The organism is Tsukamurella strandjordii (assembly GCF_039525985.1).
Taxonomy (GTDB): Bacteria; Actinomycetota; Actinomycetes; order Mycobacteriales; family Mycobacteriaceae; genus Tsukamurella; species Tsukamurella strandjordii.
Genome location: NZ_BAAAII010000005.1, coordinates 56,010 through 105,923, shown reverse-complemented (window position 1 = coordinate 105,923; position 49,914 = coordinate 56,010). Strand labels below are relative to the sequence as shown.

At 71.0% G+C, this 49,914-nt stretch carries 49 protein-coding genes and 1 riboswitch (1 of these 50 cut by a window edge); of the genes, 33 read left to right on the top strand and 16 right to left on the bottom strand.

All coding sequences use genetic code 11. The features are described 5' to 3' along the window. Positions 1–17 precede the first annotated feature (17 nt). The 4 genes from ABD108_RS09550 to ABD108_RS09535 all read right to left on the bottom strand — a co-directional run bounded on the left by ABD108_RS09550 (position 18) and on the right by ABD108_RS09535 (position 3,163). Complete coding sequence (locus tag ABD108_RS09550; RefSeq protein ID WP_220658713.1) at positions 18–521, bottom strand: DUF4395 domain-containing protein; 504 nt, start codon at positions 519–521, stop codon at positions 18–20. 64 nt (positions 522–585) lie between these two features. Continuing rightward, on the bottom strand, positions 586–1,011 hold the full coding sequence (locus tag ABD108_RS09545; RefSeq protein ID WP_220658712.1) for a MarR family winged helix-turn-helix transcriptional regulator: 426 nt from the start codon (positions 1,009–1,011) through the stop codon (positions 586–588). 13 nt (positions 1,012–1,024) lie between these two features. Further along, the gene (locus tag ABD108_RS09540) at positions 1,025–2,584 is read right to left on the bottom strand and encodes a flotillin family protein (protein ID WP_305110482.1); all 1,560 of its coding nucleotides are present in this window, start codon (positions 2,582–2,584) and stop codon (positions 1,025–1,027) included. A gap of 60 nt (positions 2,585–2,644) precedes the next feature. Further along, entirely contained in the window at positions 2,645–3,163 is a 519-nt protein-coding gene (locus tag ABD108_RS09535) for an NfeD family membrane protein (protein WP_305110481.1), read from the bottom strand. A gap of 194 nt (positions 3,164–3,357) precedes the next feature. On the opposite strand from ABD108_RS09535, the gene ABD108_RS09530 reads away from it, so the two are divergent. The 6 genes from ABD108_RS09530 (at position 3,358) to ABD108_RS09505 (ending at position 7,527) form a co-directional block, all read left to right on the top strand. Further along, on the top strand, positions 3,358–3,648 hold the full coding sequence (locus tag ABD108_RS09530; protein ID WP_220658709.1) for a YiaA/YiaB family inner membrane protein: 291 nt from the start codon (positions 3,358–3,360) through the stop codon (positions 3,646–3,648). A gap of 44 nt (positions 3,649–3,692) precedes the next feature. After that, positions 3,693–4,319 carry a TetR/AcrR family transcriptional regulator gene (locus ABD108_RS09525; RefSeq protein ID WP_343930136.1) on the top strand — a complete coding sequence of 209 codons (627 nt, stop codon included), beginning with the start codon at positions 3,693–3,695 and terminating at the stop codon, positions 4,317–4,319. Further along, positions 4,316–5,563 (top strand): glycosyltransferase, encoded by a 1,248-nt coding sequence (locus tag ABD108_RS09520; RefSeq protein WP_343930135.1) that lies wholly within the window; start codon positions 4,316–4,318, stop codon positions 5,561–5,563. The genes ABD108_RS09525 and ABD108_RS09520 overlap by 4 nt, the downstream gene beginning before the upstream one ends. 10 nt (positions 5,564–5,573) lie before the next feature. Further along, positions 5,574–5,804 carry an ATP synthase subunit c family protein gene (locus tag ABD108_RS09515; RefSeq protein WP_343930134.1) on the top strand — a complete coding sequence of 77 codons (231 nt, stop codon included), beginning with the start codon at positions 5,574–5,576 and terminating at the stop codon, positions 5,802–5,804. Positions 5,805–5,908: 104 nt separating this feature from the next. Continuing rightward, a complete protein-coding gene (locus tag ABD108_RS09510) occupies positions 5,909–6,754 on the top strand; it encodes a DUF222 domain-containing protein (protein ID WP_343930133.1) in 846 nt (281 codons plus the stop codon). Beyond that, positions 6,727–7,527 (top strand): HNH endonuclease signature motif containing protein, encoded by an 801-nt coding sequence (locus tag ABD108_RS09505; RefSeq protein ID WP_343930332.1) that lies wholly within the window; start codon positions 6,727–6,729, stop codon positions 7,525–7,527. The genes ABD108_RS09510 and ABD108_RS09505 overlap by 28 nt, the downstream gene beginning before the upstream one ends. Positions 7,528–7,530: 3 nt before the next feature. Here the strand turns inward: ABD108_RS09505 and ABD108_RS09500 are convergent, their stop codons facing one another. From ABD108_RS09500 to ABD108_RS09475, 6 genes are read right to left on the bottom strand one after another with little or no spacing between them, the layout of a single operon-like run. Further along, positions 7,531–8,403, bottom strand: coding sequence for a hypothetical protein (locus ABD108_RS09500; RefSeq protein ID WP_343930132.1), 873 nt, complete (start codon positions 8,401–8,403; stop codon positions 7,531–7,533). Between the two features lies 1 nt (position 8,404). After that, on the bottom strand, positions 8,405–10,201 hold the full coding sequence (recD, locus tag ABD108_RS09495) for an exodeoxyribonuclease V subunit alpha (RefSeq protein ID WP_220658703.1): 1,797 nt from the start codon (positions 10,199–10,201) through the stop codon (positions 8,405–8,407). Continuing rightward, on the bottom strand, positions 10,198–13,533 hold the full coding sequence (locus tag ABD108_RS09490; protein WP_343930131.1) for a UvrD-helicase domain-containing protein: 3,336 nt from the start codon (positions 13,531–13,533) through the stop codon (positions 10,198–10,200). Before ABD108_RS09490 ends, recD begins: the two co-directional genes overlap by 4 nt. Then, complete coding sequence (gene recC / locus ABD108_RS09485) at positions 13,533–16,841, bottom strand: exodeoxyribonuclease V subunit gamma (RefSeq protein WP_343930130.1); 3,309 nt, start codon at positions 16,839–16,841, stop codon at positions 13,533–13,535. Before recC ends, ABD108_RS09490 begins: the two co-directional genes overlap by 1 nt. A 48-nt stretch (positions 16,842–16,889) precedes the next feature. Further along, a complete protein-coding gene (locus ABD108_RS09480) occupies positions 16,890–17,696 on the bottom strand; it encodes an HAD family hydrolase (RefSeq protein WP_305110474.1) in 807 nt (268 codons plus the stop codon). A gap of 28 nt (positions 17,697–17,724) precedes the next feature. After that, positions 17,725–18,159, bottom strand: a complete 435-nt coding sequence (locus ABD108_RS09475; protein WP_220658699.1) for a type II toxin-antitoxin system Rv0910 family toxin — start codon at positions 18,157–18,159, stop codon at positions 17,725–17,727. A gap of 79 nt (positions 18,160–18,238) precedes the next feature. On the opposite strand from ABD108_RS09475, the gene ABD108_RS09470 reads away from it, so the two are divergent. Both ABD108_RS09470 and ABD108_RS09465 read left to right on the top strand, forming a co-directional pair. After that, positions 18,239–19,096: a DMT family transporter gene (locus tag ABD108_RS09470; RefSeq protein ID WP_220658698.1), complete on the top strand. Its 858-nt coding sequence runs from the start codon at positions 18,239–18,241 to the stop codon at positions 19,094–19,096. Between the two features lie 11 nt (positions 19,097–19,107). Continuing rightward, complete coding sequence (locus ABD108_RS09465; protein ID WP_343930129.1) at positions 19,108–19,635, top strand: DUF1990 domain-containing protein; 528 nt, start codon at positions 19,108–19,110, stop codon at positions 19,633–19,635. Here ABD108_RS09465 and ABD108_RS09460 read toward each other — a convergent pair. Continuing rightward, the gene (locus ABD108_RS09460; RefSeq protein ID WP_220658696.1) at positions 19,632–20,078 is read right to left on the bottom strand and encodes an acyl-CoA thioesterase; all 447 of its coding nucleotides are present in this window, start codon (positions 20,076–20,078) and stop codon (positions 19,632–19,634) included. The genes ABD108_RS09465 and ABD108_RS09460 overlap by 4 nt on opposite strands. 50 nt (positions 20,079–20,128) lie before the next feature. On the opposite strand from ABD108_RS09460, the gene modA reads away from it, so the two are divergent. From modA to ABD108_RS09445, 3 genes are read left to right on the top strand one after another with little or no spacing between them, the layout of a single operon-like run. After that, entirely contained in the window at positions 20,129–20,896 is a 768-nt protein-coding gene (modA, locus tag ABD108_RS09455) for a molybdate ABC transporter substrate-binding protein (RefSeq protein WP_343930128.1), read from the top strand. Then, the gene (locus tag ABD108_RS09450) at positions 20,893–21,666 is read left to right on the top strand and encodes an ABC transporter permease (protein WP_220658694.1); all 774 of its coding nucleotides are present in this window, start codon (positions 20,893–20,895) and stop codon (positions 21,664–21,666) included. The genes modA and ABD108_RS09450 overlap by 4 nt, the downstream gene beginning before the upstream one ends. Beyond that, a complete protein-coding gene (locus ABD108_RS09445; RefSeq protein ID WP_343930127.1) occupies positions 21,663–22,661 on the top strand; it encodes a sulfate/molybdate ABC transporter ATP-binding protein in 999 nt (332 codons plus the stop codon). Before ABD108_RS09450 ends, ABD108_RS09445 begins: the two co-directional genes overlap by 4 nt. On the opposite strand, the gene ABD108_RS09440 is transcribed toward ABD108_RS09445, so the two are convergent. Further along, positions 22,636–23,418 carry a PadR family transcriptional regulator gene (locus ABD108_RS09440; RefSeq protein WP_343930126.1) on the bottom strand — a complete coding sequence of 261 codons (783 nt, stop codon included), beginning with the start codon at positions 23,416–23,418 and terminating at the stop codon, positions 22,636–22,638. The genes ABD108_RS09445 and ABD108_RS09440 overlap by 26 nt on opposite strands. Before the next feature lie 147 nt (positions 23,419–23,565). Further along, a complete protein-coding gene (locus ABD108_RS09435) occupies positions 23,566–24,438 on the bottom strand; it encodes a hypothetical protein (protein WP_343930125.1) in 873 nt (290 codons plus the stop codon). Between the two features lie 164 nt (positions 24,439–24,602). Here ABD108_RS09435 and ABD108_RS09430 point away from each other — a divergent pair, with 164 nt between their 5' ends. Beyond that, on the top strand, positions 24,603–25,076 hold the full coding sequence (locus ABD108_RS09430) for a GNAT family N-acetyltransferase (protein ID WP_305110468.1): 474 nt from the start codon (positions 24,603–24,605) through the stop codon (positions 25,074–25,076). An 11-nt stretch (positions 25,077–25,087) separates the two neighbouring features. Here ABD108_RS09430 and ABD108_RS09425 read toward each other — a convergent pair whose 3' ends face one another. Continuing rightward, positions 25,088–26,086: an EamA family transporter gene (locus ABD108_RS09425; protein ID WP_343930124.1), complete on the bottom strand. Its 999-nt coding sequence runs from the start codon at positions 26,084–26,086 to the stop codon at positions 25,088–25,090. An 85-nt stretch (positions 26,087–26,171) separates the two neighbouring features. Between ABD108_RS09425 and ABD108_RS09420 the strand changes: the two genes are divergently transcribed. Both ABD108_RS09420 and ABD108_RS09415 read left to right on the top strand, forming a co-directional pair. Beyond that, complete coding sequence (locus tag ABD108_RS09420; RefSeq protein WP_220658688.1) at positions 26,172–26,741, top strand: CGNR zinc finger domain-containing protein; 570 nt, start codon at positions 26,172–26,174, stop codon at positions 26,739–26,741. A gap of 72 nt (positions 26,742–26,813) precedes the next feature. Next, the gene (locus tag ABD108_RS09415) at positions 26,814–28,265 is read left to right on the top strand and encodes an NAD(P)/FAD-dependent oxidoreductase (RefSeq protein ID WP_220658687.1); all 1,452 of its coding nucleotides are present in this window, start codon (positions 26,814–26,816) and stop codon (positions 28,263–28,265) included. A gap of 60 nt (positions 28,266–28,325) precedes the next feature. Here ABD108_RS09415 and ABD108_RS09410 read toward each other — a convergent pair whose 3' ends face one another. Continuing rightward, entirely contained in the window at positions 28,326–28,751 is a 426-nt protein-coding gene (locus ABD108_RS09410; protein WP_220658686.1) for a PaaI family thioesterase, read from the bottom strand. A gap of 97 nt (positions 28,752–28,848) precedes the next feature. Between ABD108_RS09410 and ABD108_RS09405 the strand changes: the two genes are divergently transcribed. From ABD108_RS09405 to ABD108_RS09350, 12 genes are all read left to right on the top strand, one after another. Continuing rightward, a complete protein-coding gene (locus ABD108_RS09405; RefSeq protein WP_220658685.1) occupies positions 28,849–29,079 on the top strand; it encodes a PspC domain-containing protein in 231 nt (76 codons plus the stop codon). A gap of 263 nt (positions 29,080–29,342) precedes the next feature. Then, positions 29,343–29,732 carry a BlaI/MecI/CopY family transcriptional regulator gene (locus ABD108_RS09400; protein ID WP_220658684.1) on the top strand — a complete coding sequence of 130 codons (390 nt, stop codon included), beginning with the start codon at positions 29,343–29,345 and terminating at the stop codon, positions 29,730–29,732. Between the two features lie 20 nt (positions 29,733–29,752). Then, complete coding sequence (locus ABD108_RS09395) at positions 29,753–30,694, top strand: M56 family metallopeptidase (RefSeq protein ID WP_220658683.1); 942 nt, start codon at positions 29,753–29,755, stop codon at positions 30,692–30,694. Between the two features lie 76 nt (positions 30,695–30,770). Further along, positions 30,771–31,271: a TM2 domain-containing protein gene (locus tag ABD108_RS09390; protein WP_343930123.1), complete on the top strand. Its 501-nt coding sequence runs from the start codon at positions 30,771–30,773 to the stop codon at positions 31,269–31,271. Between the two features lie 34 nt (positions 31,272–31,305). Continuing rightward, a complete protein-coding gene (gene guaB1, locus ABD108_RS09385; RefSeq protein WP_305110464.1) occupies positions 31,306–32,745 on the top strand; it encodes a GMP reductase in 1,440 nt (479 codons plus the stop codon). 158 nt (positions 32,746–32,903) lie between these two features. Continuing rightward, entirely contained in the window at positions 32,904–34,256 is a 1,353-nt protein-coding gene (locus ABD108_RS09380; RefSeq protein WP_220658680.1) for a hemolysin family protein, read from the top strand. Further along, positions 34,249–35,322 carry a hemolysin family protein gene (locus ABD108_RS09375; protein WP_220658679.1) on the top strand — a complete coding sequence of 358 codons (1,074 nt, stop codon included), beginning with the start codon at positions 34,249–34,251 and terminating at the stop codon, positions 35,320–35,322. Before ABD108_RS09380 ends, ABD108_RS09375 begins: the two co-directional genes overlap by 8 nt. Continuing rightward, the gene (locus ABD108_RS09370) at positions 35,319–36,221 is read left to right on the top strand and encodes a 3-methyladenine DNA glycosylase (RefSeq protein WP_343930122.1); all 903 of its coding nucleotides are present in this window, start codon (positions 35,319–35,321) and stop codon (positions 36,219–36,221) included. Before ABD108_RS09375 ends, ABD108_RS09370 begins: the two co-directional genes overlap by 4 nt. 72 nt (positions 36,222–36,293) lie before the next feature. Next, positions 36,294–36,815, top strand: coding sequence for a M23 family metallopeptidase (locus ABD108_RS09365; RefSeq protein ID WP_220658677.1), 522 nt, complete (start codon positions 36,294–36,296; stop codon positions 36,813–36,815). A gap of 72 nt (positions 36,816–36,887) precedes the next feature. Then, positions 36,888–37,032, top strand: a riboswitch (cobalamin riboswitch). 34 nt (positions 37,033–37,066) lie between these two features. Next, positions 37,067–38,107 carry a FecCD family ABC transporter permease gene (locus tag ABD108_RS09360; RefSeq protein WP_462972193.1) on the top strand — a complete coding sequence of 347 codons (1,041 nt, stop codon included), beginning with the start codon at positions 37,067–37,069 and terminating at the stop codon, positions 38,105–38,107. After that, on the top strand, positions 38,107–38,898 hold the full coding sequence (locus tag ABD108_RS09355; protein WP_220658676.1) for an ABC transporter ATP-binding protein: 792 nt from the start codon (positions 38,107–38,109) through the stop codon (positions 38,896–38,898). The genes ABD108_RS09360 and ABD108_RS09355 overlap by 1 nt, the downstream gene beginning before the upstream one ends. Further along, positions 38,895–39,914 (top strand): ABC transporter substrate-binding protein, encoded by a 1,020-nt coding sequence (locus ABD108_RS09350; RefSeq protein ID WP_343930121.1) that lies wholly within the window; start codon positions 38,895–38,897, stop codon positions 39,912–39,914. Before ABD108_RS09355 ends, ABD108_RS09350 begins: the two co-directional genes overlap by 4 nt. 22 nt (positions 39,915–39,936) lie before the next feature. On the opposite strand, the gene ABD108_RS09345 is transcribed toward ABD108_RS09350, so the two are convergent. Continuing rightward, the gene (locus ABD108_RS09345) at positions 39,937–40,743 is read right to left on the bottom strand and encodes an LppX_LprAFG lipoprotein (RefSeq protein WP_343930120.1); all 807 of its coding nucleotides are present in this window, start codon (positions 40,741–40,743) and stop codon (positions 39,937–39,939) included. 244 nt (positions 40,744–40,987) lie between these two features. On the opposite strand from ABD108_RS09345, the gene ABD108_RS09340 reads away from it, so the two are divergent. From ABD108_RS09340 to ABD108_RS09310, 7 genes are all read left to right on the top strand, one after another. Beyond that, on the top strand, positions 40,988–42,553 hold the full coding sequence (locus ABD108_RS09340) for a fatty acid desaturase (RefSeq protein WP_425579774.1): 1,566 nt from the start codon (positions 40,988–40,990) through the stop codon (positions 42,551–42,553). A 29-nt stretch (positions 42,554–42,582) separates the two neighbouring features. Continuing rightward, positions 42,583–43,761, top strand: a complete 1,179-nt coding sequence (locus ABD108_RS09335; RefSeq protein ID WP_343930119.1) for a type III polyketide synthase — start codon at positions 42,583–42,585, stop codon at positions 43,759–43,761. A gap of 10 nt (positions 43,762–43,771) precedes the next feature. Beyond that, the gene (locus ABD108_RS09330; protein ID WP_343930118.1) at positions 43,772–45,553 is read left to right on the top strand and encodes an ATP-binding cassette domain-containing protein; all 1,782 of its coding nucleotides are present in this window, start codon (positions 43,772–43,774) and stop codon (positions 45,551–45,553) included. 37 nt (positions 45,554–45,590) lie between these two features. Further along, the gene (locus ABD108_RS09325) at positions 45,591–47,777 is read left to right on the top strand and encodes a malate synthase G (protein ID WP_343930117.1); all 2,187 of its coding nucleotides are present in this window, start codon (positions 45,591–45,593) and stop codon (positions 47,775–47,777) included. A 65-nt stretch (positions 47,778–47,842) separates the two neighbouring features. After that, the gene (locus tag ABD108_RS09320; RefSeq protein WP_343930116.1) at positions 47,843–48,595 is read left to right on the top strand and encodes a spermidine synthase; all 753 of its coding nucleotides are present in this window, start codon (positions 47,843–47,845) and stop codon (positions 48,593–48,595) included. 10 nt (positions 48,596–48,605) lie between these two features. Further along, entirely contained in the window at positions 48,606–49,709 is a 1,104-nt protein-coding gene (locus tag ABD108_RS09315) for a substrate-binding domain-containing protein (protein WP_305110456.1), read from the top strand. Beyond that, positions 49,706–49,914 carry the start of a hypothetical protein gene (locus ABD108_RS09310; RefSeq protein WP_220658668.1) on the top strand. It continues 292 nt past the right edge of the window, so 209 of the gene's 501 nt are visible here — the first part of the coding sequence; the start codon lies at positions 49,706–49,708; its stop codon lies off the right edge, out of view. Before ABD108_RS09315 ends, ABD108_RS09310 begins: the two co-directional genes overlap by 4 nt.

Genomic DNA, 49,914 nt, shown 5'->3' with positions numbered 1-49,914 from the left:
GTTCGGGGGTGGTGCGACTAGTGCGTCTGCGGCACGCTCAGCGTGGGCGGGGTGGTGTTCACGCCCGCGCAGGCCTCGCACACGGAGGCGGGGATGACGCCGCGGCGCTGCAGCCACCCGAAGACGACGCAGCCCAGGCACAGGCCGAGGGCCGATTCCAGGAGTGCCGCCACCACGAGCAGCCCCAGCACGATCTGTGCGGCGACATGGTTCCCGGTGAGGAAGAGCACCAGGGCGACGCCGGAGAAGGCCAGTCCGATGGTCTGGGCGAATCGCTTGGGCGGGCCGGGGACGAGCTTGGCGGGCCCGACCCGCGGCGCGATCACGTGGACGGCGAGCCGGCCGAACGGCGAATAGCGGGGCCCGCCCGCCACACGCAGCGCGAAACCGATCGCCAGGGCGGCGTAGAGCCACCATTGACCTGCGACGATGGTGACCACGGCGAGGACGACGACGAGACCCGCGGTGACGCGGGCCGCGTTGTCGTTGACCGGATTGGGGAACGAGAAGACACCACTCACCCGAGCGACGATATCCACGCCGGAAGGGCCCGGCCAGGGTTGCGCTCGCGCTGATTTCTGGTGGTCAGCCCCGGGCCAGGCGCAGCAGCAGCGGCACTGCATCGCGCAGCAGCGCCGCCTCCTCCACGGTGAGTTGCTCGCTTCCGTGCGCCATGAGCCACTGATCGCGCTCGTGTTCCTGCGCGTGCAGGGCCGCGTGCCCCCGGTCCGTGGGCCGGACGGGCCGCCGCCGGCCGTCCGCCCCGTCGGCGTCGTCGACGTGTTCCACCAGGCCGCGTCGTTCGAGGTCCTTGATCGCGGCCGAGACGTTCGAGCGCCGCATCCCGAGGCGGTCCCCGATCGCCGTCGGGAAGGCGTCCGGGCCGAGCGCCTCGACGGTGCTGAGGACGAACAGTTCGGCACCGCGCAGACCCGCGGCGGGCAACTGCCGGAGTCGTTCCTCCAGCAGGCCCACCGCGAGCCGCAGTGCCTCGGCGTCGCCGAGCTTCATTGTCGCTCGATCACTACTCGTCGTCGACCAGGACGGCCGGTTCCACCTCGGCCGACCGGGCCGGAGCCGGGGCCGGGGTCGTCTCGGACGGCGCGCCGCCGAGCAACTGGGCGAGGTCGATGCCCTGGGCGCGGAGCGAGGCCACGACCGAGGCGATGGACTGGCCGGACAGGCCCAGCAGCCCGCCGGTGGCATCGGACTGTCCGCCACCGATGATGTTGATGCTGTCGATCGCGGCGGTGGCCTCGGACTGGGCCCGCACCGCCCCTTCGATCATCGACAGGACCTGCGGGACGAGGAGCAGGCGCACGGCCTCCGCCTCGTACTGGTTGAAGGCCTCGGCCTGGGCCTGCTTACCGGCCGCGTCGGCCCGGAGCTCGGCCTCGAGCGCGGCGGCGGCGGACTTGCGGGCTGCTGCCGCGGACTCACCCTCGAGCCGGATCGCCTCGGCGTTCACCTCCGCCTGGGCCAGCTTGCCGGCCGCGTCGGCACGCAGCTCGGCCTCGACGGCGGCGGCGGCCGACTTGCGGGCATCAGCGGCGGATTCGCCGTCGAGCCGGGTGGCGTTGGCGCGGGCCTCGGCGGTGAGGAACGCGGACTGCCGCTCGCCCTCGGCGCGGGTGACGGCTGCCTGCTTCGCGGCCTCCGCGGGGGCGATCACGTCGGCCTCGAGCGCGGCCTCGGCCTGGGCTCGGCGCTTGCGCTCCACCTCGGTGCGGGCCTCGATGCGGGCGGCCTCGGCCTCCTCGAGCGCGATACCGACGGCCTTCTCCGCTCGGGCCTTCGACAGCGGCCCGGCCTGGTCGGCCTCGGCGTTCTGCGCCTCGGTCTGCGCACGGAGCTGGGCGATGCGCACATCGCGGCCCTGTTGGGCCTCGGCGATCGCCGTCTCCGCCTCGGTCTGCGCGATCTCGCCGGCGCGGCGAGCATCGGCGGAACGGATCAGCGAGTCGCGCTCGGCCTCGGCCTTGCCGATGTCGGCGTCGCGCTTGACCTCGGCGATGCGCTTCTGGCCGAGCGATTCGAGGTAGCCGTTGCGGTCCTCGATACCGGCGATCTTGAGGATGTCGACCTCCATGCCGATGCGCGAGAGGTCACCCCCGGCCTCGTCGACCACGCCGCGGGCCAGGGCCTCACGGTTGCTGTTGAGCTGCTCCACGGTCATGGTGGCCGCGATCCCGCGCAAGCTGCCTGCCAGGATCTCGTTGATCTGGTTCTCCAGCTCGGCCATGTTCGCGGTCAGGAAGCGCTGCGCCGCGGTGCGGGTCATCTCATCGGTGGTGCCGATGCGCACCAGGCCCACGGCCTGCAGTTCGACGGGCACACCGTCGATGCTGCGGGCGTTGCTCAGCGCGATGCGGATCTCGAAGGGCCGCAAGGGCATGTAGTCGACGCGCTCGAGCCCCGGAACTTTGAACCGGGCGCCGCCACGGACGACCTTCATCTCGCCACGACCGGTGAAGATGGCCACCTGGTCGGGCGGGGACTTGATGTAGTTGTGGAAGAAGATCCACAGGGCCAGCAGGATGACGATCACCGCGGCGCCGGCCGCGAGCAGGATCGATCCAGTCATTTCGATTCCCTCCCTATCTATTCAAAGGTTCAGTTGCGCGAGACTCCGCGCATGCGGGCGTCAGGCCTGGGTGTTGAGCGGCTGAACCACCAGCCGGTCGCCCTCGACATCGACGATCAGCACCTGATCGCCGTTCGCCGCAGCGGCTTTCGGATCGACGAGGATCGCCGTGGTGGTGCTGCGCACCGACTCGGAATCGACGTAGGTCACCTGCCCCCAGCCGCCCGCCGGTATGGCCATGCTCAGTTCTCCGATGGTGCCGACTGCGGCGCCGAGCCCGGCGACGGCGCCGGTCTGCGCGCGCCGCATGCTGCGTAACACCACCATGAGCAGGCCGTACGCCCCGACGCCCGCCAGCGCCGCGATCACGGCGACGACGGGGGCGGCGAGGTCGGTTCCCACACTGAGCGGCCAACCCACCACACCGAAGACACCCACCGCGGCCGCAAGTGCGGGCGCGCTGAGCCAGGGCAGGCCGGCGTCGGTATCGACACCGCCGAAATCCATGTCCCCCAGGACGAGTGACGCCACCAGCGTGAGAACACCGACGACGGCACAGATCGCGAAAACGGTAACCACGGGCGCCTCCTCTGCGCTCGGATCTCCTGATTCCAGTATAGCAAAGAATACGTACGGATTGTGCGGGACTGGGCACACGGGCCGGTGCCGGCACACGGTCGTGCATCGCGTGCGTCGTCTCGGCGTGAAGTACTCCCCCGGATCGGGTAGTCCTACTCAGGCGGCGCGCGCCGCGGGCCGACATTCTCATAACCATGACCTCACACACTCCGGCTCCGAAGCCGACCACCGCCTTCTTCGCCCAGTCCGCCATCGCTTTCGCCGTCTCGTCCGGGGCGCTGCTCATCGGCGCCTTCTACCTGCCCATGGACCCGTGGCAGCGGGGCTTCATGATCATCGGCACCCTGTTCCTCATCACCAGCTGCTTCAACCTCGCGAAGGTCGTGCGGGATCAGCAGGAGGCCAACAGCATCCGAGGCCGTGTCGACGAGGCGCGCCTGGACAAGCTGATGGCCGAGCACGATCCGCTCCGCAGCGTGGGCTGAACCGACCCTGGACTTCTCTAGACCGCACGGTCTATATTTAGACCATGCGGTCTAGAGACACGTTCACCTCGGAACAACGACGGGCGCAGCTCGTGGATGCGGCCATCGCCGTGATCGCGGAGAACGGCTACCCCGCGGCGTCCGTCGCGAGGATCGCCGAACACGTCGGCATCGCGAAGTCCGTCGCGCTCTATCACTTCCGCACCAAGGACGAGCTGGTCCAGGCCGTTACCACCACCGTCTTCGTCACCGCGGCGCAGTACATCGTCCCGACCATCGCCGCGGCCGAGACCGCCGCCGATAAGCTCGCCGCCTACATCCGGGCCAACATGGCCTTCCTCGCCGAGCACCGCGATCAGACCATCGCCCTCCGCGAGATCGCGACCACCTATCGCACTCCCGACGGCAAGCGATTCGACACGGCCGTCACCGAGGACACCGCCGCGAATCCCCCGCAGGGAGATCTGGCCCTGCTCGACCCCGCCGCGATCTTCGCGCTCGGGGTCGAACGGGGCGAGTTCCGCGCCGATCTCGATGCCGTCGCAGTAGCATCGGCCCTACGCGGCGCACTCGACGGGGCGGCCACCGATCATGCGCGACTGTCCGATTACGACCCGATCGCCTACGGAGAGACCGTGGTCGATCTGTTCACCCGGGCGGTGGTCGCATGACCCGCATCGCGATATCCGCGTTCGGCACGCGGGGCGACGTTGTTCCGCTCACCGGCCTCGGCCGCCGCCTCCTGTCCAGCGGCATCGACGTGGTGATCGCCGCGCAGGAGCCGTATCGGCCCGAGGTCGACTCCGCGGGAATCACCTTCGCGCCACTACCGCGCGATACGCGGGCCGAGACGATCGCCTCCCCCGCGGCGCAGGCCCTCGTCGACGGGACGTCGATGCGGCCGTCGAAGGAATCCCTGGAGGAGATGCGCGAGGGCTTGCGCGGCGTGGGCCAGGCCATGGCCGAGGCGTCCGACGGTGCCGACCTGCTTCTGCTGGAAGGCCCCGTGGGCGCCCTGCTCGGGCGGCACGTCGCCGCCGCGCTCGGGTTGCCCAGCGCGGGTGTCATGTTCCAGCCCGCCTCCCCCACCGGCGCTTTCAGCCCTCCGGCGCTCGGGACGCGTTCCTTCGGCCGGCTCGGGAATCGGGCGGTGTGGTGGCTGGGCGGATTCGCCGAGCGGGTGTACGCACCCGTGGTGGCGGAGCTGCGCCGCGATCTCGGCCTCCCCGCGAAACCGTCCGCTGCCGAGAAGCGGGCACGGCGCGGCTGGCCGGTGCTGTATCCGTTCAGCGAGGCCGTGCTCCCCCGACCGCGCGACTGGCCCGATCACCTGCACGTGACCGGTTACCTCACCCCCGAATCCGTGGGCGGCCTCCCCTCGCACGTCGAGGCGTTCCTGGAGGTCGGCCCGCCGCCGGTGGCGATCACGCTCGGCAGCACCGCGACCGCGCAGGGTGAGCACCTGTCGGCGATCATCGCCGAGGCCACCGCGTCCGCCGGTGTGCGCGCCGTCGTGCAGAGCGGGTGGGCGGGCCTGGCGCCCGAGGGCGAGCACCTCCTCGTCGTCGACGATCTCCCGCATGCGCAGCTGTTCCCCCGGTGCGCAGCGGTCGTGCATCATTGCGGCGCGGGCACCACCGCTGCCGCGCTGCGTGCCGGCGTCCCGTCGATCCCGGTGCCCGGCATCATGGATCAGCCCTTCTGGGCACAGCGCCTGCACACGATCGGCGCGGGCACCGCGCCCCGGCCCCGTCATTCGCTGACCGCCGAGGGGCTCGCAGACGCCCTGCGAGCGGCGCCCGCGCACCGCAACCGCACCGCGGAACTCGGTGCGGTCGTGCGCGCGGAGGACGGCGCCGAGCATGCCGCCCGCGCACTCACCGACCTGCTCGACCCACGTATCACCCCCGGCTAAGGAGACGATCATGGTCGACCAGAATCTCGTCAACGCGATCATCACGGCGGGCGCTCTCGCCGCGGGCGGAGTCATCCTGGGCGGCGCGGCCGTCGGCGCGGGGATCGGCAACGGTCTCGCCGGATCGAAGCTGGTGGAGGGTGTCGCCCGGCAGCCCGAGGCGGCGAACCGCCTGCTGCAACGCGCTTCGGGCGCCACAAATTCCTTCGACTGCTCCGATCATCCGCCACCACCAATGTGAAAGATAGTGCGCCCGTGCATGTATGAGGCGAGACGAACATTGTTCGAACTATTGCTTCTGCATCGAACAGTGGCGTAGAATGGGACTCACTGGGAGGAGGCAGAATGATCGAGACCACGAGCACTGCAAGCGAATACCTCGACGCACTCGCCTCCTTCGAACGCGCCGCCGATCGGCTCGCCGCGACCGACCCGGTAATGCTCAGCCCGCAGGAGATGCTGCAGGCCTTGCATCGCCTGGAAACCGCGGCCCGAAAGATCCCGTACAGCCAACACCTGCTCGCGCGAGTGGCATTCGAGCAGGGGCTGCCCGGGCAACTCGACTACACCGGCCTCAAAGAAATGCTGGTCGACCAGCTGCGATTGGCCGGGTCCGAGGCCCGCGACCGCATGCGCGGCGCCGTCGACCGGGCACCCCGCCACGAACGCGGAACCGCACCCGAGCCGAAGTACGCGCTGATCGCAGCCGCACAACGTACGGGACGGATCTCCGAGCGGCACGCCACGGCCATGGACAAGATCTTCACTGCCTGCCGCACGCGGCTCACCGCCACCGACGCGGAGAACCTCGAAGACATCCTCGTCACCGCAGCACACGACGTGACCCCCGACGACCTGATCACGATCGGCAGGCGCGCCATCGATCTCCTCGATCCCGACGGCGCCGAGCCCGACGCCGATGTCATCGCCCGGGCCCGAGCGCTGGACGTGGGACCCCAGGGCGACCACATGATGACCGACTTCGACGGGGCGCTGAGCCCCGAAGGACGGGCGCTCCTCGACACGATCCTGGAGAAGCTCGCCCGGCCCGGGATGAACAACCCCGCCGACGCCGACGATCCGGTCGATACCACCGATCAAGCCGCGCTGCGCGATGCCGCTCAGCGGACAAGCGCACGCGATCACAGCGCAATCACGATGCCCTGGTCACCGCGCTGCGCATGGCGGTAGCCGCGGGTGAGCTCGGCCAGCACCGCGGCCTACCGTGCGTACCGATCATCACCCTGACCATCGACCAGCTCGAATCGCACACCGGGATCGCCACCACCGCCACCGGCGGGCGCCTGCCGGTCGAGGACGCACTGCGGATGATGGGCACCAACCCCAAGTACGTCCTCCTTCTCGACCTCGCATCGCGGCCACTGTTCCTCGGCCGGGAGAAGCGGCTCGCCACCGCCGATCAGCGGATCGCGCTGTACGGATCCGAACGCGGGTGCTCCGCCCCGGGATGCGCAGCGCCCGCCACCCGGACCCAGGTCCACCACATCACCGAATGGGCGGACGGCGGCGAAACCGATATCACCGCGCTCACTCTGGCCTGCGATCGGCACCACGCCACCGTGACACCGGATACCAGCGACCGTCCGCGGGGGCGCGAGACGATCACCCTCGCCGAGGGGCCCTACGCCGGGCGCACCGGCTGGCGGCGCAAGGCCGACCCCACCCGTCGGCACCGGGTCAATCACACCCACCACACCGACGAGCTCCATCGCCGCGCCCTCGACCACTGGCGCCGCCGAACAGAGCAATTCCGCGAGCAGTGGCGGGCCGAAGACCAGCGCGCCCAGTACAACGCCGTCATCGGCACCACCTACGACGACATCGCAGCCATCCTCGACGGCCCCCACGGACCGCCACACCTGGAACGGCTCCTCGCCGACCATGACGCCGAGGAACAGTGGCGCCCCGACGGATCGGCGGGCGGCGCACTGTCTGCGGCCTGACGGCTACGTCCGCCGATCTATCGCCGCGGCGAGGTCGGTGCGGAGCGAATCGAGGGCCGGAGTGGGGCGCCCGGCGGCGGCACGCCAGGCGTCGAGCATCCGCAGGCTCTGCTCCGCGTGCCGGACGAAATGATTGCCCGCGAAGGTCGGGACGTCGAACGGGATCGCCACCCCCGCCGTCGCCAGGCCGACACGCACCACGATCGGTGGCAGGGCCGGAGCAGTGCGGCCGGTCACGACCCGCAGCGCCTCCGCGGCCGCGGCACCGGGACGGCCGAGACTGCGGCGGAAGGCGTCCCAGTCACCGTCGACCACGGCGAGCTCCGCCGCGTACGGCACCAGGCCCGCGGGACTCGCCTCGACGGCCCGCATCGGCGCGCGCCGGACGACCCGCGGAAACTCGGCGGCCATCCGGGCCGGCAGCGCACCGTCGCCCGCGACGAGGAAGGCGCCGAGGAGCGGCGGCACCCAGAACTCTGCCCGGGTCTGAGGCCCGCGCGAGGTGGCGAAGGAGGCGACGTTCGGCGCCAACAACGCCACCTCGGCATCGGGGAACAGCGCACGCGTCGCGGCGAGATCGCCCGGGACCTGGCTGGTACCCACTACGGCGGGGATCCGCGCATCCCGCAGCACCGCCGCCACCTCGGGTGCCAGCTCCCCCGGTGCCGACGTGAGCACCAGCAGGTCGAAGACGCCCGGCGCAATCCCGGCGTACACGGTCACCGGCACGTCCACCGTGGTGCCGCTGCGCCGCCGCACCGCGGTCAGCGTGACACCGTCGCGCCGCGACGCCGCCGTCACCGCCGCCCCGGCCTCCGCGAACAATGCACCCGCGGCCGCGGCGATCGCCCCGGCGCCCTGGATCAGGACCCGCATCTCATCCCCTCCGCAAGCCGCTGGCGCGCAGCACCTGACGTGCGACACCCGCGCGCAGCGCCTCCTCGGAACCCACCAGGCGCACGCGTTGCCGTGCTCGGGTGATCGCGGTGTACAGCAGCTCCCGCGTGAGCAGCCGCGAATCCGCGGGCGGGATCACCACGGACACCGCCTCGTACTGGCTGCCCTGGCTGCGGTGGATCGTCATCGCGTACACGGTGCGCACCGCCACCAACTGGTTCGGGTACAGCAGGGCCACGTCGCCGCCGCGTGAGAACGCGGCCCGCAGATCGGCAGGATCGCCATCGTGCGCGATCACCACGCCCACGTCGCCGTTGTACACCTTCGTGTCGTAGTCGTTGGCCGTCACCAGCAGCGGTTGCCCGGCGTACCAACCGAATCCGCCGGGCCGCACACCGGACCACTCCTCGGCGAGCTGCGCCCACCGGGTCACACCGGACGGCCCCTCGGAATGCGCACACAGCACGCGGTGCAACTGCACGGCGGCCGCGGCATCACCGGCCCGCCCCGCGCGCGCCGCCAGTGCCGTTGCGGCGCTGGCCGCTTCGACATCGGCGCGGAGCCCCGCGAGATCGTCGGGCTCGCACCACTCGATCGCGCCGTCGCCACCCGCGCGGGCCAACTCGATCACCCGGTCGGCGTCGCCGCGACGCACCGCGTCGGCGAGCTCGCCCAGGACACCGGAGAAGCGGCGGCCCCGCCGCAGCCGCACCACGCCCCGCCGCGCCTGCGCGAGTTCGGCCTCGTCGAGCCGCTCCTCCTCGGCGCCGGAGCGCGCCGCCTCGTCGGCGAGCAACGCCTCGACCTCCGGTGACGGGACCCGGGTGACCCCGCGGGTCACCAGATCGCCGAGCACGGCACCGGCATCCACGGAGGCCAGCTGATCGGGATCGCCCACCAGGATGAGGCGGGCATCCGGCCGCAGCGCCTCCAGCAATCGGCACATGATGGTCAACGAGACCATCGACGTCTCGTCGACGACCACCACGTCGTAGGGCAGGTGATTGTCGGCGTCGTGCCGGAACCTGCTGGCGCTGCCCGGTTTGAAGCCGAGCATCCGGTGGATGGTCTGCGCCGGGATGTCCCGCGGGAGCCCCAGCGCCTCGCCCTGCTTGCGGACCTCGCCGGCGAGCTGCGCCGCGGCCCGGCCCGTGGGTGCGGCCAGGCCGATCCGCAGCTCGGGGCCGTGCTGGTCGAACAGCAGTGCCAGAATCCGGGCCACCGTGTAGGTCTTGCCGGTACCCGGGCCACCGGCCAGAACGGTGGTGCGGCCCAGCACCGAGACGGCGGCGGCCAGCCGCTGCCTGTCCGGTCCCGGCTCCGGGAACCGCTGCCGCAGGCCCTCTCGCAAGCGCTCGACATCGACGCCCGGGGCGGCATCGGCGCGCGCGTCGAGAACCGCCCGCACCGTCTCCTCCTGGCGGTGATAGCGATCGAGGTAGAGCAGTTCGTCGTCGACCAGGCGCAGCGGTTGCAGCGGCCCCTTCGCCGAGCCCGTCACGAGGGGACTGCGCTGCAACGCGGTGACCACCTGCGCGGGGTCCGGCCAGGGCAGTGCATCGAGGTCGACGGTGTCGTCGCCGTCCACGGCCACGTCCCGCAGGCGCGAGAGCTCGAGACAGACCGAGCCGAGCCGGACGGCGCGGGTGGCGAGCGCGGCGGCCAGGAGCACCGATTCGTCGCTCTCACCGCCGAGCCTGCCCAGGGCCCCGGCCACGTGCACATCGGCGGGCGCGAGCACGCCGGCCTCGGCGAAGGCCTCCAGCAGTGTGCTCATCGCGGACCTCCCGCGAGCGCGTCCGAGACCGCGACGATCAGCTCCGCCGGCGGATACCATTCGAAGACACCGCATCCGGGCGGTGTCTGCGGCCCGATCATCGCGCGCACGAAGTGGTACTGCACCACGCCGAGGTGACGCTCGGGGGCGTAGTCGGGCAGCTTCCACGACAGGAAGCGGTGCAGCGCCACCGAATACAGCAGCGCCTGCAGGACGTAGTTGGAGCCCATCATCTCCTGCGCCATCCGCTCCGGCGTGTAGTCGGCCGTGGTGAGCTCGCCGCGGGCCAGGCGGTTCGTCTTGTAGTCGACGATCACGAACCGGTCGCCGGACGCCGCCCGCACCCGCAGCACGGAGTCGATGCTGCCCGTGAGGTAGCCGCGCAGCGCGGCGCCCGGTACCTCACGCAGCCGGGCGGCGTACGGCGCCAACGGATCGTCCGCGGGCAGGTGGCGCTCCAGCAGGTCGGCGATCGTGCCCAGCGTGGCCGATCCGGTATCGGCGAGCGGCAGCTCGAAGTCCAGCTCCGCGAGGTGATCCCCCGGCGCCACCTCCGCCAACGTGAGACCGGCCAGTTCCCCGGTCCCCAGCGGGGTGTGGAGCACCGCGGTGAGCGCGGCCGCCACTTCGGCGGGATCGTCTGCGGTAGTGCCGAATTCGGCAGCCTCCCGACAGCGGGCAAGCACCTCGGCGGCGAGATCGGGTGCGCCGGTGTCGACGTGTTCGAGGATCTCGTGCACGAGATTGCCGAAGACGGTGCCGCCGGACAGGCCGTTCATGAGCGACGACGGTGCGTCCGGGGCCGGGGCCGGGGCGTCGGCCGGCTCGTCGACCGGTTCGTCGGCGCGGTCCTCGACATCGGGTTCGCTCCCCGTGTCCGGTGCGGCGATCGGACCGTGTGCGGCGTCGGCCACCAGCGCCGAGTAGCTGGTGCGCCGCCAACTGGGGTCGATCCGCCGGGACGCCCGCGCGAGTTCGAGCGGCGGGAAGCCGGCGAACGGCGGACGCCACTGCGGGGGCGCCGGCGCGGCCGGGTCGACCGCCTCGATCGAGACCGCGGACTCCACGGGCGCCGCCCATTCGCGCAACCGGGCACCGGCCTCGTCGTCCCTCGGGATCGGCGCCTGCCCCGCGGGCACACGGCCCCCGCCGACCTCGGAGAACAACAGGCGGTGCAGCGGCGAGCCCTTCGTGGTGGTACTCGGCGCCCACCACAGCACCAGGCGCGACTGCGCGCGCGTGGCCCCCACGTAGAGCAGGCGCAGCTCCTCCGCCGCGTCCTCCTCCCGCGAGGTGGCCAGGCGGGCGTCGTAGCCGCGGGCGTCCTTGCCGCCCACGTCCACGAGCCGTTCACCGTCCTCATGGAAGGTGAACGTGTCACGGTCGCCGAAGCCGCCGAAGGAGTCCCACGCGAAGGGCAGGTACACGACCGGGAATTGCAGCCCCTTGCTGGCGTGCACCGTCATCAACTGGACGGCCTGGGTGTCGGTGGCGAGCCGCCGCGCGGGATCGGCGGTGCCGCCGAGGCCGGGGTCGGCGATGCGTTCGGCGAGCCATCGGGTGGCGGCGCCCAGCCCGAGCCCCAGGGTGACGGTGGCGTGCTGCACCAGCTCGGCGACGTGCCGCAGGTCGGTCAGCGTGCGTTCACCGCCGACCCGGCCGAGCAGGCGCGCGTCGAACCGTGATCCGGCGGCGAGGGCGTCGAACATCGCGGCGAAGCCGGAGCGGGCGAAGATCCCGGCCAGGGTGCGCAGCCGCCCGCTGATCTCGGAGACCAGCTCGTCGCCGCGCTCGTCGAGGTCGCGGGCGGTGAACTCGAAGAGCGGGGTGAGCGCCGCCAGGCGGGCGCGGTCGGCGCGCCCCGGGTTCTCCAGCGCCTGCAGCAGCCGCAGCCAGTCCGTGGCGGAGGCGGTGGTGAAGACGCTGGCGCCACCCGCGGCTACCGCGGCCACGCCGAGGCCCTGCAGCAGCGACTGGAGCTCGGCGATGTGCTCGTTCTTGCGGACCAGCACCGCGATGTCCCGCGGTTCCAGCGTGCGCGGCGCTCCACCGTCGTCCAGTTCCTCCCCCGCCACCAGCGCGTGCACGATATCGGAGGCCACATCGCGCAGTACCGCCTTGCGGACGCCGGGCACGCGCGGGATGCCGTACTGGGTCTTCGGTCCCACGCCGTTGGACCCGAGGTACCGCAGCCGCAGCGGTCGCCCGGCGAGCCGCGAATCCGTCCGCGCGGCGCTCACCGGGCCCACCACGATCTGGGCATCGCCCAGCGCCACATCGCCGTACAGGTGTTGCAGCGCGGTCACCAGCGGACCGTCGGACCGGCGGTTGACGTCGAGCGCCTGGTGGGTAGTGGCCTGCTTCGAGGCCTCGAGATAGCTGTACACCTCCGCGCCGCGGAAGGCGTAGATCGCCTGTTTCGGATCGCCCACCAGAACCAGCGTGCGGTGGCCGTGGAAGGCGGCGTGCAGGATGTCCCACTGCACGGGGTCCGTGTCCTGGAACTCGTCGACCAGGACCACCGAATACAGCTCGCGCAGACGCGAACACGCGGCCTCGCCGTGCGTCTCATCGGTGAGCGCGTCGCGCAGCAGGCCCTGCAGGTCGTCGAAATCACGGAGCCGGCCGAGCCGCTTGCGACGGTCCACCTCGCGGCGCACCGCCTCCGCGTACCGGACGCGGGCGGCCACATCGGAGCCCGGTTCGGCGTCGCGCGGGGTGATGGCGGCGCGCGGGTTGGCGACCACGGTGCGGGCGTACAGCAGGGCCGTGGCCAGCGGGAAGGGCGGGTGCGGACGCCCGGCGAACATCCCCAGGTAGGCGTCCTCGGCCACCTCCTGGACGAGATCACCGATGTCCTCGACGAACTGCGCGCCGGGCTCCAGATCGCCCGCCATGCCGAGGGCGTCGAGCATGCGCTGGCAGAAGCCGTGCGTGGTGGTGATCGTGGCCGCGTCGAAGTCCGAGAGCGCCGCCACCAGCCGCCGGCGACGCAGGTCCACCTCCTCCGGTGCCGCCGCGGCGAGGTGCCGGATCAGTTCGTCGTCGCAGTCCCGCGCCGCCTCGGGGTCGCGCAGCGCCTCCTCGGCCGCGACCAACCGGGCGCGGGCGCGTTCCCGCAATTCCTGAGTGGCGGCGCGGGAGAACGTGATCAGCAACATGGAGCCGAGGTCGGCCACGCCCTCGGCCACGTACCGGGTGAGCAGGCCGACGATCGCGTAGGTCTTGCCGGTGCCGGCGCTGGCTTCGAGCACCGTGGTGGTGGCTCCCCCGGGCAGGGGGCCGGTGAGCTCGAACGGGGTCACCCCGAGGACGGATTCCCGGGCGGCCATCAGCTCATCTCCTCGTGGTTCAGCAGCGGTACCCACAGGCGGGCCGCGAGGGCACCGAATCGGGTTCCGGCGCGGGAGAACTCCGCCTCGGTGCCGCGGGGCGGGCCCAGCGCATCGTCGAAGGCGGACTCCCCCAGCGCGTAACGGATGGAGCGGTCCTTGCCATCGCCGAAACTACTCTCGAATTCACCGCGGGCGGCGTCGAGTGCCATCTGCTGGGAATCGCCGGCGATCCCCCGCTCGGCGTAGACCGCCGACGCGGCCGGGAACAGCGGCAGCGGTTCGGTGAGTCCGCGATCGCGCAGATCGACCAGGGCGCGCAGCTCCGCCACCGGGTCCGCGGGCACCGTGAGCCGCGAGGTGAGCACACCGCGGAATCGCCCGCGGCCGATCGCGACAGCCGACTGCTCGGGGTGACCGCCCGCCGCCAGGGCGAGCAGCGATACCCACGCCGCGACCCGGTGTTTGGGAGCGAGCCTGCTGAACGACGAGCGCACAATGCCGCTTGGGCGCACCGAAGGCACCGACCCGACCAGCCGGCGGCCCGCGCCCAGATCGACCGCGATGTCGACGGTGGTGGCCGGCCCGGTGAGATAGGGCGAGGCCACCCGCGACAGTTCGGCGACGGTGCCGGCGATGCCGTCCAGGACCGCACTGCCGAGGGCGAAGGGCGGCAGCGTGCCGCGGCGCATCTCGGCGGCGGCGAACCTGTCGGGTTCCACTCCGGCCAATGCCGAGGCGAGCATGCGGTCGCCGATGTCCCAGCGCTGCAACCCGTCCGGCGCGATCGTCAGGGCCTCGGCGAGCTCCTCGTCCTGATCGGGCACGGTGAACCCGAGGCGCTGCCGCAGAAAGGCCTTGACCGGGTGCTCGCAGAATCGCAGGAGGGAGTCGAGGTCCACGTCCTCGATGGCCGCGGCGAGCGGACCGTCCAGGAACGGGGCCGGGGGCTCCGGTGTGCCGCCCGCCGCGACCGCACCCGCGTAGGCGGCCGGATCGAAGGAGAAGGGGACGCCGAGCCCGAACCGGTCCGGGTCGAAGTTGTCGGAATCGAAGGGCTGCAGAGAGTGCCGGAACTCCAGTCCCGAAGCGGCGGGATCGGTCAGCAGCGCCCGCGCCGCGTCCCGCAGCTCGGCGACCGGCACGGCGGGCGGGCGCGGGGTGCCCTTCACCGGGTCGGCACCGGTGTAGAAGACCAATAGGCGATCGGTGGCGCTGGTCACCGCGTCGAGGAAGAGCTGTCGGTCTTCGGCGCGCGGATCCCGCTCCCCCACACAGGGAGTGCGCCCGAGCACATCGTCGCCCGAGTACCGGGTGCTCCGCGGGAAGACCTCGTCGTCGAGGCCGAGCAAGACCACCACGCGATGCGGGACCGACCGCATCGGCACCAGCGTGCACACGGTGAGTTCGCCGGTGCGGAAGTTCGCCCGGGTGGGCTTGGCCGCGAGCCGGGAGCCGAGCATCGCCCGCACCTCGGGCAGCGTGAGATCGCGCTCGGCTCCGCCGCGCAGCGCGGTGGCGATCTCCCGGCCCGCCTGGGTCACCTGCCAGCCGTCGCTCGGCGCCACCGCCGCCACGTCCACTGCGAGCGCATTGAGCGACGCGGCCCACTCGTGCGCCGGCCGCCGACCGCGCGAATCCGCCGTGGCGCGGGTGAGGACGTCGAGGTATTCGGCGAACCGGCCCACCAGATCGATATCGGTCGAGTCCACATCGTCGAGCGGCAGGCCGAGGCCGAGCCATTCCCCCTCGGTCTCATCGGCGACCACGCCGAGCAGGATCCGGTCCAGCGCAGTGGCCAGGGTGTTCTGCGGGAAACCGCCGAGGCCGAAGCGTTCCCGGCCCGAGGTGTCCAGACCCCACCGGGCGCCGGACGGACCGGCCCACTCGCGGAGCCGCTCGATGTCCGAGTCCGAGAAGCGGAACCGGCGGCGCACCGGCTCGGTGGCGGCGAGGTCGAGCACCTGCGCCACCGTGGCCCGGCCGTCCGCCAGCTCCAACACGGTGAGCAGGGCGTCCAGCAGCGGATTGGTGAACCGCAGCGACCGGTCGGCCAGCCGCACTCGCAGGCGTTGCGCCGGATGAGCGTCCTCCGCCGGCTCCCCGGCCGCGGTGCCCGCGACGGCCTGGCCGAAGGCGGACCGGATCAGTGGCGCGTAGGTCTCGATATCGGGACAGGTGACCAGCACATCCCGCGGCTGCAGCGTGGGATCGTCCTCGAACAGGCGCACCATGCGCTCGCGGAGCACCTCGATCATCCGCGCCGGGCCGTGGCAGGCGTAGAATTCGATGGTGCCGTCCGGCGCGGCCTCGGGGGCCGGCGCGGTGTCGTCCGCGATCGCGCGCTGCAACTCGCCGAGCAGGGTGCCCGGATGGGACGGCGCCGGGTGATGCACATCGGCGTCGGCGAGGGGGCTGACCCGGACCTGCAGCTCGGAGGACTCCCTGCCGAGGCTCGCGAGCAACGGATTGGTGGCCACGGCGCCCCCGGTGCGCGGAATCGGCTCCCCCACCCCGGGTGCGGGGTCCACGACGGTGCGCTCCCAAAGCGCGGGACTGGGGTGCGGCAGCCACAGATGCACGTCCCGATGCCGCGCGAGGGCCGCGAGAACGGCGGCCTGATCGGCGGGGACGCGCGTGGGTCCGTACACCGACAGGCGCTGCGGCAGGGACAGCAGGCCGGGTTCGGCGCGGAGCCGCTCGCACGCGGCATCGAGCCGCTCGGCGGGACTGGGGACACCGGCCAGATCGCGGACCTCGCGGAACAGCCGCAGCTGCCAGTGCAGATCGGCCGGCAGGGCGCCGCCCGCACCGTCGGACTCGCGCCCCGCCGCCCAGTCGACCAGCATCCCCGGGCGGTTCGCCCCGTAGGACCGGAGCAGGCCCGCGAGCAGCTCCGCGGTGGGGTACCGACGCCGAGGACGATGCCCGGGCTGCTCCGCCCAGCCGCCGGGCCGGGTGACGCCGAGGTGCCGGGCCAAGACCTCGCCACCGGGTTCGAAGGCGAGCCGGTCGATCGCGGCGAGCACCAGCCACACCAATCTCTCGCCGCGCCACGGATCCTCGTCCCGCGCGATCCCGGAGGCCGTGGCGACCGCCTCGGCCACCAACCCCTCGGGCGTGGGGAACTCGATGTTCGCGGCGATCCCCAGGCGGCTGGCCAGGCGCTGGGTGATCCATCGCTCGACGCCCCGGGCGGGAACCGCGATCACCTCCGCAGCGAACGGATCCGCGCCGGGGGTGGCGAGGACCTCGGCGAGGGCGTCGACGAGGACGTCGCCCCGCTCGCAGCGGTGCACGGTGAGCATGGGTCCGGTTCTAACACGGATGTCCGACAGGGGGATGCACCGGCTCCGCTAGATCGCGCTGGTGAGCGCCGCGGGCACGGCCGCCAGGCTCGGGATCGACGGTGCGCGCTCGTCGCCGCCGACGCCGGCCCGGTCCAGCCACAGCGCGCGCAGGCCCGCCGCCCGCGCCGCGAGCACGTCGTTGCCGAAGTGATCGCCGATAGCGATGCACTGCGCGGGCTCGGCACCGATCAACCCGCACGCGTGCAGGAAGACGCTCGGGTCCGGCTTGCCGACGCCGAGGGTGTCGGTCGTGACCACGTGCGGGAACCGCTCGGACACCCCGAGCACCTGGAGCTTCATCCGGGTGGCCGGGCTCGACGAGTTGGTGAGCAGCACCACCGCGATCCCCCAATCCTCGGCGGCCTCCACCGCGGGCAGGGCGTCCGGGAAGAGCCGCTGCGCGGCCGCGAAAGCCGGATCGTAGGCGCTGCAGAAGCGCCGGTACCGGCGCGGCTCCCAGAGCAGGCCGAGATCGGCCGCGGCGGCCGCGATCCGCTGCTTGCGCATCTCATGGAACCGGATGCGGCCATCGGTGTAACCGGCGAAGAAGCCGTGCGGATCGGCGTGGAAGAGCTGTGCGAAGCGCTCCCGGGTGGCGGTGGTCGACTCCGGCCACACCTCCAGGGCGGCGGCCTGCGCCGCGGTGCGGATGGCGGACTCGGTGTCGATCAGCGTGTCGTCGACGTCGAGGATCAGGCCGTCACAGGGTCGCGGACCGTCGAGCCCGGCGCGGCGGCGCAACCGCTGCACCCGCCCCGTGCCCCAATCGAGCCCCTGCCGGATCGCCGTCCCGACCAGATCCGTGACATCCACGCGCGCCCCCCTGACAGTCGGCCGGTGCCTACTGCACGAACAACTGCTTGAACCGGGCGAGCGACTCCTCGATATCGCCCTTGAGCGCCCGCGCCACGGTGATCCCGACGGGCCCGAAGAACGGAGCGCCACCGAGATCCGCGCGCAGCGACATCTTCGTGCCGGTCCCGGAGGGGGCCACCGTCACGGTGAGCTTGTACTTCGTGCCGGCCATGCCCTTGCCGTCCAGCACCAGCTTGCGCGGCGGATCGTAGGTCGAGATCGTCCAATCGACCCGGTTGCGCAGGCCCTTGACCTTGACCACGGAGCTGATCTTCAGGCCCGCCGTGAGCTCGTCGGGCAGCGGGCTGCGGTAGCCGTCGTGCACGGTGACCCACTCGGGCAGCACGTCCAGATCGGCGGCCTTGGCCCAGGCCTCGTCGGGGGAAAGGGGCACCTCGATGGTGCTCTCGACCTTCGCCACTACAACTCCTTCGCAGGCGGATGTTGCACCGAACATAGCGTGTCGCGGAGGACTTCTGCGCGGGCGTAGCTTCATACCCGTGTCCACCACGGTCCTGTCGATCCTGCTCGCGCTCGTGGCAGCGTTCCTGTTCGCCTGCGGTTCCGCGGCGCAGCAGGCCGAGGCCGCGAGCGTCGAAGAAGGCACGCCCCTCGTCGCGCAGTTGCTGCGCCGGCCCCGGTGGTGGCTCGGCCTGGCCGGGGACCTCGGCGGCTACGCCTTCCAGGCGGCGGCGCTGGTCTTCGGGCCGGTGCTGGTGGTGCAACCCCTCATCGTGGCCGCGCTGCTGTTCGCGCTGCCGGTCTCGGCCGCGCTCAACCACACCCGGGTGACACGGCGGGAATGGCTGTACGCCGCGCTACTCGCCGGTGCTTTGGCCCTGTTCCTGGTGGCGGGCCGCCCCACCGACGGTGTGCCGGACGCCCCGGGTTCCTCGTGGTTGCCCGCGCTCGCGGTGATCGGGGCGATCACAGCCGTCTCGACGGGGTTGGGCCTGGTGCGCTCGCTGCCCGGCTCCGCCCGCGCACTGTCCTTCGGCGTCGGCGCCGGACTGCTGTTCGGCGTGGCGACGGTGCTCACCAAGCCCGTCCTGACCTCCTACGAGCACGCGGACTTCCTCGACAACACCGTGCGGCTGTTCACCGATTGGCGGCTGTACCTGCTGATCGCGGCCGGTCTGGGCGCGATGTACCTGCAGCAGCGCGCCTTCCAGCCCGCGCCGATCTCGGCCTCGCTCCCGGCGATCACGCTCGCGGAGCCGCTGTGCGCCGCGGCGCTCGGGGCGGCCGTGCTCGGCGAATCGGTCACGGTAACGGGCGTGGCGGGCGTCGCGGTGGTCGCGTCAGTAGCGGTCGGGGCCTACGCCGCGGCCAGGCTGGCGCGCCGCGAGGCGGCGTAACTTCGACGGGTATGACGGACTTCGCCGGTCGGGAACGGGCACCCTTCACCTACGCCGAGGTGGGGGCGACGCGGCCGGGTGCGGCTCCGCCCGCCGACGCGCACGTGATCCGTGCCGAGCGGGTGGTCGGGCACGGTCCTGGTGACTTCGCCGCGGTGCGCGAGCAGATCCTGGGCTACGGCATGCAACGCGGCGCCGGGATGCGGGTGCGCGCGAGCACGCCGACGGCGCAGGAGGGCACGATCCTGCTGCTCAGCGCGCCCTTCCTGGGGCCCCTCCGGATCCCGTGCCGGGTGGTCTACCTGCTCGACGAGCCGGACCGTGCGGGCTTCGCGTACGGCACGCTGCCCGGGCATCCGGAGAGCGGCGAGGAGCTGTTCTCGGTCGAACTGCGGGCCGACGGTGCGGTGGTCGCGGTGGTCTCCGCGTTCTCCCGGCCGGGCCGGTGGTACACCCGTCTCGGAGCGCCGGCCGGCCGCCTCCTGCAGGCGGTGATGACGCGGCGCTACCTGGCCGCAATGGTCCGGCCGGGCGGCTAGGACGCCGATTCCGTGCGGCGCCGGCGGAACGGCACGGGATCGCCCTGCAGCTCGGTCAACACCGCGCGCATGCCCTCCGGGATCGCCATCGGGCGGCCGCTGGCGGCACCGTCGACCACCACCATCGAGGTCTCCGCGAGCGCCGCCACGGCCCCCTCGGGCGTGTACACGGTGTACCCGATGTCGAAGCCCGACCCACCGATCCGCGTGACGCACATGGCGATCCGTGCGGGCTCGGCCGAGTACAGCAGTGGCTGCGCGTAGTCGATCTCCTGATGCGCCACGAACATCGTCGCGCGCTCGGTTCCCGCGCTGGTGGCCCGCTCCGTGAGGAACCGGATGCGCGCCTCCTCCAGCACCCGCAGCATCGACACGTTGTTCACATGCTGCAGCGCGTCCATATCGGACCAGCGCAGTGCGACCGTCACCTCATGATTCGCCATGGGGATATTGTCGTGCACGGACACCGATGCCCTAGACACCGGGAGATGCGATGCGCACCACACGCCTGACCGCAGCCGTTCTGCTCGGCGTTCTCGTCTCGGGGTGCTCGAGCTCCGGTGACTCCCCCACCCGCGATTCCGCGGACGGCGGCACGGTGATCGTGTACGCCGCGGCCAGCCTGCAGGCGACCTTCGAGAAGCTGGCCACCGACTTCTCCGCGAAGCATCCCGGCTCCACCGTCAAATTCTCCTTCGGCGGCTCGTCCGGCCTACTGACCCAGCTCACCCAGGGCGCACCCGCCGACGTCTTCGCCACGGCGGACACCCCGACCATGGACCGTGCGCGCAGCGCATCGCTCGTGGACCAGACGCAGCCCTTCGCGACCAATGTCCTCACCATCGCCACCACCGCGGGCAATCCCAAGCGGATCGGCGCGCTCGCCGATCTGGCGCGCCCCGACGTCTCGGTCGTGGTGTGCGCCAAACCCGTTCCCTGTGGTGCCGCGACGGCCAAGGTGACCGAGGCGGCCGGCGTCGCACTGCGACCGGTGAGCGAGGAGGACTCGGTCTCGAGCGTGCTGTCCAAGGTGCGACTCGGCCAGGCCGATGCCGGCCTGGTGTACCGGACCGACGTCAGGGGCGCCGGAGATTCCGTGGGCTCGGTCGACTTCCCGCAGGCCGACGGCGCCGTCAACATGTACCCGATCGGCGTGCTCAAGGACGCGAAGAACCGCGCCGGCGCGGACGATTTCGTGAGCTTCGTGCGCGGACCCGAGGGGCGCGCCGCGCTCACCGCCGCGGGCTTCGGGACGCCGTGACCTCCGTTCCGAAATGGATCGCGGTCCCGGCCGCACTGGGCGCCGCGTTCGTGGTACTCCCCCTGCTCGCGGTGGTGACGAAGGTCGACTGGCCGCGCTTCGGCGCCCTCGTGACCTCACCGGACTCCCGCACGGCGCTGCTCCTCTCGCTGCAGACCTCGGTGGCGGCCACGGCCCTGTGCATCGTGCTGGGCGTGCCGCTGGGCGTGGTGCTGGCCCGCGGCCGATCGCCGCTGGTGGGCGTGCTGCGGCCCGTCGTCCTACTGCCGCTGGTGCTGCCGCCCGTGGTGGGCGGCATCGCCCTGCTGTACGCCTTCGGCCGGCGCGGCCTGGTGGGCCAGATCGGCGGCATCGGCGGGCACATCGCCTTCACCACGGTGGCCGTGGTGCTCGCCCAGGCCTTCGTGGCCCTGCCCTTCCTGGTGCTCGCCGTCGAGGGCGCCCTGCGATCACTGGGTACCGAGTACGAGCGGACGGCGGCCACACTCGGCGCCTCCCCGTCCGTGGTGCTGTTCCGGGTGACCCTGCCGCTGGCGCTGCCGGCGGTGGCCTCGGGCGTGGTACTCACCTTCGCCCGGGCGCTGGGCGAGTTCGGCGCCACCCTCACCTTCGCCGGATCGCTCGCCGGGACCACGCGGACGCTGCCGCTGGAGATCTACCTGCGCAACGAGACCGATCCCCAGGCGGCCGTGGCACTGTCGCTGGTGCTGCTGGTGGTGGCCGCCGTGATCGTGGCGGGCGTGTACGGCGTGCGGGGGTGGCGCCGGTGAGCCTGGAGGCCACGATCACCGTCGCGGCCCGGGGCGTGGATGCCGCGCTGACCGTGCCGAACGGGCGCACGCTGGCGCTGGTGGGCCCGAACGGGACCGGGAAGTCGACGATGGCCGATGCGATCGCCGGCCTGGTGCGGCCCGATGCCGGGCGGGTGCTGGTCGACGGCACGACGGTCTTCGCGGCCGGCGGTGCGGACGCGGTGTGGGTGCCCGCCCACCGGCGCCGGGTCGCGCTGCTGGGGCAGGCGACGCGGTTGTTCCCGCATCTGGGCGTGCGGGCGAACGTGGCCTTCGCGCCGCGCAGTGCCGGCGCGGACCGCCGCAGCGCGCTGGCGGCGGCGGACCGCTGGCTGCAGGCGGTGGGTGCCGCGGAATTCGCGGATCGCAGGCCCGGCGAGCTGAGCGGTGGGCAGGCGCAGCGGGTGGCGCTGGCGCGGGCGCTCGCTGCGGAGCCGCGCGTCCTGATTCTGGATGAACCGCTCTCGGCACTCGACGTCTCGGCACGACCGAAGATGCGCACCGTCCTGCGCGAGGTGCTCGCGGATCTGACCTGCGTGCTGATCACGCACGATGCCGCCGATGTGGTGGCTCTGGCCGACGAGGCGGCGGTGCTCGACGGCGGGCGCATCGTCGAACACCGGCCCGCAGCCGAGCTGCTGCTCTCCCCCAGTACGCCCTTCGCCGCCCGGCTGGCGGGGATGAACCTGCTGCCGGACGGCGACGGGGCGTGGGTCTTCGGCCCCGATGCGGTGACCGTCGCGGCCACCGGCGACGGTGCCGGACTGGCCGGCACCGTCGTGGAGGTGACTGTGGTGGGTGGACGCTGCCGAGTGACCAGCGACGTCGCGGTGAGCGGCGGCGACACGTCGACCGTGGTGGCCGAGCTCCCCGCCGACCGGCACCGCGAACTGCGCCCGGGCGACCGGGTGCGGCTGCGGCCCGATACGGCGCGGGCCCACCGGGTGACTACGCCTCGTCCGGCGCGTCCGTAGCGGCATCGTCGGACGGCGCCGCAGCGGGCGGCGTGCGGTCGACACCGGCTAGCAGCAAGTAGATCTGCTTGATCGCGTCGCCGAGAACGGCATCGACCGCGGCGATCTGCTCAGCGCCGCCGGTGCGGCCCACACGCCGGGTGACCTCGTGCAGCTCGTGCAGGGTGTCGCGAAGGTGTCCGCGCTCCTCGCTGCCGCCGGCGAAGCCCGCGAAGGGGTCGGTGTCGGTGAGCGACTCGGCGATGTACTCGCGGCCGGCATCGGTGAGCGTGGCGACCTTGCGGCCGTTCTCCCGCTCGATGGTGATCAGGCCCTCGTCCTCGAGCTGGCTCAGGGTGGGGTAGATCGCGCCGGGGCTGGGCTTCCAGGCACCGGCGGTGCGCTCCTCGATGGAGGAGACGATCTGGTACCCGTGCATCGGCTCGGTCTCCAGGAGCTTGAGGACGGCGATCCGGACGTCGCCGCGCTGCACGCCGCGCCGTCCGTGTCCGCGCCCACGACCCCGGCCGCCGCGTCCCGGTCCACCGGGGCCGAAACCCTCGGGGCCGAAACCGGGAACTCCGGGACCGAAACCGCCGGGCCCGAAACCGCCGGGACCGAAGCCCCGGCCCTCGCCACGACCCCGGCCCTCGCCACGACCCCGGCCCTCGCCGCGGCCGCGACCGTGGGCGCCGCCACGACCCTCGCCGCAATCGGACGGGAAATCGTCGTGCCGGAACCGCATGTCGAATCGTTCGTTGTGAATGTGCCTACGCATGGTGGCAATCCTTTCGGTAGGGGGCGGCATGTTCGGCCACCCGATGCATTGACGATATATCGTGACTGTTTTCAATGCAACCCCCGAAAACGGGACGTCCCCGTCCGGAACACCGGACGGGGACGCTGTCGATCACTTTCGTGCAGGTCAGGCCTTGGTGGAATCGATCCGCTCGATCACCTTGCGGGCGAAGGTGCTCACACCGTCGGCCACGCGCTCAAGATGCAGATCCGCCTGCACCACCTGGAGCTCGAGGATCACCGGAGTGTCGTCGGCCGACCGGATGAGGTCGACGCGCACGTACAGCGGCGGGTTGGCGGGATCGATCGGCTTGAGCGCCGCATCGGCAAGCGCCCGCTCCGCGGCGGTAGGCTCGGCGTCCACGATGACCTCGACCGGGCGGCCGTCGGTCGACTCGCTGGTCAGCTCGGCGGCCAGATCGCGGCCGAACGCGTGGCTGAACTCGCCACCCAGGTACACCAGGGAGATGCCCTCGGCGGAGCCGCTGTACGGCGAGACCATCACGGTGTTGCCGCCCGACTTGATCTCCTCCAGCTTCGCGCGGCTGGCCTCCGCATCGTCCGGGCCGTACCGGAAGGCCTCGTCGAGCCCGCCGCTGATCGACGCGCGCACGAGGTGCTCGACACCGAGGTAGTCGTGGTCCAGGGTGGCGTCGTGCACGGTGATGAACTCGGTCGGCACGATCGGCAGGCCCTCGGACTCGTAATCACGCAGGTAGCGCTTGTCGGCGTACCAGCGCACGAGCGGCTCCGGATTGAGCACCAGCGACTGCGCGGCGGCACGCCACGCCCAGCCGAGGAAGTCGTCGTACCGCTGCGCGTAATCCCAGACATCGGTGAGGACGACCGCGTCGAACTGCTCCCAGTCGATGGCGGAATCGGTCCACACCGCGGCCTCAGCGTCGTGGCCGGCTGCCCGCAGCGCGGCCTGGATCTCCTTGCCGCGCTCACCCAGGTCGGGCTGCGCGGCGGAAGTGGCAAGAGCGATTCGGTAGGTCACGCCGGACAGTATGGCAGCCGCCGCGGCCCGCGCGGCGCGACACCCGCCGGAAGTCCGGCGCACGCGGGCACCGTCGGGATACGCTTGCGGTCCGAAAACCCCCACCCCGCGAGGCGTGCGGTGTCCGCTGCGCCGCCGCGCCGATGAGGAAGGTTCCGAGCCACGTGAAGGGCCCGTTGGACGTGCACATCGAGACGCCTCGGCTGCACCTGTCCCCCGCCTCGGACGGCCGGTTCCACATCGTCGATCGCCACTCCCGGCACACCCTCGGCCGGATCGCGCTGCGCGCCTCCCGGCACAGCCGCGCTCGCGGCCTCGAACTGAGCTACGCGGTGGCCGCGACGCATCGTCGCCGGGGATTCTGCGGCGAGGCCGCGGAGGCACTGGTGGATCACGCCTTCACCCGCGGCCTCACCTCGCGTGTGTACGCCTCCACGGCGTGGTCCAACGTGGCCTCGCGCCGCGTACTGTCCGGCCTGGGCATGCAACAGCTCGACATCGCGATGCTGGACTGGGAGTCACTCGCCGGCGATGTGGACCCCGCGGAATCCGACCTCACGCCCTACGCCCGCGTCGAGTACGAGATGCTGCACTGGGACTGGCAGCAGCGCCGTCTCGACGCCCGGCTCACCTCCTGACCGGTGCCCCGTCAGGACAGCGGCACCGACGGGACCATCGCCGGATCGAGCGCGCCGGTCTCGGACGAGATCCGCCGCCGCTCCCCCTGCTTGACCACGATGATGCCGATCACGATGGCCACGGCACCCACGATCTGCAGGGGCGTGAGCGACTCGTCGAGCAGCAGCCAGGCCACGACGCCCGCACCGATCACCTCGGAGAAGCCGAGGAAGGACGCGATCGTCGGGCCCACCATGTTGATGGCGATGATGCCGGCGACGTACGCCAGGCCCGTCGCGATCGCGCCGATCACCACGGCGGGCACCCACCACGGGACGGTGCCGATGTTGCCGAGCACCACGGGAACAGTGGTCACCCGCACCGGGGTGAGACCGGCCAGCGCGGTGAGCGAGAGCGTGATCGCACCGACGAGCAGGCCACCCACGGCGAGCGCGAGCTGGTCGACCGTCTGCGCCTCGGTCCCCGCCTCGTCGGCGGTGGTGCCGTCCTCGGCCAGCAGGAAGTACGCGGCCAGACCGATCAGCGAGAGGATCGCCCAGGCCAGGCCCGTGGGGCTCACCGCAGCGCCGCCGGAGGCCGCGCACACCACCGCCACCAGGCCGACGACGGCGATCGCGGCGCCAATGGTGGTGCGCAGCGAGGGACGCCGGCCGAACCGGCCCCACAGGTACAGCAGCACCAACAGCGGCGCGGAGAACTCGATGAGCAGGGCCACCGTGACCGACATGTGGGCGATGGCGTTGAAATACGCCAGCTGGACGGCGACCACCGCGAGCAGCCCGTACGCCAGCACGGTGAACGGCGCGCGGCGCAGCGTGGCCAGGCGGTCACGACCGAAGACGAGCATCGGGATCAGCGTGACCAGCGCGGCGATCCACAGCCGCACCAGAACCACACCCGCCGGGCTCCAGCCCGCCTCGAGCAGAGGTTTGCCGAAGGGCCCCGACATGGCGAAGGCGAATCCTGAAATCAGTGCGACAGCAATGCCTCGACCGATACCGCTACCCATGGTGTCACCTCCGGAAAGTGCGATTCTGTAAGGAGTAAAATGAAGTACGCTGATGACGTTAGCCGAGGTACCTGTAAGGAGTCAAATGCAATTCGCGCATGACACGGAGCCGTCGCTGGTGATGGCGGCCGACCTCGCCAACTCGGCCTACGAGGGAGACGAGCGGCTGGCCACGGTCACGGCGCTGCGCGAGTACCTGCGCGAGCACGAGTTCACGGGCTGGAGCAGCGCCGACTCGGGCGATCTCGCCCCGATCCATGCACTGCGCGAGGACCTGGTCCGGGTGTGGGCCGCCCACGATCCTGCCGAGGTCGCGGGCATCGTCAACGATCTGCTCGCACAGTCGCCGCAGCAGCCGCGCCTCACCCGGCACGGCAGTTGGGACTGGCACCTGCACTTCACGCCCGACGACGCCCCCATCCCCGTGCGGATGCGCGCCGAATTCGCGATGGCGCTGGTCGACCTGGTGCGCAGCGGCAACGTCGACCGGCTCAAGACCTGCGCCGCCGACGACTGCGACCGGGTCCTGGTGGACCTGTCCCGTAACCGGTCGCGCCGATTCTGCAGCGAGGGGAACTGCGGCAATCGCACCCACGTGGCCGCCTACCGGGAACGCCAGGCATCCGGTTCGGGCGGGCGGCGCGACGAGCCGTAGCCGGAGGTCTACCGTAGGGGGTGCAAAGGCCGGGGAACCCGGCATCTCACCCCAGCGCAGGAGCGAGAAGTAATGAGCGACGGAGCGTACCGCCACAAGGTGGTCGTGATCGGTTCCGGTTTCGGCGGCCTGTTCGGCACCAAGGCCCTCAAGCGTGCCGACGTGGATGTCACGGTGATCGCGAAGACCCAGCACCACCTGTTCCAGCCGCTGCTCTACCAAGTGGCGACGGGCATCCTCTCGGAGGGCGAGATCGCGCCCGCGACCCGCGTGGTGCTGCGCAAGCAGAAGAACGCCGAGATCCTGCTCGGCGAGGTCACCGATATCGACCTCGAGAACCGCACCGTGACCAGCCACCTGCTGGAGCGGGTCACCGTGACCCCCTTCGACAGCCTCATCGTGGCCGCCGGTGCGAACCAGTCCTACTTCGGCAACGACCGCTTCGCCGAGTTCGCGCCCGGTATGAAGACGATCGACGACGCGCTGGAGCTGCGCGGCCGCATCCTCGGCGCCTTCGAGCAGGCCGAGCTGTCGCAGGATCACGAGGAGCGCGAGCGCCTGCTCACCTTCGTCGTGATCGGCGCCGGCCCCACCGGCGTGGAGTTGGCCGGACAGATCTCCGAGATGTCGGACAACACCCTCAAGGGCGCGTTCCGCAACATCGATCCGACCGAGGCCCGGGTCATCCTGCTCGACGCCGCGCCCGCGGTGCTGCCGCCGATGGGCGAGAAGCTGGGTAACGCCGCGGCGAACCGGCTCAAGAAGATGGGTGTGGAGATCCAGCTCAACGCGATGGTGGTGGACGTCGATGCCGACGGCCTCGTGGTCAAGGAGAAGGACGGCACCGAGCGGCGCATCGAGGCGCAGTGCAAGGTGTGGTCCGCCGGTGTCGCGGCGAGCTCGCTCGGCAAGATCATCGCCGACCAGTCCGGCGCCGAGGTCGATCGCGCCGGCCGCGTCAAGGTGCTGCCGGACCTCACGGTCCCCGGCAATCCGAACGTCTTCGTCGTCGGCGACATGATGGCGGTCGACGGTGTGCCGGGCATGGCCCAGGGCGCCATCCAGGGTTCGACCTACGCCGCGAAGGCGATCAAGGCGGGCCTGGCCGGTCAGAGCCCCGCGGACCGCAAGCCCTTCAAGTACTTCGACAAGGGCTCGATGGCCACGGTCTCCCGCGCCAGCGCGGTGGCCAAGGTGGGCAAGCTCGAGTTCAGCGGCTTCTTCGCCTGGCTCGGCTGGCTCGCGCTGCACCTGTGGTACATCGTGGGCTACCAGAACCGCGTGATCACGTTGACCTCGTGGGGCGTCACCTTCCTGACCAACAAGCGTGGCCAGATGACGATCACCGAGCAGCAGGTCTACGCCCGCACCGCGCTCGACGCGCTGCAGAACAGCGGGGCCAAGGTGATCCCGCCGGTGCACACCAGCTCGCCGGCCGCCCTGTCGGCACCGCACGCGGCCACGACCGCCGCGCAGCCGACCGCCGCGAAGGCCGAGCCGGAATCCGCCGAGAAGGCCGGCTGACCCGCCACCGAGCCCACCACGACGCGCCCGTCCTCGACGGGCGCGTCGTCGTTTCCGGGGTCAGGCCTCGATGTTCTGCAGCCGCACCTGGCCGCGGGCGTTGAGCTTGCCGTCCTCGCCGACGATCTCCACCAGCCACAGCTGCTGCCGGCGACCGCGGTGGATCGGCGTGCTGGTGATCGACAGGGTGCCGCTGGCGACGGCGCGCAGGAAGTCGGTGTTGTTGTTCACGCCGACCACGTGGCCGGTGCCGCCCAGCCAGACCACACCGGACACACTGGCCACGGACTCCACGATGGAGCAGTAGACACCGCCGTGGGTGATACCGAAGGGCTGGTGCAGCTCGGGACGCAGCGTCAGCGTGGCGGTCGCGCCGTCCGGGGTGAGTGCGGTGTACTCGAGCCCGAGGATCGAGTCGAAACCGGCCGTCCCGCGCTCCAGGATGGAGTCGATGACCTGCTGCTGTCCTGCGGTGGGTTGCGTCATGCACACACCCTAATCCTCGCTCCGCACAGCCGGTTTCCGGGTGTACATCGGGGTAGACCCCGATGCGGGGACCGCCGCGGACGGGCACTGTGGAGGCATGACGCAGAACCTGAACTTCGACCCCACCCCCTACACGGCCCCGCAGCCGCCCAAGCGCTTCGCGCGGGATGTGCAGAACAATTGGATCGGCGGCGTCTGCTCCGGCATCGCGCGCTACTTCGGCGTCCAGCCGGCATTGGTGCGCGTGCTGTTCGTGCTGTCCTGCCTGCTGCCCGGCCCGCAGTTCCTGGTGTACCTGGTGCTGTGGCTCGTGATGCCGAAGGGCTGACGTCGGATCGGGTGATGGGGCCCGGAAAAGAGTGATCGGCGGGCCCCACGCTCAGCCTTCGTGGGACCCGCCGTGGCACAGACCGGGCGGTAACAACTGCAGCCCTCAGTTCGCATCGCGGTCTGATGTGGATCACTCGTCGCTCTCGGCGACGTTCACTACTCTAGGGCAGCCTCCCCTAACTAAGCAAGCCCTAATCGATGTGGCGTGGATTACGACACGCCGTCGTAGCGATCCAGGCCATGGCGAGTAGAATCTGAGCAATGGCGGCATTGGGAGATCTTGAGCGCGCGGTCATGGATCACCTCTGGGCATCCACCGAACCGCAGACCGTGCGACAGGTGCACGAATCGCTCGCGGCCGACCGCGAACTCGCGTACACCACCGTGATGACGGTGCTGCAGCGCCTCGCGAAGAAGAAGCTCGTGAGCCAGATCCGCACCGATCGCGCACATCGCTACACGGCCACCTTCGGCCGCGAGCAACTCGTGGCCGACCTCATGTTCGACGCATTGGCCCAGGCCGACAGCTCGCGTGAGGCCGCGCTCGTGCACTTCGTGGAGCGGGTCGGGGCCGACGAGGCGGAGGCGCTGCGCCGCGCCCTGGCCAAGCTCGAGGCCGATCAGGCGACCGACGGTCGCACCCACTCCTGACGAGCCGATAGGCTCGGAGCATGGCAGCGGTCATCTTCGGCTTGCTGGCCCTGCTCCTGGCGGGGCCGGTGCCGCTGTGGCTCTCCAAGGCCTCGTGGCCGGTGCGCGCGCCGCGGGCGGCGCTCGTCCTGTGGCAGGCCATCGCCCTCGCCGCCGTCCTCTCCGCGTTCAGCGCCGGACTGGTGATCGCGAGCTGGCTCCTGGTGCCCGGTCCCGACGGCCGCCCCACCACCAACCCCATCGACGAGATCCGCCAACTCGGCATCGTGCCGTGGACGGTGGCGGTGATCGCCTTCGCGTTCACCCTGGTGATCGGCGCGCGCCTCATCACGTCCACGGTCCGGCTGGCGGTGCGCACCCGGCGACGTCGGGCCCGGCACCGCAACGTGGTCGACATCCTCAGCCAGGCGGTCGACGGTGACCATCCGGTGTCCGCCGCCGACCTGCGCGTCCTCGGCGTCGACGAGCCCCTCGCCTACTGCCTGCCCGGCCTGCGGCACCGGGTGGTGGTGAGCGAGGGAACGCTCAACCAGCTCAGCCACGATGAGCTCACCGCGGTGCTCGCGCACGAACGCGCGCACCTGCGCTCGCGGCACGATCTGGTGCTGGAGGCCTTCACCGCGGTGCACCACGCCTTCCCGCGCGGCGTGCGCTCCTCCGCCGCCCTCGATTCGGTGGAACTGCTGGTGGAGCTCCTCGCCGACGACAAGGCCGTCGCCGCGGCCGGGCCGCTCCCCCTCGCGAACGCACTGGTGACCTGCGCCAAGAGTCCGGCTCCGCGCGGCGCGCTGGCGGTGGGTTCGACCGGCACGGTGGTGCGGGTCGAGCGGCTGTCCGAGCCCGCGGCCGGACCGCTGTTCAACGTGGGGGTCTACATCGTCGCCGGGCTGATCCTGGTGGTTCCCACCGTGGCCGTCGCGGTGCCCTGGCTCACCGAGCTGTACCGCCTGTTCACGCACTGACCCGGCTTCCGCCGTATCGACGGAGGCGGGCTGTACCCTGATCTCACACTTTCCGGGGGGACGAGGGAGATCAGACGTGACCGATCCGTATTACAACCAGCAGCAGGGGCACCAGCAGGGATACGGGCAGCCCGTTCCGTACGGTCAGCAGCCTTACGGGCAGCCGCAGTTCGGCTACGTCCCGCAGGGGCAGCCGGGGATGTACCCGCCGGTGCCGCAGCCCGGGTATCCCGGCCAGTACCAGGCCTTCGGGCCGGGTGGCTACGGCGTGGATCCCGCCACGGGCCAGCCGCTCTCGGACAAGTCGAAGGTCGCGGCGGGTCTGCTGCAGCTGTTCCTGGGCGGTTTCGGCGCGGGCAACTGGTACCTGGGGCGCAATCGTGAGGCCACGATCCAGGTGTGCATCCTGGGCGCCGGCTTCCTGTCCCTGGTCCTCGGTGTCATTCCGTTCATCGGCCTGCTGTTCATGATGCTCGGCAGCCTGGCGCTGGTGGGTCTGCGCATCTGGACCCTGGTCGAGTCGATCATGATGTTCACCGGGTCGATCCGCGACGGCCAGGGCCGCGTCCTGCGCTGATCGCCGGGTACGGCGGGGCACCTAGACTGTCGGCGTGCAGTTCCTCTCCGATAGCCGCCCGCCGTACGACCTCACCTACGACGACGTCTTCCTCGTCCCGAACCGGTCGGATGTGACCTCCCGGTTCGACGTGGACCTGTCGTCGGTCGACGGGACGGGTACCACCATCCCGATCGTCGTGGCCAACATGACGGCGGTGGCCGGCCGCCGCATGGCGGAGACGGTGGCGCGGCGCGGCGGCATCGTCGTACTGCCGCAGGACCTTCCGTTGCAGGCCGCGGCGGAGACCATCGCCTACGTCAAGAGCCGCGATCTGGTGGCCGATACCCCGGTCACGCTCGGGCCCGACGATTCGGTGAGCGATGCGGTCGCGCTGCTCCCGAAGCGGGCGCACGGCGCCGTCGTGGTGCTCGACGATGCGGCGCGCCCCCTCGGTCTGGTCACCGGTGCGGCCTGCGAGGGCGTCGACCGGTTCGCGCGCCTGCGCGACGTGATGACCGATGCCTTCGTCACCGCACCGGCGGGCACCGATCCGCGTGAGGTCTTCGCGCTGCTCGAGGGCGCGCACACCGACCTCGCCGTCCTGGTCGAGCCCGACGGCCGGCTGCACGGCGTGCTCACCCGCACGGGCACCGTGCGCGCCGGGATCTACACGCCCGCCGTCGATGCGAACGGCGGCCTGCGGATCGCCGCCGCCGTCGGCATCAACGGCGATGTGGCCGCCAAGGCCCGGGCCCTCGCCGAGGCCGGCGCGGACGTGCTCGTGGTCGACACCGCGCACGGTCATCAAGCGAAGATGTTCGACGCGCTGGAGGCGGTCGCCGCGGCCGATCTCGGCCTGCCGCTCGCGGCGGGCAACGTGGTCTCCGCCGCAGGCGCCCGCGACCTGGTCAACGCCGGCGCCACCATCGTCAAGGTGGGTGTGGGACCGGGCGCGATGTGCACCACGCGGATGATGACCGGCGTGGGCCGCCCGCAGTTCAGCGCGGTCGAGGACTGCGCCGCCGCCGCACGCGAACTGGGCGCGCACGTCTGGGCCGACGGTGGCGTGCGGCACCCCCGCGATGTGGCGCTCGCCCTGGCCGCGGGCGCCTCCAACGTGATGGTCGGTTCCTGGTTCGCGGGCACCTACGAGTCGCCCGGCGACATGAAGTTCGCGACCGACGGCTCCGCCTACAAGGAGAGCTTCGGGATGGCCTCCAAGCGCGCGGTGGCCGCCCGCACCGCGGGTGAGGGCGCCTTCGACCGGGCCCGCAAATCCCTGTTCGAGGAGGGCATTTCGAGTTCGCGCATCCGGGTCGATCCGGAGGCGCCCAGCGTCGAGGATCTCCTCGATCGGATCACTTCCGGGGTGCGCAGTTCGTGCACCTACGCCGGCGCCCGCACCCTGCCCGAGCTGCACGAGCGGGCCACGCTCGGGGTGCAGAGCGCGGCGGGCTTCGCGGAGGGCCGCCCGCTCCCCGGCGGTTGGTGACGCGGACGGTTCGATCGCCTCGGTAGACTGCCGGAAGCTGATTCCTCGATGGATGGAAGGGACATGAAAGCCCGAAGACCCGGCAGGCGCCGCCGACGAGCCGCCACGCCGATGCCCGTGGGGCCCGGCTCCCCGCCGATGCGCTCGGTGAGGCGGCGATGTCTAGCACCCTGATCACGATCGTTGCGGTCATCGGCTTCCTCGCGCTCACGCTGGGTACCGCGCTGTTCGTGGCGGCGGAGTTCTCCCTCACCGCGCTCGAGAAGTCCACCATCGATGCGGATGTCCGCGACCGCGGCGACCGCCGTTCCAAACAGGTCCAGAGCGCGCACCGCACCCTGTCCTTCCAGCTCTCCGGCGCGCAGCTCGGTATCACCATCACCACGCTGGTCACGGGTTATCTGGCCGAGCCGGTGCTCTCGAAGTTCCTGCGCCCCGCGCTGGAGTGGACCGGGATGCCGCAGGTCTGGTCGTCGGCGCTCACGCTGATCCTGGCGCTGGTGATCGCCACCTCACTGTCGATGGTGCTGGGCGAGCTGGCTCCGAAGAACCTGGCCATCGCGCGCCCCCTGGCCACTGCCCGGCTCACCGCGGGCGCGCAGGCCGCCTTCTCCACCGTCTTCCGGTGGGCCATCACCTTCCTCAACTCGACCGCGAACAAGATGGTGCGCCGGCTCGGCATCGAGCCCGCCGAGGAGCTCAGTTCCGCGCGGTCGGCACAGGAGCTCAGTGCGCTGGTGCGCAATTCCGCGGCGCAGGGCGCGATCGACGAGACGACGGCCGAGTTGGTGGGCCGCTCCCTGGAATTCGGCGAGCTGACCGCCGAGGAACTGATGACGCCGCGCCAGCGGGTGCACTCGGTGGAGTTCGACGACACCGTCGCCGATCTGATGGCACTGTCCATCGAGTCCGGGCACTCCCGGTTCCCGGTGATCCGCGGCGATCTCGACGACACCGTCGGTTTCGTGCACGTCAAGCAGGCGCTCACGGTGCCCGCGGAGCGTCGGGCCCGCACCACGGTGGGATCGATCGCGACCGCTCCCCCGGTGGTGCCCGCCGCGCTCGACGGTGATGCGCTGATGGATCAGCTGCGCGCCAACGGCTTACAGATGGCGCTGGTGGTCGACGAGTACGGCGGCTCCGCCGGCGTGGTCACGGTCGAGGACCTGATCGAGGAGATCGTCGGCGATGTGCGCGACGAGCACGACGACAACGAGCCGGTGGACGTGCAGCGCACCGACACCGGGTACCTGTGCGCCGGGCTGCTCCGCATCGACGAGTTGGAGCGCGACACCGGATACCGGGCGCCGGAGGGCGACTACGACACCCTCGGCGGCCTGGTCATGTACCTGCTCGGGCGGATCCCGGAGGTGGGCGATCAGACCGCCCTGCCCACGCACCCGATGGACGACGACGATTACACCCCGGACCGCACCTGGACCGCGCGGGTGGCCCGGATGGACGGCCGCCGGGTGGACCTGGTCGAGCTGGTGGAGGTGACCGATGAATGACCTCCTGGCCGTGGGACTCACGGTGTTGCTGCTGGCCGCGAACGCCTTCTTCGTGGCCGCCGAGTTCGCCCTCATCGCCGCGCGCCGCGACCGGCTGGAGGCCCTGGTCGAACAGGGCCGCAGCAGCGCCCGCGCGGTGATCAAGGCGTCCGAGAACCTGTCCCTCATGCTGGCCGCGTGCCAGCTCGGCATCACGATCTGCTCGATCCTGCTGGGCAAGGTGGGCGAGCCCGCCATCGCGCACCTGTTGGAGAAGCCGATGGAGTGGGCGAACGTGCCGGAGGCACTGCTGCATCCGATCTCCTTCACCATCTCGCTCAGCCTCGTGGTGGTGCTGCACATCCTGCTCGGCGAGATGGTCCCGAAGAACATCGCGCTGGCCGGGCCCGAATCCGCGGCGATGCTGCTGGTGCCGCCGCTGGTGGCCTTCTCCCGGGTGATGAAGCCGGTGATCGCGCTCTACAACTGGCTCGCGACGCTGGTGCTGCGTGCCCTGGGCGTGGAGCCGCGCGACGAGCTGGAGAGCACCATCTCCGCCGGTGAGCTCAGCGAGCTGATCGCGGAATCGCACGACGAGGGCCTGATCGACGCGGAGGAGCAGGTGCGCCTGACCCGGGCGTTGCAGACCTCGCGCCGCACCGTGGCCGATGTGGCGATCCCGCTCGCGGAGATCCGGGGGCTGCAGGCGGTCGCCGGGCCCGACGGGACCTACGGGCCCACGCTGGGCGATATCGAGACCGCCGTGGCCGAGACCGGTTTCTCCCGCTACCCGGTGCGCAGCCGCGGCGGAGCCTTCACCGGGTACCTGCACGTCAAGGACGTGCTGCCGGACATCATGGACGCGGCCGTGGGCCCCGACACGGTGATCGGGGCGGGGCGCATCCGCCCGCTGCCGGTGGTCGACGGTGCGCTCTCCCTGGACCAGGCCACCTCGCACCTGCGGCGGCTCGGCGGGCACCTGGTGGCGGTCGCCGACGATCACGGTCGCACCATCGGCATCGTCGCTCTGGAGGACGTGGTCGAGGAGTTCGTGGGCACCGTGCGCGATGGGACGCATCGGGTGTGACTCGCCCCGTCCTCGCTCCCGTCGTGCTCAGCGACGCGCAGTGGCGCCCGCTCGCGGACGCCCACCGCGCACGGCTGACCCCGTTCGTCGACGCGCACCGGCGGCGCGCCGCCCGCGGTGAGAAGCACCCCGTCTGGGACTTCCTGTTCACCTACTACGGGCACCGTCCGGCGCACCTGCTGCGCTGGCATCCGGGGATCGGCGTGGAGCTCGACGGTCCGCGGGCGGCCGAGGAGTTCGGCGGACTCCGGGGCTACACCGTCTCCGGGAACCGGGTGGCGCAGGATCCGGCTGTGCTCGCCAAGCGCGCCGATACCGCGGCGTACGTGGCACGCCTGCTCGAGGCCACCGCCGCGCGGCGCCCCGTCTTCGGCTGCTTCGGGCTGCACGAGTGGGCGATGGTCTACCGCGAGGCGGACCAGGCCCGGCACCCCGTGCCGCTGCGACTGGGGCCGGAGGGCACCGACGAGGTGGTCCGGGCCGGGCAGCTGACCTGCACCCACTACGACGCGTTCCGGTTCTTCACGCCGGAGGCCGCGCCCCGGAACGCGACCGAACTCACCCGCGAGAAGCAGGTCGGCTCCGAACAACCCGGCTGCCTGCACGCGGGCATGGATCTCTACAAGTGGGCGTTCAAACTGGCGCCCGGTGTGCCGTCCGATCTGGTGGCGGACGCCTTCGACCTGGCCCGGGACGCCCGGGAGCTGGACATGCGGGCGAGCCCGTACGACCTGGCCGCGCACGGCTTCGAGCCCATCGCGATCGAGACGCCCGAAGGCCGCCGCGAGTACGTGCGCCGGCAGGCCGAGTTGGCGCAGCGTGCGGCCCCGATCCGTGATCGCCTCCTCGCCGTGGTGCGGGGCTGGCCCCGCGATGACCCGGCGACGACTCCCGAGTGATGTCATACTCGCGCTGACCGTGAGCGTTGCTCACGGTCGTCGCCCGCTCATGAACTTTCAGGGAGAAGAGTCATGACAGATCGCCACGAATCCTCCGTCCTGCTCAGTCGACGACAGTTGCTCATCGGGAGCGCGGTCGCCGCCGGGCTCGCCTCCGCCGGCGCCGCCCTCGCCCCGGCGGCGAACGCCGCGACCTACGTGCGGCCCATCCGCGATGCGAGCGCGCATCCGATCACGGCCCAGTGGCGGCAGCCCGGATCCTGGGAGGCCGGCTACCACACGGGTGTCGACATCGGCTGCCCCATCGGCACTCCGGTGTACGCCACCATCGGCGGCGATGTCCGCACGGGCCGGGCGAACTGGGGTGCCGCGTACGGCACGATGATCCTGATCAACGACAACGCCGACGGCTCGGACTGGGGCTACTGCCACCTGTCCCGGCGGGTCGTGAGCGACGGCCAGCGGGTCGCGACCAACCAGTTGATCGGCTACTCGGGCGATACGGGCAACACCCGGGGCCCGCACCTGCATCTGGAACGTCGCCCGCGCTACGGCGGCTACGGATCGGACCTGAATCCCAACCTCTGGCCGTGATCGCGGCGGTGGCCCTCCGTCGACCCGGATCGTCGGCGGAGCCCACCGCGCGCCCCGGTGGGGACCCCACCTAGACTCGCCCGCAGCGATGGTCCGCGCGCGTGAGCGCACGGCGCAAGAGGGAACCCGGTGCGATTCCGGGGCTGCCCCGCAACGGTGAGAGTCCCGTCGGCGACGACGACTCCAGCCCGATACCTGCCACCGCGACCGCCCGACCGGGTGGTCACTCACGACCCGAGGGGAGTCGCGGAGTGCGGGTGGTTCCGTCGCGCCGTATCGCAGTGCTGCTGGCGCTGTTGGTGATCGCGTTGCTCTGCGCGATGTGGCTGGGTGTGGTCCTGGGGACGGTGCGGATTCCCTGGCAGGACGCCACGCGCTACCTCTGGGCCTTCGTCTCGGGCGGCACCATCCCCGCCGATCAGGCGACCTCGTATCGGATCGTGGCCGATTCCCGGATCCCGCGGGTGCTGAGCGCGGCGATCGTGGGCGCGGGCCTGAGCGCGATCGGCGTTGCCGTGCAGGCGATGGTGCGCAATGCGCTCGCCGATCCGTACGTGCTCGGGATCTCGTCCGGCGCGTCGGTGGGCGCGACCTCGGTGGCCCTGTTCGGCGTGCTCGGCACGCTGGGCCTGTACGCGCTGCCGACCGCGGCCTTCCTGGGGGCGCTCGGCGCCACCGCACTGGTGTACGCCATCGCCTACCGCGACGGCGGGCTCTCCCCGCTGCGGCTGGTGCTCACGGGCACGGCGCTGGCCTACGGCTTCTCGGCGGTCACCACCGTGCTGGTCTTCCTCGCGCCCCGCGGCGATGCGGCACGCACCGTGATGTTCTGGCTGTTCGGCAGCCTGTCGTCGGCCACCTGGCGCACCACCGCGCTGGTGGCGGTCGCGGTGGCCGTGGGCCTGGTGATCCTGCGCGGCAACGCCCGCCGGCTGAACGCACTGGCGTTGGGCGACGAGGTGGCCATCTCCATGGGTGTCTCCGCCTCCGGCTTCCGGACCGCGCTGTTCGTGCTCACCGCGGCGATGACGGGGATCATCGTCTCCGTCTGCGGCGCCATCGGATTCGTCGGTCTGGTGGTGCCGCACGTGGCGCGCCTGCTGGTGGGCGCCGATCACCGCCGGGTGCTGCTCGTGGCGCCCGCACTGGGGGCGTTGTTCCTGGTGCTCGCCGATATCGCAGCGCGTACGGTGGTGCCGCCGCAGGAACTGCCGCTGGGTGCGATCACGGCGGCGGTGGGCGTGCCCCTGTTCATCGCGCTGATGCGGCGCCGCACGGTCGGGGGCGCGTAGTGCGGGTGGAGTATTCGGGGGTCGACGTGGCGATCGGCGGCGCGCGGATCGTGGCCGGGGTGAGCCTGGCCGCCGCGGCGGGCGAGTTCATCGGTGTCGTCGGGCCCAACGGCAGTGGTAAGTCGACGCTGCTGCGCTGCGTCTACCGGGTGCTGAAACCGCACGCGGGAACGGTGACGGTGGACGGGGCGGACGTGACCGCGGTGAGCCTGGCCGAGAACGCCCGGCAGGTGGCCGCGGTGATGCAGCACGCTCCCTTCGACATCGGCTTCACCGGCCGGGAGATCGTGGACACCGGGCGACTGCCGCACCGGCGCCGGGGCCTGTCCTCGGCCGTGCACGACGCCGCGGTCGACCGGGCGCTGGCGACGGCGGGCGCGGAACCCTTCGCGCACCGGCAGTTCGGCACGCTCTCCGGTGGGGAGGCGCAGCGGGTGTTGATCGCCCGCGCATTCGCGCAGGAGCCGAAGGTCCTGGTCCTCGACGAGCCCACCAATCACCTCGACGTGCGGCACCAGTTCGCGGTGCTCAGCGCCGCACGCGATCTCGGCGTCACTGTGATCGCCGTGCTGCACGATCTGAATCTGGCCGCCCAGTACTGCGATCGGCTCTACGTCCTCACCGATGGCGCGCTGGCGTGCTCCGGGACCCCCGCGGAGATCATCACGCCCGCCACCATCGAGCAACATTTCGGCATCGGGGCGCACGTGGTGTCCCACCCCCGCCTGCGGGTGCCGCAGGTGATCTTCGACGAGCTCTCCCCTCCCCCGACGAACAGGAACGATTCATGAACCGTCTGCCCCGGCGCCCCGCCGCCGCGATCCTCGCCGCGTCCACCCTGCTGGCCGGCTGCGGCGCGAAGGTCGAGGAGGCGGCGCCGTCGCCGAGCTCCGGGCGCGCCGCGACGGTCACCAACTGCGGTGCGCCGCTGACGGTGCCGGGCATCCCGAGCCGGGTGGTGGTCAACGACACGGGAAACGCCGAGATCCTGTTCGCGCTCGGCCTGACCGACCGACTGGCGGGGTACACCACCTACGACGGCAAGCACGTGGATTACCAGACCTCGCCGTGGAAGGCCGATTTCGATAGGGCGCCGAACCTCGGGACGGCCTTCACGCGGGAGGTGATCCAGGCCGCGAACCCCGATTTCGTGTTCGGCGGGTGGAGCTACGGATTCCAGGAGACCACCGGGGTGACGCCGGACTGGATCCGGCAGATCGGCGCGGTTCCGTACCAGCTCTCCGAGGCGTGCCGGCAGCCCGGGACCAAGCAGCGCGGCGTGATGCCGCCGCTGGACGCCCTGTACACGGACCTGGAGAACCTGAGCACCCTGTTCGGTGTGCCGGACCGCGGCCGGCAGCTGGTGGAGCAGTACCGGGCGCGGATCGCCGCGGTGCGCGCCCAGGCGCCGAAGGACGATGCGCGCAAGGCCCGGGTCTTCCTGTTCGACAGCGCCTCGCCCGATCCGTTCACGTCGGGCCGCACCGGCACCCCGCAGGCCATCATCGAATCCGCGGGCGCCACGAATGTCTTCGCCGATATCAACGACTCGTGGACCACGAGCTCCTGGGAGGCTGCGGCGCAACGTGATCCGCAGGTGATCGTGATCGTGGACTACGGCGTGGGACCCGAGAACACGCCGGAGGCGAAGATCGCCCAGCTCCGCTCGCAGCCGCTGATGGCCAACACCACGGCGGTACGGGAGGGCAACATCCTCACCCTCCCGTACGCCGCGCTGGTCGAGGGGCCGCGTACGCCGGACAGCGTGGAGACCCTCGCGAAGTTCCTGCGGTCGAAGGGCTTCTGACGCCCGTCCGGCCGCGCCCCGGCTACATCGCCGGCTTGGTGACCTCGACCTTCTTGCCGAAATCGGTGAGGTTCAGGTCGATGTCGCCGTCCTTGAGGTTCACCTGGAACTTGGTGACGTTCGGCTTGGGCTGCGGGTTCGCAGCCGCATCGTCGACGATCCACAGGGTGATCGGCAGCGTTGTGTTGCCGCCCTTGGCCGCGACCTCGGTGATCTGCGGCAGGATCGGGTCCAGGACCTTCGGATCGACGGTGCCGGTGACCTTGACGGCCTTGAGACCGTTGACCGTCTCCCGGGATTCGACCTTGGGGTTCTGGACCGATTCGACGACCTTGCCGAGACCCTTGTCGAGGTCGAGGATCACGGCGGGGTCGTAGACGCCCTTCTCGCCGGTCTTGCCCATGTCCTGGAACTTCGGGCCGCCCAGGTTGGCGTACAGGGTGCCGTCGATCACCACGAACTTGGTCTGCACGTAGTTCTCCTGGATGCGCACGTTGGCATCGCCCTGGGCCGCCACCTTCTTGGTGTCCTTGTCCGAGGTGATGTCGCCGTTGACGCTGGACACGGGCAGGCCCTGGATGGCCTTGGCCACGGTGAGCACCAGGTGTTCGGAGTAGGTCTCCCGGGTGGCCTTGGCGGCCTCGGAGACGATGTCCGCCTTGGGCAGTCCGTTCGCATCGAGCGGCTTGGACGAGCCCGCCGCGGCCGATGTCCCGGCCGTGGTGGTCCCCCCGGCCCCCGACTCGGTCTTCTTATCGGCGCAGCCGGTGATCGCGAGCGCACCGACCGCGAACAATGCGATCACCGCGCGAGACGCTTTCAGGCTCATGAGCCCCCCTTTGTGTGTGAAGTGCGGGTATCGGTGGTCGTTACCCCGGGATAGCGGGCATTCCGCGCAACCCGAGGTCGAGTATGCATCACTCGGCGCAGAATTCAGGCGGACATTCGATCTTCGAACTGGGATGAATCGGACATTTTCCCGGTAGGACTGGCCGTCCTTTGGCGATCCATTAGCGTGCGACGGAACAGTGTCAGGTAACGGCGGGAAAACCGTCTCGTCAGGAGGACGACCAGTGACTCAGAATCCCACCGTGCCGCCGCAGGAAGGCGCGCACGATCCGGGCCCGCGCGATCTCCACCGCGCCCGCCCGGAGCCACCCGGAGGTCCGGACGGTGCACGTCCGGACCCGGACTCACGTCCCGGCCCCGGCCCCGGCGGACCCGGGCCGGGCGGTGGACCGCAGTTGTCCGATGTATGGGTTTACAAAGGCCGCGCCTACGACCTCTCGGAATGGATCAACAAACACCCGGGCGGAGAATTCTTCATCGGCCGCTCGAAGAACCGGGACATCACCTCGATCATCGGGTCGTATCACAAGGATCCCGAGAAGATCGAGCGGATGCTGGAACGATTCGCGCTCGACCGGGACGCACGAATTGAAGATGTGCATCCTAAGAACAATGCCCCCGCGTTCCTTTTCAAGGACGGATTCGACAGTTGGCGCGATACCCCGCGCTACCGGTTCGACGATCCGGACGATCTGCTGCATCAGGTGAAGAAGCGGCTGCGCGATCCCGCGCTCGCGGCGCGGATCACGCGGATGGACCGCTGGTTCGACGTAGCCGCCCTCGCGCTGGCCGTGGCCTATGTCGCGGTGATCGCCACTCGGCTGTCGGTACCGGCGTGGATGCCCTTGCCGCTGTTCGTGATCGCCATGGTCGTGCTCCGCAGCTCGCTGGCGGGCTTCGGGCACTACGCGATCCACCGGGCGCAGAAGGGCAAGAACAAGGTCCTGGTGAACGCCTTCGACATCAACTACGTCGCGCTGTCCTTCGTCACCGCCGACGGTCACGCGCTGCTGCACCACCCGCACACGCAAAGCGAGGTGGACATCAAGAAGAACGTCTTCACCATGATGATGGACATCCCGCGGTGGTATCGGGTGCCGATCCACACCCTGCACAAGTTCGGCCACACCGCGACAGGCATGACCTCGCGATTGTTCGAGATCGTCAAGCTGACCCGGCAGGTGGGCGTCGCCGACATGTACGGCTCGTTGCGCGGCGCGCTCCCGCACTTCGTGGGCGCCTTCGGCATGCGCGTGCTGCTGATCGGCGAGTTCTTCCTGTTCCTGTTCCTCGGTGACATCTGGGCGTGGGTCGCGCAGTTCGTGGCCGTGCTGTGGGTGAGCACCTTCCTGGTGGTCGCCAGCCACGACTTCGAGACCGATGTCGACGAGCTGCCCGAACCCGATACCGAGGACTGGGCGGTCAACCAGCTGCACCAGGCCTACGACCTGAAGATCTCGGGCAACCGCTACGTGGACTGCTTCCTCTCGGCCGGACTGTCCAGCCACCGCGTGCATCACGTGCTGCCCTACCAGCGCAGCGGCTTCGCCAACATCGCCACCGAGCGGGTGATGGCCGAGGAGGCGGCGAAGTTCGGCGTCGAATGGCTGCCGGCGCGCAGCTTCTTCTTCGACCGGCTCCCCGACCAGGTGCGCACCTTCCTGTTCTCGAAGTCCCGGACCGCACAGGCCGAGGGGCACGGTTTCCTGCGCGAGCACTTCTCGCCGAAGGCCCTGCGCACCTCCGGTTCCTACGTCGTCGCGGGTTTCACCGGCATCGGCACCGTCTGATCGCCCCAGCCTCATCTAGGAGTACCCCCATGAACGCATCGCACGGTATCGACACCGCGCTGCAGCAGCCGCCTCTGCCCGAGCCGCTGTGGCGCGGAGCTCCCCCGGCGCCGCCGACCGCGGTCGCGGTGATCGAATCCCTCGCCACCGGCTCACCGTCGGGCGCCTTCGATCAGGCCGCGTCGGCCGAGCGGGTGGCCTCCCGGTTCGACGATCCGGCCCAGGCCGAACGCATCCGCCGGGTGTACGCGAAGACGATGATCGATACCCGGCACCTGGCGATCGACCCGCTGGACGAGGATTTCGCCGCCTTCAGCGCCCGGCCGGACACCGTCCGCGAGCGGATGGACCTGTTCGCCGAGCACGCCGCTCCGCTCGCGATCGACACCGCCCGGCGTGCGCTCGGCACCGTCGACCCCGCCGATGTCGGGCAGCTCGTCTTCGTCACCAGCACCGGCTTCCTCGCACCCGGGGTCGACGTGGCGGTGGTGCGCGCCCTGGGCCTTCCCGCCTCGACGAGCCGGGTGGTGGTCAACTTCATGGGGTGCGCGGCGGCGATGAACGCCCTGCGGGTGGCGAACGATTACGTGCGCGCGCACCCGGATCGCAAGTCGCTCATGGTGTGCCTGGAACTGAGTTCGGTGAACGCGGTGTTCGCGGGTGACCCGAACGATGTGGTGATCTCCAGCCTGTTCGCCGACGGCTGCGGTGCCGCCGTGATCGGCGCCAGCGAGGTGGGGCACCCGCTGCCCGCCGGGAGCATCGTGGTCCGGGACACCTTCGCGCACCTGCTCGACGACGCCGAGGACGGGATCGTCCTGGGCGTGAACGCGAACGGCATCACGTGCGAGCTGGCGCAGTCGCTGCCCCGGTACATCATCGACGGTGTGGCACCGGTGGTCGACGGGGTCCTGCAACGCAATGGACTCGACCGGGATGCGATCGCGCACTGGGCCATCCACCCGGGCGGGCCGAAGATCATCGAGTCGGCGAGCGCCGCGCTGGGGCTGCCGCGGGCCGCCTCGGAGACCAGTTGGGCGGTGCTCGCCGAGCACGGGAACATGCTCAGCGTGTCGCTGCTGTTCGTCCTCGAACGGCTGCTCGCCGCCCGCACCGCGGGTACCGAACCGCAGACGGGGATCGCCTTCTCGTTCGCCCCGGGGGTCACGGTCGAGGGCTTCCTGTTCGACGTCATCGGCGGGGAGTGAGGACCGCACCGTGAAGCTCCTGAGATTCCTGTTCTCCATCTCCCCCGCGGCGATCGCCGCGGCGGTGGTGGCGGGCCTGATCGCCGGCGGCGCGAACGCCTATCTGCTCACGCTGATCAACGGCTTGGTCGCTCCCGGGCCGATGCCCACGGTCACGGTGTCCGAGTTCATCGTGACCGCCGCGGTGGTGGTCACGGCGGGCGTCGCCTCGCAGCTGGTGCTGCTGCACCTGGCGCAGGCGGCGGTGTACCGGCTGCGGGTGCAGCTGTCGAAGCGGGTACTCGCGGCGCCGCTGGAGCACATCGAGCGGCTGGGCGATCACCGGCTGCTGGCCACTCTCACCGAGGACGTGCGCTCGCTGTCGATGGCGCTCTCCGGTATCCCGGGCCTGTGCATCGATCTGGCCACCATCATCGGCGCGCTCACCTATCTGGCGACGGTCTCCGGCACGCTGTTCGCGGTGTCGGTGGCGGGCACGCTGATCGGCATCGCCTGTGTGGAGACGGTGCTGCGCAAGGTGCGTGAGCACTACCGCCGGGCCCGCGAGCTCGACGATGCGCTGATCGGCTCGTTCCACGAGGTGACCCGCGGCATCAAGGAGCTCAAACTGCACCGCGGCCGGCGCGCCGATTTCCTGGACCGCCGGCTGGTGGGCACCGCGACCGGCCTGCGGCAGCGGCACGTAGCGGCAGGCACTCGGTTCGCGGGCGGGCAGGCACTGGGCCAGGTGCTGCAGCTCGGCACCATGGTGGTGATCCTGTTCGTGCTGGCCCGGGCGCTGGAGCTGCCGCGGGAGACGATGATCGGCTACGTCCTGGTGACCACGTTCCTGTCGATGCCGATGCAGAGCCTCATGCACCGCATCCCGGACCTGGTGCGTGGTGATGTGGCGCTGGCGAAGATCCGGGCCATGGACTTGTCGCTGGAGACCCCGCGCGACGAATCCGCACTGCCCTACGACGATCGGCCGCTCGCCGCGGACGCCACCGTCGAGCTGCGCGGGGTGGGCTACGAGTACCTGCCGGAGCCGCCGCCGGGGCCGCCCGGCGTTCGGCCGCCGCATCCCCCGGGCGGGCCCGGAACAGCGATGCAGGGCGCGCCCGGCGCGCCGATGCCGGGCGGCGCACCGTCGCACCCGGGCCCGGGGATGCCTCCTGGGCATCCGCTCGATGGGCACGGGTTCCGGCTCGGGCCGGTCGACTTGGCGCTGCGCCCGGGTGAGGTGACCTTCCTGGTCGGCGGGAACGGGAGCGGGAAGTCGACGCTGGCGAAGGTGATCGCGGGCCTGTATCCGCCGCGCACCGGGATGCTGCTCGTGGGAGGCGAGCCGATCGGTCCGCACAACACCGAGTGGTTCCGCCAGCACACGGCGGCGGTGTTCTCCGATTTCCACCTGTTCGACGACTACCTCGGGCTCGCTGCCGACGATCTGGACGATCGGGTGCGCGCGCTGCTGCACGAGCTGGAGTTGGGGCACGCGGTCACCGTTGCCGACGGGCGGCTATCGACGGTCGCCCTGTCCACGGGGCAGCGCAAGCGCCTGGCGCTGCTCACCGCGTTGCTGGAGGACCGGCCGGTGTACCTGTTCGACGAGTGGGCCGCGGATCAGGACCCGCGGTTCCGTGCGGTCTTCTACGATCGGATCATCCCCGATCTGCGTGCCCGCGGGAAGACGGTGATCGTGATCACCCACGACGACCGGTACTTCGACAGGGCCGATCAGCTCGTGAAACTGGACTACGGCCAGGTGGTCACCGCGGAGCGGACGGGGAACCTGCGCGGAGTAACATGATGCGCGTACTGCTTAACGACGAAGGGTTGAAACTGCCATGGCCGATACCGCCCGCACGTCCGTCGCCGGCCTCGATGTCGCGACGGTCCTCTACGACTTCATCAACAACGAGGCCCTTCCGGGGACGGGTGTAGACCAGGCCGCCTTCTGGACCGGCGCGGCGCAGCTCATCGGCGATCTCGCGCCGAAGAACAAGGCCCTGCTCGCCAAGCGCGATGAGCTGCAGGCGAAGATCGACGACTTCCACGCCGCCAACCCCGGCGAGGTCGACTTCCCGGTGTACAAGCAGTTCCTCACCGACATCGGCTACCTGGTGCCGGTGCCCGAGGATCGCGAGATCACCACGGAGAACGTGGACAGCGAGATCACCTCGACCGCCGGCCCGCAGCTGGTGGTGCCGATCCTCAACGCGCGCTTCGCGATCAACGCCGCGAACGCCCGCTGGGGTTCGCTGTACGACGCGCTGTACGGCACCGACGCCATCTCGGAGGCCGACGGCGCCGAGAAGGGCTCGAGCTACAACAAGGTCCGCGGCGACAAGGTGATCGCCTTCGCCAAGGACTTCCTGGACAAGGCCGTGCCGCTCGAGGCCGGTTCGCACGCCGCCGTTTCGGCGTACCGGATCGAGGGCGGCCAGCTCGTCGCCGACGTCAAGGGCGCGTCCGGTTCCAGCGAGGACGCCACCTACTGCCTGGCCGATCCGTCGGCCCTGGTCGGCTACGCGGGCGACATCGCGGCACCGTCGGGCATCCTGCTGCGCCACAACGGCCTGCACCTGGAGATCCAGATCGATCCGGCCTCGCCGATCGGTTCGACCGATCGCGCCGGCGTCAAGGACGTGCTGGTCGAGTCGGCCGTCACCACGATCATGGACTTCGAGGACTCGGTCGCGGCCGTCGACGCCGACGACAAGGTGGTCGGCTACCGCAACTGGCTGGGCCTGAACAAGGGCGATCTCGCCGAAGAGGTCAGCAAGGGCGGCAAGACCTTCACCCGCACCCTGAACCCGGACCGCACCTACACCGCGGTGGACGGTTCGCCGCTCACCCTGCACGGCCGCTCGCTGCTGTTCGTGCGCAACGTGGGCCACCTGATGACCACCGACGCGATCCTGCTGAACGGTGAGGAGATCGGCGAGGGCATCCTCGACGGCATCGTCACCTCGCTGATCGCGATCCACGGCCTGTCGGGCGAGATCAAGAACTCGCGCACCGGCTCGATCTACATCGTCAAGCCGAAGATGCACGGCCCCGAGGAGGTGGCCTTCGCCGCCGAGATCTTCGAGCGCGTCGAGCAGGTCCTCGGCCTGCCCGCCCGCACCCTCAAGGTGGGCATCATGGACGAGGAGCGCCGCACCTCGGTGAACCTCAAGGCCGCGATCGCCGCCGCGAACGACCGCGTGGTGTTCATCAACACCGGCTTCCTCGATCGCACCGGCGACGAGATCCACACCTCGATGGTGGCCGGACCGTTCGTCCGCAAGGCCGATATCAAGGGCCAGACCTGGTACCCCGCGTACGAGGACTCCAACGTGGACGTGGGCCTGCACGCGGGCCTGCAGCACAAGGCGCAGATCGGTAAGGGCATGTGGGCCATGCCCGATCTGATGGCCGCGATGCTGGAGCAGAAGATCGCCCAGCCCAAGGCCGGCGCCACCACCGCGTGGGTGCCCTCGCCCACCGCCGCGACCCTGCACGCCCTGCACTACCACCTGGTGGACGTCTTCGAGGTGCAGAACGAGATCGCCAAGCGCAATCCGGCGTCGGTCGACGACATCCTCACCATCCCGCTGGCGACCTTCGCCGATTGGTCGGCGGAGGAGAAGCGTGAGGAGCTCGACAACAACAGCCAGTCGATCCTCGGCTACGTGGTCCGCTGGATCGATGCGGGTGTCGGCTGCTCCAAGGTGCCCGACATCCACGATGTGGCCCTCATGGAGGATCGCGCCACGCTGCGCATCAGCTCGCAGCTGCTGGCGAACTGGCTGCGGCACGGCATCGTCACCGAGGACGAGATCGTCGAGTCGCTCAAGCGGATGGCGCCGGTGGTCGACCAGCAGAACGCGGGCGACCCGTCGTACCGTCCGTTGGCGCCCGATTTCGACACCAACATCGCCTTCCAGGCCGCGAAGGACCTGGTGCTGTTGGGTGGCGCGCAGCCGAACGGCTACACCGAGCCGATCCTGCACGCGCGCCGTCGCGAGTTCAAGGCCGCGAACAGCTGACCGAGGAACGTGAGACCGGGCCGGTCGCGATCGAGAACGATCGTGACCGGCCCGGTGCGTTCACGGTGTTCCTGGACGGGACGCCGCAGAGTTACGTGGATCTCGACGATCCGACCAACCTGGTCTTCGAGTACGTCCGCCGGATCGGCCACGTCGCCGATCTGGTGCGACCCGTGGGGGATCCGATCACCGCGGTGCACCTGGGCGGGGGCGGCTTCACGCTGCCGCGGTACATCGCGGCGACCCGGCCCGGGTCGCGGCAGCAGGTGATCGAGTCGGACCGGGCACTGATCGATGCGGTCCGGGCGGCGATGCCGCTGCCGAAGCGGGAGCAGATCAAGGTGCGCTGCGCGGACGCGGCGGAGGCGGGTGCGCTGCTGCCCGGCGGGCTGCACGGCAACGTCGATCTGCTGATCCTGGACGTCTTCGCCGGGGCCCGGACCCCGGGCGCGCTCACCACCGGCGAGTTCTTCACCTCGCTCGTGCCCCTGCTCGCACCCGGCGCGGCCGTCGCGCTCAACATCGGCGACGGTCCACCGCTCGCCTTCGCCCGCTCGGTGACGGCCACCATCGCCGATGTCTTCGGCGATGTCGTGGTGGCCGCGGAACCCGCCATCCTCAAGGGCCGGCGGTTCGGGAACCTGGTCCTGGTGGCGGGAACAGTGCCCGACGGACTCCCCCGCCGCCTGGCCGGCGACCCCTTCCCGGGAACCCTGCTGGACGGTGCGGAAATCGCTCGCTTCATCGGCGGCGCGAAGCCCATCACCAGGGACAACGCACAGGACTCACCTCCCCCACCGCGCGGCGTCTTCGGGTAGGTTGCTCTCGATGGGAACGCATAGGTCGGGTACGGGTTCTCGCGGGCTCGCGCGGTGGGTCGTCGCGGCGATCGCGGCGGTCCTCGTGGTGATCGCGGTGGCCGCGGCGATGGTCTGGTTGCTGGGCCGCTCCGAGCAGGAGGGCCGCGATGCCGCCGCCACGTGTGTGGAGGGCGAGCTCTCCCTGAAGGTGGCCGCGGCGCCCGCATTGGTGGAGTCGCTGCGCCGGGTGGCCGAGGGATTCAACTCCTCCGGCACGGTGTCGAACGACTACTGCCCGAAGGTGGAGATCACCGGCGTCGACTCCCCCGTTGCGCTATCGGCACTGTCCGGCACGTGGGATGCGAAGCTCGGTCCGGCACCGGCGCTGTGGATCCCGGAGAGCGCCACCTGGACGGCGCGGCTCGCTGCCGCCAAGCCGTCCGAGGTGTCGGGTCAGCCCACCTCCATCGCCTCCTCGCCCGTGGTGCTCGCGGTGCGGGGTTCGGCGCGCCAGACCTTCGACGGTGTGCGGTGGGTCGATGTTCCGGCCCGCCAGCCCGATCTGCGGATCACGCTGCCCACCGGCGCGGGCGCCGACGGCACGTACCTCGCGGCGCAGACCGTGGGCGCCGCGGTGGCCCGCACCGGCGGTGCCGCGATCACCGAGGAGGCCGCGCGCGGTCCGCTGGTGACCGGCACCCTCAACCGCTGGGCCGCGTCCGCGCCGAAGACCGCGAACACCACCGCCGCGCTCGAGGGACTGATGGTGCCGTCGGACACGCTGCGCGCGGTGCCCACCACCGAACAGCAGCTCTTCGCCTTCGCCCGCGGCCGGGGCGAGACCGCACCCGTCGCCGTGTACCCGGCGGGTCCCACCGCGTCCGCCACCTATCCCGCGGCGGTCCTCGACCGCGAGGGTGTCTCCGCGGCGCAGCGTCGCGCCGCATCCGATTTCGTCGCCTACGTCGGTAAGGCCGACAATGCGAAGCCCTTGGCGGAGGCAGGTTTCCGGGTGTCCGGACAGTCCACCCCGGCCAAGACCCCGTCGGTCTCCTTCGGCACCGTCGAGCCGCTCGCGCCCGCCGCGAACCCTGCGGTCATCGCCATCGCCGACGCCATCACCCCGAAGTGACCCGCCTCGTCGCCTCGCTCGGCTGGTCCGGGAACTGGACGGTGCGGTCCGATGCGTTCGGATCGCTGAAGTCCCGGCGAGATGATCGCGGCGATCTCGATTTCCGCTCCGGCGATGGTGACGTCGTCTTCCGAGTGGTCCGTCGCGGGCGATCGTGGTTCGTCGAGGGCAGCGACGATCGCGCCGAGTTCCACTCCGAACTCCA

Coding starts and splice junctions, on each gene's coding strand:
- ABD108_RS09545 (WP_220658712.1), bottom strand. CDS start 1,011: ATGAAGCTCGGCGACGCCGAGGCACTGCGGCTCGCGGTGGGCCTGCTG.
- ABD108_RS09540 (WP_305110482.1), bottom strand. CDS start 2,584: ATGACTGGATCGATCCTGCTCGCGGCCGGCGCCGCGGTGATCGTCATC.
- ABD108_RS09530 (WP_220658709.1), top strand. CDS start 3,358: ATGACCTCACACACTCCGGCTCCGAAGCCGACCACCGCCTTCTTCGCC.
- ABD108_RS09525 (WP_343930136.1), top strand. CDS start 3,693: ATGCGGTCTAGAGACACGTTCACCTCGGAACAACGACGGGCGCAGCTC.
- ABD108_RS09520 (WP_343930135.1), top strand. CDS start 4,316: ATGACCCGCATCGCGATATCCGCGTTCGGCACGCGGGGCGACGTTGTT.
- ABD108_RS09515 (WP_343930134.1), top strand. CDS start 5,574: ATGGTCGACCAGAATCTCGTCAACGCGATCATCACGGCGGGCGCTCTC.
- ABD108_RS09510 (WP_343930133.1), top strand. CDS start 5,909: ATGATCGAGACCACGAGCACTGCAAGCGAATACCTCGACGCACTCGCC.
- ABD108_RS09500 (WP_343930132.1), bottom strand. CDS start 8,403: ATGCGGGTCCTGATCCAGGGCGCCGGGGCGATCGCCGCGGCCGCGGGT.
- recD (WP_220658703.1), bottom strand. CDS start 10,201: ATGAGCACACTGCTGGAGGCCTTCGCCGAGGCCGGCGTGCTCGCGCCC.
- ABD108_RS09490 (WP_343930131.1), bottom strand. CDS start 13,533: ATGGCCGCCCGGGAATCCGTCCTCGGGGTGACCCCGTTCGAGCTCACC.
- recC (WP_343930130.1), bottom strand. CDS start 16,841: ATGCTCACCGTGCACCGCTGCGAGCGGGGCGACGTCCTCGTCGACGCC.
- ABD108_RS09465 (WP_343930129.1), top strand. CDS start 19,108: ATGACGGACTTCGCCGGTCGGGAACGGGCACCCTTCACCTACGCCGAG.
- ABD108_RS09460 (WP_220658696.1), bottom strand. CDS start 20,078: ATGGCGAATCATGAGGTGACGGTCGCACTGCGCTGGTCCGATATGGAC.
- modA (WP_343930128.1), top strand. CDS start 20,129: ATGCGCACCACACGCCTGACCGCAGCCGTTCTGCTCGGCGTTCTCGTC.
- ABD108_RS09440 (WP_343930126.1), bottom strand. CDS start 23,418: ATGCGTAGGCACATTCACAACGAACGATTCGACATGCGGTTCCGGCAC.
- ABD108_RS09425 (WP_343930124.1), bottom strand. CDS start 26,086: ATGGGTAGCGGTATCGGTCGAGGCATTGCTGTCGCACTGATTTCAGGA.
- ABD108_RS09420 (WP_220658688.1), top strand. CDS start 26,172: ATGCAATTCGCGCATGACACGGAGCCGTCGCTGGTGATGGCGGCCGAC.
- ABD108_RS09415 (WP_220658687.1), top strand. CDS start 26,814: ATGAGCGACGGAGCGTACCGCCACAAGGTGGTCGTGATCGGTTCCGGT.
- ABD108_RS09410 (WP_220658686.1), bottom strand. CDS start 28,751: ATGACGCAACCCACCGCAGGACAGCAGCAGGTCATCGACTCCATCCTG.
- ABD108_RS09405 (WP_220658685.1), top strand. CDS start 28,849: ATGACGCAGAACCTGAACTTCGACCCCACCCCCTACACGGCCCCGCAG.
- ABD108_RS09400 (WP_220658684.1), top strand. CDS start 29,343: ATGGCGGCATTGGGAGATCTTGAGCGCGCGGTCATGGATCACCTCTGG.
- ABD108_RS09395 (WP_220658683.1), top strand. CDS start 29,753: ATGGCAGCGGTCATCTTCGGCTTGCTGGCCCTGCTCCTGGCGGGGCCG.
- ABD108_RS09380 (WP_220658680.1), top strand. CDS start 32,904: ATGTCTAGCACCCTGATCACGATCGTTGCGGTCATCGGCTTCCTCGCG.
- ABD108_RS09375 (WP_220658679.1), top strand. CDS start 34,249: ATGAATGACCTCCTGGCCGTGGGACTCACGGTGTTGCTGCTGGCCGCG.
- ABD108_RS09365 (WP_220658677.1), top strand. CDS start 36,294: ATGACAGATCGCCACGAATCCTCCGTCCTGCTCAGTCGACGACAGTTG.
- ABD108_RS09350 (WP_343930121.1), top strand. CDS start 38,895: ATGAACCGTCTGCCCCGGCGCCCCGCCGCCGCGATCCTCGCCGCGTCC.
- ABD108_RS09345 (WP_343930120.1), bottom strand. CDS start 40,743: ATGAGCCTGAAAGCGTCTCGCGCGGTGATCGCATTGTTCGCGGTCGGT.
- ABD108_RS09335 (WP_343930119.1), top strand. CDS start 42,583: ATGAACGCATCGCACGGTATCGACACCGCGCTGCAGCAGCCGCCTCTG.
- ABD108_RS09325 (WP_343930117.1), top strand. CDS start 45,591: ATGGCCGATACCGCCCGCACGTCCGTCGCCGGCCTCGATGTCGCGACG.
- ABD108_RS09315 (WP_305110456.1), top strand. CDS start 48,606: ATGGGAACGCATAGGTCGGGTACGGGTTCTCGCGGGCTCGCGCGGTGG.